Here is a 56,000-nt window from a genome sequence, read left to right as displayed (position 1 = left end):
GAAGGACCTGGGGACGCCATTCAAGACGCAGATGTGATTCGAGCGGCCGCGAAGCTGTGCCGCCGGCTGGAGGGGAAGAACGCATGATGACCAAGGCGACGACCATGCTGCTAGCGGGTCTGATTCCAAATGCCAAGCCCACGAAGATCCCGGGCTTGGATGGGACGATCAGCACGATCTTCGGCTACGGCCTGTACGTCCTGGTGCTGGCGGGGGTGGCGGCGACCGGGTTCGGCGTCTACAAGCTGGCGATCAGCGACAAGGGCCGCAACGGCGGCGGCAGCGAGCCGTTCAAGTGGATGGGCTCCGGTGTCGCTGCGATTTTGTTGGCGAGCTCGCTGATCGCCATCCTCAATGGCATCGCGGGCGGCTGAGATGCGACGCAACCAGCGAGGCAGCGGCAGGGGGCTGCTGTGGGTGACCGGGGTGGCGGTGGCCGCGGTGCTCGGGTTGACCGGCTACGCGGCACTGTCGGGCAGCAGCCACAATTCGGCTACGCCGTCGAATGACGGCACGCCGTCCTCGTCGAGCGCGCCGACTTCGAGCGCGTCGCCGATCCCGGTGCCCACGGTCACCATCCCGAGCACCTGGACCGAGCCGCTGCGGTGGCTGGCGATGCCCAGGGGCGCGCGGACGGTCGCCAACGGCGACCAGGTGGGCTTCCCGCAGACCGCGGACGGGGCGGTGGCGATGCTGGTGTCCGCCAGCACGGTCAACGTGGAGGGGGCCACCAGTACCGCTGACCAGCAACTGGCGATCTACAACACGTACATGGACGCCGCCGACAAGAGCGCGGCCAGCGAGCAGCAGATCCGGGACCGTGCCGCGCAGACCGAGGCGTCCGAGCGCAGCGCGCTTGGACTGCCCGCCTCCGGGCCGCTGCCCAGCGGCGCGTTCGTGCGCACCAACGTGGTCGGCTTCAAGGTGATCCAGTCCTCCCCCGTCCAGGTCACCGCCTTCCTGCTGACGAAGGTGTCGCAGAAGGCCGGTGAGACCGTGGCGGAGAAGGACGACTACACCGTCACCACGGTGGGCGTGGTCTGGCAGGGCGGGGACTGGAAGCTGAGTATCCAGGCCTCCACCGAAGCCTCGCAGAGCCAGGCGCAGGTGCCCGCGATCGCGGCGCCAGGTGACGCGGCGTTCAACGACGCCGGGTGGACCGCGATCAGGCAGGCGTCATGAGGCGCCGTCTTCTCGCGCTGCTGATCGCGCTCACCGCCCTGTTCGGCACGGTCGCCATCGCGCAGCCGGCGGCCGCGGACCCGGTCGGCACCACCGGGCGGGTCCTGTGCGACATCGGCCTGGGCGGCATCCTCGGCGCCGCCACCGACCCACTGTGCAAGGCGGCGGGCTCAGTGGTCTCCGACGCCCTCAAGGCGGAGTTCGCCAGCATCTGGAACTCCGAGGTCGGAGACCTGATCAAATCGGGCGAGGACTTCGCGAAGACCTGCATCCGCTTCACGCTCACGCTCGCGCTGCAAGGCCCCTCGCTGAAGTTGGAGGACACCGGCCTGTTCGGGGCGAACGCCACGCTGGACGGGATGCTGGTCTGGCTGGGTCTGGTCATCGGCGCGGCGGGCTTCATGTGGCAGATCGGGAAGATGGCCATCACCGGCCAGGCCCGACATCTGGGCAAGGCCTGCGCCGGGTGGGCCCAGAACATGATGCTGAGCGTGTTCGGCCTGACCGCGGTGGGACTGCTGCTGACGGCTGGTGACCAGCTCACCAAGGGTCTGACCGACTCCGTCTTCGGCAACGACAGCGCCGCCTACGACCGCATCCTCAAGGTGCTGGTGCCCGAGGCGATCGCCAATCCGGTGATCGTGGCGTGCGGGGTCCTGGTGCTGCTGATCGTCGGCTTCATCCAGATGGTGCTGATCTTCCTTCGCCAGTCCGCCATTCCGATCCAGTGCCTGCTGCTGCCGATCGCGGGCGCGGGCCGGATGGGCGGGGAGACCACCCAGAAGTGGGCACCGAAGCTGATCACCTCGATCCTGGTCATCATCGTCTACAAGCCGATCCTGGCCGTGATCATCTGCGTGGGGTTCAGCGAGGTCGGCAACGCCTCGTCCACCACGGAGTGGCTGCGCGGAGTGGCGACCCTGGTCCTGGGCGTGCTGGCCCCGGGCCCGCTCACTAAGATCTTCGCGCCGATCGGCGCCGAGGTGGGATCGGGGATGGCGGCGGGCGGTGCCATGGGCGCCATGGGTGCGCTGGGTGGGATGGCCGCCGCTCGCATGGGCGGCGACGGAAGCAGCGACGGAGGAGCCCCGCCCACCGGTGCGGTGGACCACGCCAAGCACGTCGAGCAGACGATGCCCAAGAGCTACCAGGGCGACAAGAACGACCAGCAGCAGGAGGGGTCGGACGCGCTCACCCAAGCCTCCCGCAACCAGCCACCGGGCCCCAGCCCCACGCCGGTCCCCGGCCAGATGACGTCGCCGGAGAACACCACTGGCGTCTCGCTGCAGAAGGCAGGCGTTAGCTCGGGGACGGCCGCCACTGGAGCCGTACCCGCTGTAGGCATGGCGATCCAGGTGTTTGACGGAGTCAACAACGCGGTCCAGCAAGGGGCCGGTCAGATGGGAAGCGGAGGTGGTGGCAGTTGAGTGCACATGAGGTCCCGGACATGCTGCGGGTCGAGGGCTTCCGCGCCCGGCGCTCGTTCGGGTTGGGCGGCATGTCCAAGACGGCCACGATCGCGGTGGCCACAGTGTTGGCCGCCGACGGCATCCTGGCCACCGCGCAGCCTGTCACCTTGGTGGTCACCCTTCCGGCCACCCTCGCGGTGGCCGGACTCGCCGCGGCTCGCCGCCACGGGATGTCAGCCCTGGCCTACTACTGGGCGCGCGTGGCCTGGCGGCGCGCCCAGCGCAGCGACGCGACCGCGTACCGGCAGGTCCTGCTCCCGCAGCCCTTCGCCCTGGACCTGCCGGGCGTAGGCGCGTCCTCGTCGCTGATCGGGGCACACGACCCCACCAGCGGGCGGAAGGTGGGCGTAGTCCATGACCGGGCCACCGACTGGATGACCATCACGACGCTGTTGGCCCCCGGCGGCAGCCTGATGGCGCCGACCAACTCCGTGCGGGCCAACATCCGCACCTGGAGCGCGGTGTTGGACGCGATGAGCACCGACGAGCAGATCAAGAGCGCCTCGGTCACCATCCAGATCACCCCCGGCGCCGGCGAGGCCCTGGGTGACGACGTCAAGGTGCGCCGCAACTCCAACGCCCCGCAGCTGGCGCTGGACACCATTGACGAACTGGTGCGCACCACGCCGCGCGCCACCGCGTCGGTAGCCCCGTGGATGAGCGTGACAATCGACCCCACCGCGACCGCGACCCCGCCCACCGAGCTGTCGGACAAGGTCGCCGAGACGCTGCGCGTGGTGGACAGCCTGGACCTCAGCGGCACCGGCACCGACATCTACCGCCGCGCCACCGCCGTCGACCTGCGCCGCATCGTCCGCAGCGCCTACGACCCCGACGTCTTCCACGCCCGCGACCAGGACTTCGAGGACCTGAGCTGGGGTGAGTGCGGGCCGGTGGCCGCGGACGACAACTGGGAGGAGTACCCGCACGACGGGGCGGTCTCCATCAGCTGGGTGCTGCGCGAGATGCCGCGCCGCCCCATCGCCTACAGCGTGCTGCTGCCCCTGCTCTCCCCCGGGCGCTACCAGCGCCGGGTCACCATCGCCTACCGGGTCCTCGATCCGCAGGAGGGCGAGGCGGTGCTGGAGCGCGAGATTTCCAACGCCGAGCAGCGCGCGCAAGCCACCGCCCAGGTCAAGGGGCGGGCGAAGTGGTCCCAGAAGGCCGACTACCAGCGGGCGGAGCAGGCAGCGTCCATGGCTGCCAGCGGGGCGCAGGTGGTCGACTGGACGCTGATGGTCACCGCCACCGCGCGCAGCACCGCCGAGCTGCCGAACCTGCGGCAGGAGCTGGAGCGCGCGGTGAAGGCCACCCGGGGTATCCGGCTTCGTCCGGCCTACGGGGCCCAGGCCGCGGTCTTCGCGGCCAGCCTGCCGATCGGCTACAACCCGCTGGTGAAGTGACGGGTGAAGTGAAGGGGGAACCGGGATGAGCAGGCAGCAGAAGGTACTCACGCCGCGCAGGATGGAGGCACCCGCCTCCGGTCGGCCCTCGCGCGAACAGCGCCAGGAGGCGAAGCGGCTCCGTCGGGTCTTCGCCGGGCGGTTGGGGTGGTCCGGGCAGTTCAGCGGCCGCGCGCCGGTCGAGGACGCGGGCACCGTCTATACCGGGCCCACCACCCAGGTCGGAGGGCTGTACCCGTTCCTGCTGGGCTCTGGCCTGCCGCCGCGCGGGGTGCCGGTGGGACGCGACGTGCTGACCGGCGAACTGGTCTGCATCGACCCGTCGGGGTGGACCGGGACACTGACCACCAACCCCGGTGTGTGGGTGATGTCGCAGCCCGGCGCGGGCAAGTCCGCCCTGGTCAAGCGGATCTGCATCGTCTACGTCGCCTACGGCCACATGCTGTGCGTGCCCGGCGACGTCAAGGGCGAGTACAGCCAGATGGTGCGCGAGCTCGGCGGGAGCGTGGTGCGCATCGGGGACGGCCTCGGGCGCCTGAACCCTCTGGACTCGGGCCCGTTGAAGGACCGGCTGCCGTTCCTGTCCGTCACCGAGCGCGCCGCGCTGCTGGACGTGCTGCGCGGCCGGCGCCTGGAGACACTCGGTGCCCTGCTCAGCACGAAGCCGGGCCTTGGCCGCACCCCCAACGAGATCGAACGCAGCGCGCTGAACACGGCGGTGCAGCTCGCCTCCGACGCGCTGGTCGGCACCGACCCGGTCCTGACGGACGTGATCGCCGTCCTGCGGCAGTCCCCGGAGGAGCTGCGCAACAAGCTCTCCGCCCACAACGACACCTACCTGGACCTGACCCGGTCGGTCATCGCTGGCCTGGACAACCTGGTCAGCGGCCCGCTCAAGGGTATGTTCGACGGACCCACCACCGTGCCGCTGGACCTGAACGCCCCGGCGGTCTCCGTGGACATCTCCGGGCTGAGGGCACGCGGCAACGACGTCGTGTCCGCGGGCATGATCGCCACCTGGGCCTACGCGTACTCGAGTATCGACAGCGCCCGCAGCATCGGACTGATGGACCGCAAGCTGGTGCTGCCGATGGACGAGATGTGGCGCGCTCTGCGCTCGGGTCCCGGGCTGGTGGACGCCATGGACTCGATCTCACGGCTGAACCGCGGCACCGACGACGTGTCGATCTACGTCACCCACTCGCTGCTGGACGCCGAGTCCCTGCCCACCGAGGAGGACCGGGCCAAGGCCCGCGGCCTGATGGACCGCTGCGACACCTGGGTGATCGGCGCCTCCTCCAGTGAGGAGTTGCGGCGCGTCACCGGCAAGCGGGCCCTGACCGAGCAGGAACGCATGATGATCGAGTCCTGGTCCTCCGCCACCAGCACCGGGCTGGACACCAGCGACCAGGTGCACCCCGGCCGGGGCAAGTACCTCATCAAGATCGGGACCAGGCCCGGTATCGCTGCCGCGACCGAACTGACCGCCACCGAGGCCCGGCTCTACCGCACCGACAACAACGCCCGTAAGCCGCAGGGGGACGACGTCTGATGATGACCGACAACGACCGCGCCTGGGCGGGCGGAGGTGTCCTGTTCGGAGCCGCGGTGACACTGACCGCCTCGACCTGGGCCGGTGCGGCAGGCGGCGCACTGGTGACCGGAGAACCGGTGGCCCCGGCCTCGCCCCTGACCGCCTTCCACATGGCCACCGGGTGGTCGACGGTGTGGCCGCACTCGCAGACCGCTTCTGCGGTGGGCGCCACCGTGGCGGACCTGGCCGTCGTCGTGCTCATCGTGTGGGGCGTGCGCCTTGGGGTCCGCTGGTTCCGCAACCCCAGCAGCCTGGCCACCCTGTTCCAGGTGCGGGAGCTGACGCCCAAGCACGCGGCCCGCACCGCCACCCGCCTGCGGGCCTCGCTGAAGGAGACGAAGCCCAAGGAGATCGCCGCCCGGGACCGGGGCGTGATCCTGGGCAACCACATGCCGACCGGCGTCGAGCTGCGCGGATCGGACGAGGACACTTACATCGCCATCATGGCGCCCCGCGCGGGCAAGTCGACCGCCCTTGCGATCCCCGTGGCGGAGGAAGCGCCCGGCCCCCTGCTGATGACCAGCAACAAGGCCGACGTCTACGCCGCCACGCTCGGAACCCGGTCCAAGGCGGGGGAGACCTTCCTGTTCGACACCCAGGGCGTCGCCCAGGCCGAGCGGGGGGTGTGGGTCGACCTGATCGCCCAGGCGGAGACGCTGGAGGGGGCCGAACGGCTGGCCAGCCACTTCGTCAACCAGACCACCTCCGAGTCGGCCGACCCGTTCTGGAGCCAGGCCGCCGGAGACCTCCTCACCGGCCTGTTCCGGGCCGCCTGGTGGGAGGGCGCCACCGTGCGCGAGGTCATGCGGTGGCTGGCCGACCCGAAGGAGAAAGCGCCGCTGCGCGTCCTGTACCAGCACGAACCCGTCCTCGCCGAGCAGGTCGACTCCTCTGTCAACATCGCGGAGGAGACGCAGTCGGGCATTTTCCAGAACGCCCGTACCGCCATGAGCGCGCTGCGCGACGAGAAGACCCTGGCGTGGGTCCTGCCGGACAAGCACCGGCCCCGCTTCGACCCCGAGGCCTTCGCCACGAGCAAGGACACGCTGTACCTGCTGAGCAAGAAGGGCGGCCCGTCCTCGGCGCTGGTTGCCGCCATTGCCGACGCGGTGTTCACCGCCGGCACCGAGGCGGGCGAACGCATGGGCGGCCGCCTGTCCGAACCGATGCGCGCCGTCCTGGACGAGGCCGCCAACATTTGCAAGATCGCGGACCTCCCCGACCTGTACTCACACCTGGGCAGCCGCGGCATCACCCCGTTCGTCATCCTCCAGTCCTACCGTCAGGGCGTGCGCGCCTGGGGCGAGGTCGGCATGGACTCCATGTGGAGCGCGGCCACCAAGAAGATCATCGGCGTCGGGATTGACGATGCCAAGTTCGCCGGGGACATCAGCACCCTGACGGGCGCGCACTACGTCCAGCGCGGCTCGTACTCCAAGAGCAAGGGCGGCGATAGCCGCAGCTGGTCCGAGCAGCGCGAGCAGGTGCTCGACCCCGCCGAGATCCGGGCGATGAAGAAGGGGACGGCGCTGCTGATGGCCACCGGCATGCCGGTCGCGCAGATCAGCCTGCGCCCCTGGTACGGGGAGAAGACGATGGCGCACATCGGACCGCAGATGCGCGACGAGGAAGCCGCCATCACCAAGCGGGCCGTGGGCGCCTACGAGCTGCGGAAGGTCACCCGCAATGGCAGCTGACCCCGGCAGTGGGGACGGCCCGCAGATGGACGTCCCCATCACGATGTTCCAGGACGTCGAGGACCTCAAAGCCGCAGTCGCACGCCTGACCGCCCAGCTCGGAGCGCTCACCAGCGAGCGGGAAGAGGAGCCGGGCGAGGCCTCCGCCGAGGAGGAGGAGACGGCCGGCGGGGAAGCCGCCGAGGAGGAGGCGGAAGAAGAGGGGCAGTACCCGCCGTTCATCCTGCTGCTCGACCCCCCGGAGTACGACGACGAGCTGCGGGCCCTGATCGAGTGGGTGGAGGGGGTGCTGGTCCCCGGCTACCTCGCCGAGCCGTCAGCCGATGCCCGATGGTGCCACCTGTGGTGGGAGCACATGGTGGCCATCGCCCGTCTGCACGCGCTGTGGCTGGCCTGGCAGGAACTGACGGACCCTGCGTCCTGCGGCTACACCGGCCCCAGCACCTGGCACCGCGACCACTTGGACCCCGCCCTGCGGGAGCTGCGCGGGTCCACGGGCCCGTTCAGCGGCTGCACCAAGGGCGAGCACCAGATCGACCACCGCATGCCCAGCCTGGTACCCAGCGCCTGGAGCCAGGCCGAGGACTGAGGGGGCGAGTGCCCAGCGTGGGAAGCAGTGATGGGGGGCCGTACCGCGAGTGCGGTACGGCCCCCCCATCATGACTGCTATCAGGCAGAGGGAAGATCGAATTCCCCGCTACGGGCACCATCGACAAAGGCCTGCCACTCAGCTGAGGTGAACCGGAAGTACTGCTGTCCGGCCAGGCCGTTCTGCTTGGAGTCACGCACCACGACGCCGCCGGCGGGGGCGAAGGCGGTTTCGACGCATGCGCCCTGGTCCCCGCTGAAGGAGCTCTTGAAGAAGTGAAGCGAGTCGAGGTCGAGAGGGGGCTGTTCCATGGCTATTTCTCCTTTGCGACGCGCTGCAAGAGCGCCGCTGAATCTGTTGGGTCGAGCGCGGTGGCCTGCAACGCGCTGTAGGAGCTGGCGAATGACCGCACCTGCGAGTCCCGTTCGACAAACAGGTTCCCGCTGGGAGCCTCCACGTAGACGACGCGCGGATCGGCCGGTCCGAACTCCAGGATGGCGAAGCTGCCCCGCAGGCCCGGGTGCATCCCCTTGGACAGCGGGCAGACTTGGATGTTGACGTTCGGCAGCTTGCCCAGGTCGAGGATGTGGCCGATCTGGTCGCGTACCGTGTCCGGACCGCCGATCGGCCGCCTGAACACGGACTCATCCATCACGGCCCACAGCTCCAGCGGTTCGGAAGAGGCGGTGAGCCGCTTCTGCCGCTCCATCCGGACATTGACGAGCCGGTCGGCCTCTTCCGACTGGCCGATGCGGCTGCTGCCCAGCACCGCCCGAGCATAGTCGGCGGTCTGGAGCAGGCCGGTGACCCAGGACAGTTCCCAGGTCTGCACCAGCCGCGCGTCGTACTCCAGGCCCACGTACACGCCGAGGCCGGAGGGCAGTACCGACTCGTACTCATCCTGCTCCCACCAACCGGATTCGCTCGCCCGCCGGTGGATGTCGATGATCACCCGCCGGGCTTCGTCGTCCGTCACGCCGTACAGGTCGAGCATGGCCCGAAGCTCCAGAGCCTTCGCCAGGACCTGGCCGGTTTCGATGCGGCTGACCTTCGAGGTGGAGCACTCCAGAACCTTGGCCACGTCTTCGAGCCGGAGGCCTGCGTGGTCGCGCAGGCGACGGAGCTCCGAGCCCAGGCGACGCCGCCTCACAGTCGGTCCCTGCGGATCGCTCATCCGGTGCCCTCCTTTGCGTCGTCGTCGTGCACTTGCTGGGTGCAAGTTTGCCGCATCGTCGCCAGCGTGATCGGACACGGTCCCTCCATCATCCTCGGACGCCTCCGGTCGGGAAGCGGAATATATCGATGGGCTTGTGTCATGGGATTGCACAGAGCATTCTAAGAGGGATCTCACTACGGGATGTAGTGATGTGATGGCGGGTTGTCCCGCCCGATCCGTGTGCGACCGGAGGGGACGGCATGGCAGCCAGTCCGGCAGAGCAGTTACGAGGCGTCCGGCTTTCGGCAGGAGAATCCGACTGTCGGGGGGTCAGCCTGACTCGCTGTGCGGCGTCCTGCGCGATAGAGGCCGGGGTTCTGGCCCCCCGTCGGATGCGTGCCTTCACCGCCGCAGTGCTGGCGCACTGGGGGATCAGCGGGGCCTCCGAGTATGAGATCCGCGAAATCGTGTCCGAGCTGGTCACCAACGCCTGTCTGCACTCCGGCAGCGTCGACGTCTCGCTGACGCTGACGATGTACGGAGACACGATCCACCTGACCGTGCGTGATTCCGGTCGGTGGAAGCGCCGTCGACGCGATCCGCTGGGCATCAACGGCCGGGGCCTGGCACTGGTGAGCCACCAAGCGACCAGGTCGGGCCTGACCCGATCGGCCGGGGGCACGGAGGCGTGGGCGCAACGCGAAGTGCCCGCAGCGGACCTTCTGCGGTCCTGCGGGCCCTGGGAGTCTCCATGCTGACGATGGATCGGTCAGCGGTCGATGCCCCGGTGGAGGGATCGTTCAGCTACTGGTGCGAGTGGGCCGGGATCAATCCGGCTACCGGCGCGGTGTTCCCTCTCGGCACGGAGTGCGAGTTGAACCCTCGGCTCGCTGTGCGGTGGGCCTATGAACGGGCCCAGGCCATTGCCCCGCAGCTCACCCCACCGGCGTCATGGGTGATAGGCGGATGGTTGCAGGATGAGCACGAGCGGTTGAAGGCCGTACACCAGCTGTCCGAAGGCAAGGAGTACGTCCTGACGGTCCATGAGGAGTCAGCGCACTACACCCTGACCATCCGACCCATTCCCCCCGTCCCCGCCGTCGCCGACTCGGAGTTCGGCGGTGACGGGGACTGGTGAACACCAACTTCGTGGTCGAGATGCACATCGGCATGGGCACGCCCGAGACCTCCGTGGTGTCCCGGGTCACCGCCGAGTCGCCCGAGCGCGCCGTGGCCCTGGTCCGTATCCAGGCCCGGCCGTTCGCCGCAGCGGTCCCGGGCGACGCCCCGATCTGGGAGTGGATCGAGCTGGGCCACCAGCAGGCCATAGGCGAACTGGGCGCCGGCGCGGCCGTGGCGGTCGGATTCGACATCGGCGAGAACCACTTGGAGTGGCGGGTGCAACCTGTGCTCGCAGCCCAGGCCGAGCCCACCAACTGACGAGCCACCAAGCCCCCGACGAAGGGAGAACCCCCATGGTCCAGCAACCCGGCAGCGACATCGCCGTCATCGCGGCCGCGCCGCTGCCCGATCAGCGGGCCCCGCGCTCGGTCCCGGGCCGGATCATCGAGCAGGTCCACCAGGGGCTCGACGGCGCCGACGAGACCCTGCGAGCGCTGGAGGAGGCGCCGGACGCGGGCGCAGGCGACTACCAGGTCGACATGCGGCCCATCGTTACCTGCTCCGGTGAGACCCCCGGCCAGGCCCTGGCCAAGGCCTCCGCGTGGTTCGAGAAGGCACCCACAGCCCGGCTCGAAGCGCTCGGATTCCGATACATCACCGAGCCCGGCGAACCCGCCGAGGTCAGGCTGACCCTCGCCCTCTCCTATCCGGATGAGGACGACGAGGAGTAGGTCCCCAGACTCCCGGCCGGGATGTGTCCCCTTCCCTCCCGGCCGGGGACGGACGCGGCGGTTCGGCACCCCCCGTTGCCGGACCGCCGCCCTGCCGCCGCCGGACCAGCGTCGGCACCAGAGCAAGCCGCCCGGCACTTCCGTCGGGCGGTCCGTCAGATCGAGACTGGAGAAGCAGTGACGACAGCGACAGGACCCTCTCGCCAGGCGTTCCCGCTCACCCCTCCGGGCACCCTGCGCCGGGGGCAGTGGGAGGTCACCCTGTGACCCCGGCGACCACCAGGTGGCAGCCGACCGGCGGACCCAGCCAGGCGCGGGCCACGACCCCCACCCTCCCGGACGGGCGCCGACTGGTGGCCCCACAGCCTCAGTTGGCGAACTCCCTGGAACTGGGCATGTGGATCTCGCTGGAGGGACGCCCGTACCGGATCACCGACATGCGATCCCGGATGGAGGGAGGCCGGGTTCTCCACCTGGCGGGCCACGCGCCGCACTCCATGACCAGCTTGGCGACCATCCCGGTCTACACCGTGGCCGAGCCCGTCCAGCCGGACCGCCACTCTGCGGAACCACCTCGGAGTCGAGGCCGCTGACTGCACCTCGCACCATGTTCTCCACGGAGAAGAAGCCCCCGCTCCTGCGGGGGCTTCTTGCTGTTCAAGGTTCGGCGCTGACTACGCCGTACGGGCCTCGGTCAGCAGCCGTTCGGCGTGCCGCTGGCTGACTCCCAGCTCCAGAGCCAGCCGACTCGGCAGCAGATCGACACCTTCGGCCGCAGCCTGCTCCAGGAGCCCGCGCACTCGTGCCCGGCGCTGGGCGGCGCGCTGGTGGACCTCGGCGGTCAGGCGGCGCTCGCCCTTGTCGACAGCACCCTTGGTGCGGCCCCGGCCCGGAGCGCCGCCGGGGGCGCGTCGGGCGGCCTCCAGGGTCGGCACCGCAGCGCGGCGGTAGTGCGGGACGGCCTCGCAGACCAGTGCGTCCGCAGCCGGGGCGGATGAGCCCTTGAGGTAGGTGCTCCAGGCTCCGGCGGTCGGGCGGCGGTCGGCGGGAATGGTCAGCCGCGCTTCCTCGGCGTCGAGCAGGTCCAGGGGGTGCTCGGCCGTATCCGGCAGCGGCGGGATGTCCTCGCCGGCGAGAGCCGCCACCAGCTGCTGGTAGTCCCACAGCTGGTGTCGCGCCCCCGTGCGGCTGATCAGCGGCGGGAGCCTCAGCGCGGACCGCTTGTTCTTGAAGGTGCCGTAGCTGACACCGAGGATCTTGGCTGCGGTGGCAGCGTCGGCGGCGGTACGACCGTGGGGGATCACGAAGGGCTCCTGGAGGCGTGAAGCTGCGCCGCCCCGACCCCGGTGCGACACGGAGAATGCTACAGGCTTCACGTCATTCCCCGAGGTGGGTGCGCAGAAGGGCCCCGCCGCAGGCGACTGCCTTCGGCGGGGCCCAAGAGGGGCCGTGCGGTGAATCCGTCAGAGCTGCTCGGTTCCGGGGATGGGCTTCGCGTTCAGGAACAGGCGGCGGCTGGTGATCGCCGCGCCGCGCCGATGGGCGACTGCCGACGGCTGGTGGGCCTCGGCCCAGGCGGCGGCGACGGCTGCGCGGGCGGTGCTGGCGGTCACCACCAGCGTCTGCTCACCGGCAGTGTGGCGGATGACGACGGACCAGCGGCAGGGGAGGTTCAGCATGCTCGACTCCTTGGAAGCGGGTGCGATTCGAGGGCCGGGCGGCGGGACCAACCGCCGCCCGGTGGTGGTGCGTTGTACCGACTGCTGGGGCCGGTAGCCTGGGATTCGCGCTCCGCTTTCGCGGAGGTGCGATTCGAGCCGACGGCGACCGTGGCCTAACCAGCCCCCTGCGGGGCCGCCCCTTGGGGCGGGCGGTCGCCGTCGGTGCGCCCGAGGGGGCTGTCAGTCCTGCTCGGGGGTGCGGTTGTCGCGCTGCGGGGGGATCGGGGGAGTCGACTGCTCGGGGCTGCGGCGCGGTCGGGGAATCCCCGTGATGCGGGGGATGGCGGGAGCGTTGTCGTCGTCGCTGTCGTACATGAGGCGTCCTTTGCTGTCGGGGTGCGATTCGGGCCGGTCGGGGAACCACCCCCTTCCGACAAGGAAAACACTACACTCTTTAGGTCATTTTCGGAGTCGTGTTGACACCTGCCCGGCGTGTTCACCTGAATGGCGCAGATCCGTCCGAGCGAACCGCCAGTCGCGTGCGCGCCTGAGGGCCGGGATGCGACTGCGAGCCGCCGCCGGGCTGGAGACATTGCGGCTTCCCGCAGAGAGCGGCAAGGACCAAGCCCGAGCCGACCCGGGGTGGAGGCGGTGTGCAAGGGACTGCGGACACCCGTGCAGTGGACTAACCGACCGGAGCGACCAGGACGGGGAAGATACGTGACGGACCGTCTGTATCTGCGGCATTCCACTGACAAGCAGACCAATGCTCGTCACAGCGGGCGGGGAGCCCCGGCGGCACCCTCGGGGGAGGGGTGACGCCGGGGCGGCCGCGGGGTCGCCCACGGGTGACCTGTCCTATGTATCACTGCGAGGGCCCTACGCAGGTGGTCTCCGCAGTTCCCGTCTCTTGTCCGCTTCCGGCGGGGTAGGACGAGGCGGTCGGACTCGGTGACCAGCCGCTGCCGGTCACGCCAGTGCTGTCTGGTCCCACCCGGGCAGGTCCAGGACCAGGACGTCGTGCAGTGCGGCTCCGGTCCAGGGGTGGTTCTCGCCGACCTTCTCGTATCCCCACGAGCGGTAGGCGCGGCTGGCTGCTTCGGCTTCGGGGCGGGTGTTGAGCAGGACACGCTCTTGGGCGATGCCGTCCAGAAGTTCGTGGTGCACTGCGGTGGCGAGGTGCCGGCGGCGCCAGGTGGGGTGGACGGCGAGCTCGAACAGGCCGAAGGTGCGGCGTCCGTCCTCGCGGCTGACCTCGGCGGGGACGGGCACGGTCAGGGTGTCCCACCAGCCGGTGGAGGCGGGCAGCGGGTAGCCGTAGGCCATGGCTGCGGGCTCGCCGTCGTCGGTGCGGGCCAGCACCGCGCGGAAGCCGGCCTTCTTGGTCTGGGAGCGGAAGCGCCGAAAGTTCGCCTCGACGTCCTCGCTGGTCTTGTCGTAGGGGGGTTCGGAGAACGCCTCGCGGTAGACCGTCCGCAGCTCGTCCTCGACCCAGGCGGCTTCGGGGCCGTCGTAGCGTTCGATCCTCATCCCGCCTCCGCGGTCGACTCCAGCAGGGCGACCGTATCGCGGGCGGTCGCGGTGTCGATGCTGGCGGCTGCCTGACGGAAGTTTGCCAGGCGGGCGGAGAGGCGGGCGGAGGTGAGCGCGTCGGATTTGGCGACAACGGTGGCCATCTGGGCGCACGCCTCTTCTACCTCCCCAGCCTGTAGGAGCACGGAGGCGAGCCGGGCGCGGTACAGGGCGGTGTTGCGTGCGTATCCGGCGGCCAGGCCGTCGACGGCGGCGCGCAGGAACGGGACCGCGGCTTTCGGCGCCCCGGCTTGCAGGTAGTGGGTGCCGGTGGCGTAGTCGATCTCGACGGGGCCCGCGAAGCGGACCCAGCGTGGGGCGTCGGGCTCCTGGTCGGCACGGTCGTGCAGGGCGATCGACCCGCTCAGCGCGCGACGCGAGCCGGTGAGGTCGCCCGCGGCCAGGGCCGCGCGCGCCTCGCGCAGCGACAGCACCAGCCGCACCCCGGGCCCGGCGTGACGGCTGGCTAGACCCTGAGCCGCACCGACGGCTGAGGCTGCCTCCCAGGGCAGGTGCCGGTCGACGGCCAGCAGCGACAGGGTGGACAGGGCCCGCATCTCCAGCTGGGCGTCGCCGGTCATCCGTGCCGCCGCGAGTGCCTCCAGCACCGAGGAGCGGGCCTCCGAGTCGCGGCCGGCGTCGTGGCACAGCCACCCGAGATGGCAGTGGATCTCCCCGAGCATGGCGTGCAGCTGCACCGCGACCCGCTCCGTGCACAGGCTCCCGGTCAGCCGTCCGCCGATCTGCTCCAGCAGCTCATGCGCCTGCTGGCGGGCGGTCAGGCCGCCGCTGGCGTGGTCGAGCCGGTACAGCCCGTCGATCCGGCCGCGCAGGCCGCGCACCTGGTCCATGCCGGTCCTGGGCCCGGGGGCGGGCAGCGCCGCGGCGGCGGCCAGGCCGCCGAGGTCCGCGATGAACTCCCGTCTGCGCACCGGTCCATCGTGCCGCAGCCGGGCCACGGGGTGGCACCGGTGTTCGGGCACGGTGAAGCCCATCTCCGCCAGCGGGATGCCGAACATCGCCTCCAGGACGTCCTGCTGCCCGGGGTGGGGCAGCGGCGGGTCCTCGCCCTCCCAGCGCCGCAACTGACGCACGCTGACGGCGGCATTCGCCCTGATCAGCTGTGCCCACTGGGCGAAGTCGACCAGGAACGACTCCTGGGTGTGCCCGGACGCCCTGCGTAAGCGCGCCAGGTTGCTCCTCGCCACGGCGACTCCCCGTTCTGTGACGTGCGGTCAGCCCACCATGCCACTGCCCGCCCGCCCCGTCATCGGAAACGTCCGGTGAAACGTCCGGTCAGGCCGACCCCACCCGGGCCCGGTAGGCGGTGCACTGGAACCCGCAGCCACCCGGGGCAACAGCTCCCCCGCTCCGGGCGGCTGCGGCTAGGGCGATTCCCGCCCGCGAATCCCGTGGCCCCCGCTGGCTGGGGCCGTGCCTGTCAGGAGTCCACGTGAGCGTGCCGACCATGACATCCCTGCCCACCACGCCCGTCCCCATGGACGAGGCCGCCGACCACGCCGCCCGGCTGCTGGCCGCCCTGGGCCTGGATCTGACCGGCCCGGAGCTGGCCGCGACCCCGGGCCGGATGGTGCGGGCGCTGAAGGAGATGACCACCCCGCCGACCTTCACCGCCACCGACTTCGAGACCACCGCCGAACCCGGCCAGCTGGTCCTGGTGCGCGACATCCGCTTCGTGTCCGTGTGCGAGCACCACGTCCTGCCGTTCACCGGCGTCGCCCACATCGGCTACGTGCCGCGCAAGCGCATCTTGGGGCTGAGCAAGGTCGCCCGGGTGGTGCACCACTGCGCGCGGCGCCTTCAGGTCCAGGAGCGGCTGACCGGGCAGATCGCGGACTGGATGGTCGAGCACCTGGACCCGGCCGGGGTGGCGGTGCTGCTGAGCGCCGAGCACACCTGCATGACCCTGCGCGGGGTCGGGGCGACCGGCTCGCGCACTACCACCTCCTCCCTGCGCGGCGTGCTGCTGGACGACCCCGCCGCCCGCGCGGAGTTCATGTCGCTCGCGGTGAGCGCGCCGTGACCGCGGTCCAGGCCAGCGCCCGGCCACTGGTGCAGGCGCGGGTCGGCGGGGCCGGCTGGGACTTCAACGCCGCCCACACCGGCCTGCACGAAGGGGTGTTCGAGCCGCTGCACGGGCACACCTACCAGGTCGTGCTGGCCGCGTGGGGGCTGCCGGACTCTTCCGGGATGGTCGCCGACTTCCGGGTCCTCAAGCAGCAGCTGCGCGAGGTCATCGCGCCGCTGAAGCGCCGCACTCTGATCGCGGTGGACACCCCCGGTGTCCTGGTCGAGGAGGTCAGCGGCGATCAGCTGCGCGTGACCGGCGGCGGCGCGTGCTTCAGCCTGCCTCGCTCCTGGACGGCTCTGCTGCCGGTAGCGGGCACCAGCACCGAGGCCCTGGCCTGCTACCTCGTCGCCGAGCTCGCCCGTCGGCTGGGCGCCGCCTGCCCCGCCGTCGAGCGGCTGGAGCTGACGCTGACGGAGTCGGCCGAGTGCTCCGCCACCGCCGAGGCGGTGCTGCGGTGACCGCCCCCGTGCCCGGCATCGGCCGTGGGCGCCTGGCCGCCGTTCTCGGCCTGGCCCTGGACGGCCAGCTCAGCGCGGGGCGGTCCGCCGCCCCGGCCGTGCTGGAGCATCCCTGGGACGCGTGGTGGACGGCGGTGCGCTCCAGCGGCCTGGTCCGGCCTGCCGCGGGCAGCGCCGGGGCATGCCTGCCGTGCGCCGAGCGGGCCGCCGCCGCAGCTTCGGCGGCGGTGCCGGAGCACCCGGGCCACGGCGAGCGGGACTGCGACTGCCACCGGGTCTGGGCCCAGGCGATGCGCGCGCCGCTGGCCGACACCCAACTCCCGGTACCCGGGCAGCGGCTGACGCTGGCCATGCTCAAGCCCGGTGCCCCGATGCGGGCGATCCGCTCACGGCTGCGGTCCGTGCTGCGCGAGGTCCACGTGACGACGCGGCAGTTGACGGCCGCCGACTGCGACCGGCTCTACCCCGACGCCTACGGCGCCTCCTTCGTCGCCGAGCGCACCGACTACCTCACCAGCGGTAGCGTGCAGATCGTGGTGCTGGCTGGCGGACCGGACGCGGTGGCGGCCGGCGCGGTCCTCAAGCGGACGGTGCGCGCGGACCTGGGGGCCGGGATGCTGGTCAACCACCTGCACATGCCCGACAACCCGGCCGAGGCCCTGGCCGACATCGCGCAACTGGCGGGCTGGCACGTACTGGAAGAGGTCTACCGGCGATGGGAGAGCAGTGATCAGCGAGGGGTCGCCGCCCGCATGGCGGGCTACCGGGCTCATCTGGGACCAGGGCACCGCACTGCTGGAATGGTCGGCCCCCAGCGGCGGTACCTCCAGGACGAGCCCGCTGAACACCGGCACTGACCTGGCCTTCACCGCCGGGGCCGACCGGCGCTGCATCGGGGTGTGGCGCTCGGGCAGCCGCCGCGACTGCCCGATGTCCGCGCCTGTCGTCCCGACGGTGCGCACCGCCCAGTGCCCGCCCTGCCAGGCGGCGGACCGCGCCGACTCCATCGCCGCCGACACCCGCCTGCACGACCCGCGCCCCTTCGCGGTCTACCTCGCCCACCACGGCTGCGCGGTCAAGGTCGGCATCACCGCGGTCGAACGCGGCGACGCCCGACTGCTGGAGCAGGGCGCGCTAGCCTCCACCGTCATCTCCACCGGCACCCTGACCGCTGCCCGCCGGGCCGAGAGCCTACTCGGCACCGCCCTGGGGCTGCCCGACCGGATGAGCGCGGCGCGCAAACGCCTCGCCCGTGCCCGGCCCGGCACCGCCGCCGAACGCGCCGCAGACCTGTTCGCCACCGCGCAGCGTGCTGGCGAACTGGCCTGGCCACAGGGCCAGGACCGCCGCGAGCCGCAGGTGAGGGACCACGCCGCCGCCTACGACCTGCCCGCCGACGGTCTGCGGCCGGACGCAGCGCTGCTGCCGCTCGCCCCCGGGGACGTGATCAGCGGACGGATCGCCTGCCGGATCGGCACCGACATCTATCTGGACACGGTCTCGGGGTTGGTGCTGCTGGACACCCGGCTGCTGGCCGGATGGGCACTGGGCCGCGCCGAACCCGACACCGCGCCGACCGCCGCGCTCGAATCCCTTGCACCGCTCGGCCACCAGGAGGAACAGGATGCACTCTTCTGACTCGTCCGCACCGGTCACCGTGGTCGAGGGGATGCCGGGCGCGGGCAAGACCACCGTGCTCGCCGCCCTGGCCAGGGCCGGCCGCACCGTGCTGCCCGAGTACACCACCCCCGCCGGAGACCTCCTTGACCACGACCGGCACCCGCACCACGACGACGAGGACAGCCATCTGGCGAACTGGCTGCGCAAGGCCGACCATCTGCGCGGCCACCCGGGGCCGGTGTGGGTGGACCGCGACTGGCTCACCGCCCTGGCCTGGGCGGCAAGCACTGGCGGCCTGGCCCGGCGCGCCGACTGGGTTCATTGCCACCTCGCCGCCGGACGGCTGATACCACCGCACCGGTGGATCATCCTGGACCTGCCGCCGCACCTCAGCCTCCAGCGCCGGGCCGAACGCCTCCACCCCGGGCACCCGTGGTCCGATCCCACCGTCCTGGAACGGCTGCGCGCCTTCTACCTCGATCCGCTCACCCACCTCGCCACGGCGCATCCGGGGCTGGCCGAACTGGTCGCAGCCGTCCCCCGGCAGCGGGTGGACGCCACCGCGTCGACCGACCAGCTGGCCGGCGCGGTCGATGCGGTGGGCGCGCGGTGAACGCCCCGGTGGTGGCCATCGCCCTGCACGACGGCTACTTCAGCGCCGCGACCGGAGCCGGCCGCAGCAACCAGGCCCTGATCACCGCCGCCGCCCACACCCTGGCCCCCGGGGTCCGCCTGGTCCTGCTGCCCGTCGACCTGCACCCCACCAGCCCCGAGTACGCGCCCACCGCCCACCGGGCCGTGCTCGACCTCCTCGCCGACGTGCCCCACCAGGTCACCGCTCTGGACAACGGCACCGCCGGACAGCAGCGCTTCGGCGACCTGACCGCCTTCGAGCACCTGGACCGCCACGCCGCCGAGGTGATCAACCCGCTGATGCGCCGTCACCCGCGAGGGCTGCTGATCGCCATCGACCAGCCCTTCGCCGGACTTGGCCGCCTGCTCGCCGCTCCGCCCGGATGGCGGCTGCTGTATCTGCCGCGCTCCAGCGCCGACCACCACGCAGACCCGACGCGCGCCGCCTGGGAACAGCATGGACTGGACGGCTGGATGGCTCTGGGAGCCGCGTTCGGCGCGATCAGCACCCACATGCGCACCCTGCTGACCGGCAAGGGCATCCCGCCCGAGCGGATCATCGACGTCCCCGGCGGCCTGACCGCCATCGACCGCGTCCCGCTGACCGCCGCCCCACCCTTGCCCGACCAGGCCGAGGGCGGATTCCTGCTCAGCATGGGCCGCGCCCAGCCCTACAAGGGTTTTGAAGACCTCCTCGACGCCCTCGGTCACCTCGCCGAAACCGGCGTACGCCTGCCGCACCTGCTGCTGGCCGCGGTCACTGACGGCCCCACCACCGCCTACCAGCACCACCTTCGCCAACGCATGAACGCGCTCGGCCTGTCGGCGACGCTGTGGACCCGCTTCGACCCCGGCCTGCCCGGACTGCTCCACCACCCGGCGCTGCGGGCGGTCGTCGTCCCCTCGCGCAGCGAACCACTGGGCCGCATCCCGCTCGAAGCCTTCGCCGCCGGAGCCGGACCGGTCGTGGCCACCACCGCCGGCGGCCTGGCCGAGACCGTCATCGACAACGCCACCGGTTACAGCGCCGCGCCGGGCGACCCGCGCTCCCTGGCCCTGGCCATCGGCCGCGCACTGGCCGCGCCCCCTGACCAGGTTGCGCGACTGCGGGAGGCCGGGGAACAGCTGGTCGCCGGACGCGACTACACGAGTTGCATCACCGGGGTGCTGGCTGCCCTGTCGCCCTGGGCGATCGGGGCCGCGGCGGCGAAGCCGTAGAGGGTCAGTGCGACCTGGGCGGCGGCAGCCGCCTGGGCGTGGCCCGGCTCAGCCCAGCCCAACAGGTCAGCGGCCTCGCCCAGCGGCACCCACACCCGTGGGTAGACCTGGCCGTTGTCCGGGTCCGGGGTCGCCGGGAGCCACTGGTCCACCCGGGCGGCGACCCGCAGCTGCGCGAACGGCTCACCGGTGGCGGGGCGTACTTCCTGGTAGCCGAGCGGGACGACGTCGCGCACCGTCACGTCGGCCTCCTCCATGACCTCGCGCTCAAGCGTCGCCTGCCAGTCGCGGTCGAAGTCCTCCGGAGTGCCGCCCGGCAGGTTCCAGCCGCCGGGCATCTCCAGCAGCAGCACCCGGGCGTCCTCGTCAACGATCCACGCGTAAACCTGACGTACCGGCAGAACCTCGGGAGCGGGCCAGGAGCGGTGCCACAGAAAGCTCGTCACGCCGAGCCACAGTAGTCCCTCCGAGCACCGTCCGACGCACGATCGCGCCCCTGCACGACCGCTACCGTCTCGAATGGCGCTTCCGGGCCCGACCGGACGCCGACATCGACCAGCAGGAGCACAGGTGACCCAGGCCCAGCCCAGCCAGCGCATGCGTGACCTGGGGATCGTCCAGCACGGCGCCCCGATCCTCACCACCCCGGCGCGCACCTTCGACCTTCCGGCCGAGGCCGCCGCCGCTGAACAGTCCATTGACCGCCTGTTCGCCGCTATCGAGGACATCGCCCGCGCCCACACCTTCGCCAAGGGCATGGGCATCGCCGCCCCCCAGATCGGCATCGCGCGCGCCGCCGCCATCGTCCAGCCGCCCACCGCCGGAGCCCCGGCGATCGTGCTGCTGAACCCCCGCATCACCGACAGCTCCGCCGAGGGCGACGAGCAGTACGAAGGCTGCCTGTCGTTCTTCGACGTCCGCGGACTGGTCCCCCGCCCCCTGGCCATCACCGTCGAGACCACCGCCCTGAACGGCAGCACCCACACCACCACCTACCAGCGCGGCCTGGCCCGCCTGATCCACCACGAGATCGACCACCTCGAAGGACAGCTGTACCTGACCCGCATGCGCCCCGGAGTCGAGCCCCTGCCCGTGGACGAGTACCGCCAGAACGGCCGCGCATGGGCCTACGAGCAGTAGAAGCAGCACAACCCGTACAGCTGGAAACCCAGCTGACCCCTTGTGGAAAGGTCAGTTTCCACTCATGCTTTCCACTATGGACGCATCCGATTACCACCGGGCTGAGACCCGGATGCACACCGCCGACCAGCGGGTGAAGGCACTCCAACACGAACTGTCGGCCGCGGAACTGGAACGGGATCGGTCGGTGGCGGACGTCGACCAGTATGCCCACGCCGCAACCGACGGACGGCCCCTGACCAGCAGGCGCGAAATCGCTCGGCGGCTGGGCGTCACCCACCCGTCGGTCAGGGCGATGGTCGACCGTGCCGCGGCAGCCCCCGCGCCGGCACCGGGCCGACCCGGGCCGATTCCGGTCATGTCCGCATGGCGGGCCCAGCAGTACGTCGAGGCGGGCGCGCTCGGCGACCTCGCCGGGGCACGCGTCGCGATCAGCCCGCTGGACATCCTTCTGGAGTCCGGACTGCACCCCGCCGCGTTCGCCGACGGCACCCAGATCAACCCGCCCACCATGCTGCTGCACGGCAGCACCGGCGAGACCATCGGCGTGGACAACTGCAACGCTGGCTACGGCGGCACCGGACCCAGCGCCAGCCGCGAGCTCCTCATGAAACTGGGCTGGACCAAGGCCGATGCCGCCGCCGTCCACGCCTACCGCTACGTCGAACTCGGCATCGGACGCGGGGTAGTGCGCGCCGAAGCCGAGTCCATCCACCACTGCGGCACGATGGAGTACACCCACGGCGTGCTCACCGCCCGCCTCCGCCCCGGACCCTGGCGCAACTACGGCCCCGACGGCCGCCAGCTCCGCGAGGACATCATGGGCCTACGGGCATGGATCACCGAGGTCCTGGACCAGCCGGACCGATACCCGTGGGCCGCAGGCGAACGAGTCGCCCGCGTCTACCTCAGCCGTGACACCGCCGCCGCCCGGCGCGAACCCCTCGGATCATTCACCCCCGGCCAGCTCCAGAGCCCCTACAGCGTGGTCATCGAGCAGGGTGAATTGCAGATCTGGTGCGCCGCCTACTACGCCACCGACTGGACTGAACTCCTCTCCCAGGAGCAGACCGAAGTCCTCAGCATCGCGGGCCTGATCCCCGCCGACATGCCCACCCCCGGACTCCTCGACCGCTTCCTGCCCCGCCGCCGCGAACGACCCGCCTACATCGAGGTCTCCGCCACCGGAGCCGCCACCCTCCAGCACGAACCCGACGGCCGCACCCTCAGCCCCGAAGTCCACTACCCGTGAGTGCCCGTTGAGGTGACATGGCCTCAACTCACCGCACAAACTCACCTCTTAAGAGGTGAGTTGCGTCTAGAGTGAAGCCATGCCCACCGAAGCCGTCACCCTTATCCCTGAGCCCGCTCCCGTTCCGCTGCTGGAGGTCGTTCCTGACCTGCCCGCCGCGGTGACGATCGCCGAGATTGCCGCCGGAGTCACCTCCGCCCTGGTCGAAGCCTGGAACGCGATCCGCGCCCGGCACCCCGACGTCCCCGAGGCGGTCGTCAGCATGGCTACGGGTGGCCGCGCGAGCGCGGTCGAGCTGGCGCACTTCGCACCCCGCCGCTGGCGCCTGCGCGAGGGTGAAGTCCTGCACCACGAGGTCTTCGTCACCGCCGAATCGCTCGCCGACGGAGCCGTGAAGGTCTTCGGGTACCTGCTGCACGAGGCCACCCACGCGGCGAACGAGGCCCGCGGCACCAAGGACTGCTCCCTCAGCCAGTACCACAACAAGGTCTTCCGCAAGACCGCCGAGGAGCTGGGGCTCGTCCAGCGGTCCGACGTCGACGAGCAGTGGAAGAAGAAGTACGGCTCCGCCGGAACGGAGCTGGGCGACGAGGCCGCGAAGACGTACGCCGACCACATCGCCGCGCTGGACAAGGCGATGCACGCCACCCGCAGGCCCGAGTACCTCGTCACCCGCACCCGTGGGGGCGGCAGCAAGGGCGGGGCGGCCGACGACGCTGAGGTCGGTGCGGACGCCGGCGGGGACGACGAGGCGCCCACCGGGAAGAAGGAGAAGGAGGACCGCAACTACGCCAAGGCCGTATGCCAATGCGAACCGCCCGCCGTCATCCGGGTCTCGCCCCGGACCCTGGAGCGCCGCAGCATCATGTGCGGCGAGTGCGCGGAGAACTTCACGCTGGAGGCGTCCGGCTGACCGCCCCTTCGCCCGCGGGGGCTGACACGCCACCGTGGCGGTAACCGGACCGCTACGCTGTGCTGCGTGAAGCGTCGACCACCGCCCCCGCGCGAAGAGGTTCCGGCCGATTCGAAGCCCATCATCACCGCGGTGAGCGCCTTGGGGCCGGACGCACCGGAGGAACCCCTCGTGGACGATGAGGAGTACGCCAAGATCGTGCGAGCCGTCCGGAAGGTCTCCGCCGACAACGCCGCCGAGCGCAAGCGCCGCCAGGAGATCCGCGACATGTTCCCGCACCGATGAGCAGGGCACACGAGCTGGCGAAGTCTTCATGAAGTGGCCGGTGGAGGTGGGGGAGTAGCTTCCGGCAGTTCTGGGCGCATCGAGCAGGGGAGTGCGATCCTTGGGCCGTGGCGGACAAGGTGGCTCGGTGCCCGGACTGCAAGGGCACGCTGGTGAGGATCTACACCTCCGGCGAGGTCGAGGCGTGCGTCCTGGTGGACACCTCCGACCCGGACGCCGGCGTGCTGGCGGTCGTCGTGGACGGCGACGTCCAGGGGCCCCGCAGCATCCGGATGATGGTCTGCGCCACCTGCGACCACTGGCCCGGGGAGTATCCGCGGACCCACGGCTTCCCCCTGTTCCGCGCCGCCACCGCGATCTGGGAGAAGGGCAAGTGGCCGTCAGCCGCTCTCTGGGAGTGCACCGACCACAACACCGAGTACTTCGCCACCCGCCTGGAACGGCTGCTCTGCAAGCTGGAGATCGAGCGCGGGCAGCGCGAGGAGATCGACTGCCACTGTCGACCCTCGCGGTACGCGATTCTCAACAAGAGCAGGGAACTGCCTGGTCGCGGCCCCGAACCGATACCGACCGGTCAACACCTTGACCACCCCCAGGGCGCGGCACCGGCCCCACCGCAACCGGTCAACGAGTTGACCGCCGTCACCGGGGTGGACGACCTGGACGCGGCACTGGGCGCCGTCCGTGCCGCCCAGGAGGCCCTGGACGCCGCGCACGAGCAGCTGCGGGTGCACCTGCGGAGGGAAAGCTCGGCGGGAACGACAGCGAACGAGCTGGCCAGGCGTGCGGAGGGCACTCTGTCCCGCCCCCTGGTGCTAAGGGCGGTCCGCGGCCCCGCAGTCCTCCCGGCGGGATAGCCAGCAGCCGGCGGCACCTGTTCGTCAGCCGCCTCAGTCCCCAGTGGCTTCCCACTTCACCAGCTGGTGCAGCACGTCCAGGACCTCCCGGTGAGTCCCCAGGTAGCGGCCCGCCTCGCCCAGGACGTCGCCGGGCGGGACCGCGACAGGTTCCCGCGTCATCGCCGATGCCGCTGCTGCCAACTCGTCAGCCGCGAGCGAAAGCCGGGCCGCCACGTCCTCCAGGTGCGCCCACCGGCCTGTTTCGACGTCGAGGGCGGTCGCGTGCACCAGCTTCACCAGCTCCGCGTAGTCGACAGCGAGCTGGGCCCCAGCGGGCGGAAGAGTACGGCCGACGTCCATACGCCCGACCCTAGGACGGGCCCGGAAGGGCTGCCACCGGTGGGTCCGCTTAGAGAAGTGGTCTATCTGGCCAGATAAACCGCGCCCCGGCTGTCCCTTCGCGGAAGGGGAGCCGGGGCGCGCTTCGTCGTGCGGCGAACCGTCGTGGTCCACTAGGTGCAAGCGGCTACAGCAGGGCGTCGCGGCTGGCGTCCCAGCTGGTGCAGTGCGTGGTCTGGCATCCGTCGTGGTCGTAGCGGACGGTGATGTCCCAGACGGGCCAGATTCCGAGAGGTCGAGGGCCGCGCTCGATGGCGAGGACCTCGTACGGGGTCCCGCCGTAGCCGCTGCAGTACCGGCCGCCGACGACGCGGGGGCCGATCTGGGTGGTGATCCACTCCTCGTAGGTCATCTCGAAGCCCTCGGGGCGGTCTCCGAGCAGTTCGGCGGGCATGGTGTTGCTGCACTCGTAGCACTCGCTGCGGCCGCTGCTGTTGACGGTGCCGCAGGCGGCGCAGGTCCACGAAGGGCGCTGGCACTCGTGGCAGGCGTCGTACGAGGGCGGGTTGTCGGCGCCGCAGATGCAGCCCCACGCCCGGCACGCGCGTTTGGCTGCTGCAAGTTCTTCCAGGTAGGTGCCCATATTTGGATCTCCTTCTTCCTTTTGTTTGGTCCGGGTCGAGCCTGTCCAGGGGTTGGGTGATGCGGCTCAGATGGCCAGCTCCCGCGCCGGCGGGGCGGCCCGCCGGTCGCGGTAGATGCGGTGGACGAGCTCCGCGTGCTTCTCCGCCTTCTCCAGGCGGGGGCGTTCGTCCGCATGGCTCACGCGAAGACCTCGACCAGCCGGGCGGTCACCGCTCCCTGGTGCATCCGCTGGCTGCGGAGGTGCTGGTTCCAGGTCCCGCCGTCCCAGCGCTGGGGGATGCCGTTGCCGAGGTCGACGTCGACCAGGGGGTAGCCGGGCCCCACGTCGCGGGTGAGGACGGCGGCCAGCGCCACCTCGTCGTACAGGGGCCTCTCGCCCCGAAAGGCGCGCTGGCGGTCGACTCGGGCTCGGGTTGAGGCGATCCGCACCTCCAGGGCGAGGACCGGCAGCGCGGCCCACTCCAGCAGCACGTCGGCGTGGCACGTCTCGCCCGGAGGGCAGGTGCAGGCCAGGTCCATGCCGCGCAGTTCCGGCAGCCGGGCCAGGATCTTCTCCCGGCGCTGGTCGCCCTCGGTTGACTGCGAGTTGCTGCGGCTGCCGCGCAGCCAGGGGCGGAACTCGGCGACGGCGGTCTGCCGGGCCTCCGGTTCCGCGTAGCCGATGTCGAGGAGCTGCGCGACGGTGAACGGGTTGCCGAAGTTGCTGGTCCGGTCCACGATCACGCACTGGTCGGGCTTGCGCCAGCCCTGGGTGCGCTGGCGCTGAATACGGGTGGTGGTACGCATGGGCGTAGTCCTTTCTCGCAGTTCAGGAGGCTGGTACGGGCGGGCAGGGGGCGTTGATGCGTACCCGGGAGACCGGGCGGTCACGGCCGCAGACGATGCACTTCCAGACCGGCTTGGCCGGTTCCGTCGGACGGGTCATGTCCGTTCCTTTCCAGGGAGGCGGTCAGAATGAGCGGTGCATCCAGGCGGGGAAGCCGCCCGCGCAGCTGCGGCACAGGAGGCGTTCCATTACTCGGCGCCAGCCGGCGGCGGCCGCGTGGACGAAGGTCAGTTCCGTCATCCCGCACCCGTCGCAAGCAGGCTGGACCGGCTCGGTTCCGACGAGGTCATCTTCCTCGTCGGGGGCGTACCCGTTCTCGATCAGCGATTCGCGGCGCGCGACGTCGTCCAGGTCGTCCAGGTGCTCACGCTCGGCCTGGAGCCAGTCGGCGCACTCGGCCGGGGTCAGGTGGGCGGGTGGCTCGCGGTTCACAGTGCGCTCCATTTCCGAGGGTCGAGTTGATCAGGTGATACGTGGTCAACAGGTTGACCACTTCGGTGAAGCCGCCGCTCTCGACCGCTTCGCTGCTCAGTTCCGCAGGGCCGCCGCGGGCTCACCCAATCAAATGTTCTATCTGGCCAGATAAACCGCGGGTTCCGGCGGTCCCCTTCGCCGAAGGGGAGCCGGGGCCCGCGTCCCGTCGTGCGGCTGAACCGTCGTGGTCCACCGGGTGCGACCAGCTACAGCGATGCGGGGTTCCTCCCGGCGACGTCGCGGGCCGCACGTTCCCGCTCCCATCCCTGGTGCTCGATGCGCCGCTCCAGCAGCTGGCGGCCGTCGGTGCTCAGTGCGAGCAGGGTGCCCTGGTGGGGGTCGTAGACGTGGTGGCGTACCAGCGGGTACTTCACCACCTCCAGCAGGCCGGACCACACCAGCGACTGCGCGGTCTCGGCGGGGACTCCGGCGGCGGCGCCGTCGCGAGTGCAATCCAGTGGGTGCGGCGCCACCGTCTCCAGGGCAGCCCATTCGGCCGCGGTGGGCTCGCGCTTGCGGGTGACCACCAGGGTGCCCGTGTTCGGGCCGGGCCCCGGGTGGCGCTCGGTGTCGTAGCCGTCGGCGACCAGCTGCTGCGCTAGCGCGGCGTAGGCGTCCTCGGTCGCCGCGGGGTCGTCGTCGGCGCCGGCACGCCACCGCACCTGGACCTTGAACGGGCCCTCCTGGGCGACCCGGAAGCCGACGGACCGGGGGGAGGCCTGGAAGGCCCGGCCGAAGCCGAGCTTCTGCGAGCGTGACCGCACCGCGGCCAGGCGGCGTGAGATCGTCTGCGCGCCGATCCGGTCGCGGACCACGGCGAGCGCGTTGAACTCCCGTCCCATTACTGGCCCTTGGCCCGGTCCGAGTCGCCGGTGAGGGCGTTCATGGGCGTGACGCCGTGCTCGGAGAGGATCTCGGTGGCGACGGCCGCGCCGTGGGCGGTGGTGCTTCGGGCGGTGGCCAGCCGGGCGATGGCGGACCGGAAGACGGGCACGTTCTCCGTGTCCATCCGGTACGCGATGTTCTGGTGCCAGCTCGGGTTGTCCGGGTCGGACACCGGGGTGATCGGCGCGGGGGTGCCCTCGGGCCACCAGCCCGCCTTCACCCCGCGCGGGACGGCCCGGGACAGGGCGACGGTCGGCCCGTTCAACTTGCCGAGTACGGCACGCAGCTGGTCGGCGTCGAGGTAGCCGTCGCCCTCCACGATGACCATCTCGGCGAACCGGCGCGCGGAGCCGGTCAGCGAGCGCAGGTAGCGCTCGGCCCGGTCGGCGGTCCAGCCGCTCTCCACCGTGGTGATGGTCAGGGTTGCGTGCTGCTGGGCGGCGAGCGCAACCAGCTCTCGGGCGAAGTCCGCTGACGCGCCTTCGATGGTGATCTTCATGGTGCCTTCCGTCAGATTCTTACCCGCTTCTTCCGGGTCTCCACCGACAGTGTGCCCCTCGGAGTCCCTCCCCGTATAGACCAGGGAGAAATGAATCAGAAATCTGCACTCATTCGGGTGATCCGGTGGCGCCGTACGTCTTGGCTCGGATAATGTGCCATATCCGAGGCGATAAACCGGACATGACGCCCCGTCGGTCCCGAGGAGAGGAAACGAATACACGTGCGAATCGTTCAGCAGGGTGACCGGGTCTCCGGCACGATCCAGGACCAGACCTTCACCGGCACCGTCTCGATCGTCCACGGTCGCGGCGGGCACTTCGCGCGGGACGCCGACGGCACGCTCACCGTCCTCGTCCCCTCCACCCCGGACGTGGTCCACATCGACACCGACGCCCCGCTCATCACCCCGGCCGGACGCACCGTCAACGGCGCGCTGCTGCGCGGCCCGGCGGAGATCGCCACCCTGACGTTCCTGAACGACGGCCCGTGCCAGCACTGCTTCCAGGCACAGGGACACCACGTGCACTGCCCGCACTTCTGACCCAGCCCCGGGGGCGGACACCCAGCGGTGTCCGCCCCCGGCGCCACCGTTCCCGACCACCACCTGTTCAACGAGAGGACACCCACCACCGTGGACGACCAGAACAGCCGACGGGCCGCCGCCGCCATCGCCGAGGCCCTGGACGACGGGGTCGACGTCGCCGAGTTCCTCGCGCACGCCCTGTGCACCGTCGCCGCCGCCGAGGGCGGGGTCGAGGAGGTGCTGCGCAACCGCTCCGGTTCCTGGGAGGCCGGGCACCTCCGCAGCCTGATGGAGGGGACCGTGGGCCCGGACGGGGAGGGCCTGGCCGCCCACCGCAAGGACGCCGAACCGGAGACCTTCGAGGCCGAACTCCGGCCCAAGCAGGGCGGATGGCGATTGGACGTGCGCCTGCCCGGCTTGCCCGGCAGCGGCTGGCCCACCACCTCGTTCAGCGACCGCGGCACCACCGTGCCGACCGTGACCGAGCGGAACGCGGCGCTGGAGGCGCTCGGGTACCGCCCGGCCGACCCCGACGCCGAGCACGTCGGCTGGGCCTGGATCGAGGCGCAGGAGACCGCCGACGAGGCCGCCTACTTCATCGGCGTCACCCGGGTCCTCCCGCTGCGGGCCGACCAGCACGGCCCGGCCGCCTACTTCGACCAGCTGGCCGCATTCGCCGAGGACCCGGAGCACGGTGACGCGGCCCGGGACCTGATCCGCCGCCACGCCGACGCCTTCCCGTCCAGCACGGCCACCGACACGGAGACCTCGCGGTGAGCCGCAGCAGGCAGGCCTGGCAGCTCGCGCGGCACCTGACCGAGGTCACCGGGGGGACCGAGCTGGAGCTGAACTGGGAGAACGGGCCGCGGTGGAACCTGCACTGGACGGACGGCCCGCTGGTCGAGGAGATGCGCGCCCACCTGGACACCGCGCTGGCCGGGTACCACTACACCGAGATGCGCGACCGCAAGATCGCCTGCTCGCGGTCCTACTCCGAGCGGGCGTGGGCGGCGCGGGCCATCGCGTCGCGCCGCGAGGGCACCCTCGCCCCGGCCGTCGCCGCCGAAGTGGCCAGGCGCCGGGCCATGGGACTGGAACTCCCGCGCCTCAGCGTCAACGTGCCGTCCGAGAGCCACGAGTATTACGCGCTGCTCAGCTACGTCGAGCAGCTGTGGCAGGTGACCTCCTACCCGGAGCGGCCGAGCGTGACCGAGGACGAGCCGCTCATCAAGGAGCTGCTCGCGGCCGGCACCAAGACGAGCGAGTACCACAGCTGGCCGAGCGAGTACGAGATGACGAAGGTCCTGCTCTCCGCCATGCGGGCTCCCGTCGGGGACCAGCCGCCGCAGCTCTCCGTCGTCCCCTCCGGCCCGGAGCAGGCCCGGTGACGGCCGCGACCGAGGACGACCGCGCCCGGCGCGCGGCAACTCCGGTGAGCCCGAGGCAACTTGCCCTGTTCCCGGTCCGGACCGGCCCGCGCGTCGTCCTGTCCTACACCCGCCCGGACGGCGGCCCGCTCACCGCCGCCGACTTCGACCACCTGACCCGGCTCGCCCGTCCGGCGACCGGCGCCACCCCGACCCCGAAGGGCTCCACCTCATGCCGCTGAGCGTCCCGCTCGTGCTGGACCCGGGAGAACCGGGCCGCTTCTACACCGTCCACGTCCACCGGGTGCGCTGGAGCACCGACATGATCTCCGGGCCGCTGACCGCCGACCACCTCGCGGCCATGTACTCCGGGCAGCTGACTGCCGACCACCTGGCGGCGCTGGAAGCCAACGCCCGCAAGGGCCTGCGTCTGGTCTCCGAGTGCGTCGCCGCCGAGCTGGCCGACGCCGGCGTCGAGGTCATCGAGCACCACGGCGGTGCCGAGGCGGTGGCGCGGGTGCTGTGCGACTCCGAGGTCTGCGCCGCCGTCGCCGAGCGCTACCGCCGCGACGCCGAGGAGGACGTCGAGGCCGAGGCCGCCCGGGCGTGGGCCGCCACCAAGCTTCCGGGGCAGAGCGTGGAACTCCTTTGCCTGCGCGGCGAGTTGGAGCGCACCTCGCCCGGCAAGGCGGTCCAGGGCGCCAAGGACATGCTCGCCGCCTTGCTGGCCGCCCAGCAGGAGCGCACCGGCGGCGCCACGGACCGGGTCGTGCTGATGGTGGACGAGGCCGCCGACCTGTTCCGGGCGGCGGGCCTCTTCGAGGACCAGAGCCCGGAAGGGGTGCGCCGTGAGCTTGACCGGCTGATCCGGCAGAACCGGGTGCCGTACCCGATCGAGCCCGCCGCGGACAGCACCCGGTGGGGCCCCGTGATCCCGAACATGCTGATCTCGGGGACGGTCGTCGCGGAGGCAGCCGAGGGACGGGCCCACCTGACCCCGGAGACCCTGGTGAGCGAGACCGTGCGACTGGCCCGCACCGTCGCCGCCGGCGAGACCCGCGGTGAGGGCGCGGGGATGCTCGCGCTGCGGTGCCGCGAGGTGGCCCGCCGCTACAAGGCGGGCCCGCCGCCGCCGTGCTCCACCGACTGCGAGCAGGACCAGAACCCGGGGAACGCCTTCGTGCACTCCATCGGCCACCAGCCTCGCGCCGTCGCCGCCGGCGAGGTGCGGCGCTCCAAGGCCGCGGCAACGGACTGGCCGCTGCGGACCCTGCCCGAGAATCTGCCGCAGGACGACGACGCCCTGGTCCTGGTCTACCGCGAGCCCACCCCGGGCCTGTCTTCCCTGCTGGAGGCTGTGCGCACCGGTGACGACCAGGCCGTGCAGAGCGAGGCCACCGTGCTGGTGCGGGCGCTGGGATGGATCGCTGCGGAGGGTTCCTCGTGACCGTTTCCGACGCCTTGAGCGCCCACCTGGGATGGCGGTCCTTCGGACACCGGGCGGACTGCGCCCGGCCGGTGTGGGAGGTCGACCAGCAGAGCGAGGCCGACCGGTGGCGCGACCGCCGGGGCGGACCCGAGCACGCGTGCCCCAACGAAGACTGCGGTCACAGCGACCGCTTCGACACGGTCACCGTACGGGTGCTGTGCCGGTCCTGTGGCACGGTGCACCTGATCAGCGGGGAGGAGCGCACCTCCCGGACGACCACCACGGCGAGCACCGGCTACGGGCAGGTCCCCAAGAAGGTGGGCGGGCTGTGGCTCTACCCGGGGCCGCCGCTGCTCGACTGGCACGACGCGGGGCCCGGCGGCTACCTGTGCTCCCTGGAGCGGGTCGAGCGATTGGCCGAGAAGGACATCGTCGGCTCCATCGGCGAGGGCCGGGGCGCGCGCGGCGCCACGACCTGGAGCGCGGGCGCCCTGCCGACCTGGCAGCCGTCCGCGACCACCCGCCCGTACCCGTATCCGGTGTTCGCGAAGGTCAGCGGTGATGCGCCGTTCAAGACCGTCGCCGCCGCGGCGAAGTGGGTGAAGGCGGAGGTCGACAAGACCACCGCGACCGAGACCAAGGAGGAGCAGGGCCAGTGAGCACTAGCCAGATCGACGGCACGGCCGTCGTCACCCAATACTTCGAGGACCGGATCACCGAGGCGCAGACGGAGGTGGAGTCGGCCCGGGCCGCGCTCGCCGCCGCCGCCGAGGCCAAGGTTGACCTGCGCCAGGGTGAGCGGGACGCGTTCGCCGAGCACGGCACGCTCCCGGCACCCCCCGCCGGGACGATGGTGATCCTCAGCCTCCAGCCGGAATGGCAGCTGTGCTCGTGGGCACAGAGCCGCATCGCCGACATCGCCTTCAAGGACATGTCCGCGGCCGGGGACGCCGCCTTCAAGCAGCGCGGGGTCGAGGAGAAGGCCGCGCACGCGTGGCTGGAGCAGCACGGCTACACCGTCCCCGACGTGTTCCAGGGGAAGCGATGACCGAGCTGCCGCACCAGGCCTACGCTGACCTCATCGCCGACAGCCTGGACCCGGGTGGGCCCTCGGGCCCGTACGCCCCGGACGAGTACCTGGCCGAGCGCTACATCGACGGCACCCTGGTTGCCACCTACTACTTCCGTCGCACCCAGCCCCGCCGGGTCCAGCGCGATCCGGACCTGCGGGAGCTGGACGTGGTACTGGAGCCGGTGGTCGACGCGAAGGCGTGGCCGCACGGACTGACCTTGTACTGGACATCGTCCGAGGGCTGGCAGTACGGCCCGCTCGGTGCGGAGTACGAGGACCTGGCGGACTGGCACGAGCCGCTGCCAGTGGACCGGCTGGCCAGCCCCGGGGCGCTGCGAGCCCTGCTCCCGGCCCTGTTCGCGGGCGACACCGAGGACCTGCCCGCGTCCACCGACCGCTGGTACCAGCCGGGCCGATCCGCCCAGCTCGCCGCCCAGCTCGCGCTCGCCCCCCAGGACGCCGCGTACGGCCCCGAGGAGGAGGCCGTAGGCATGACCGATGCCGATCGGCTGCGGGCGGCAGTGGCCGCCGTGCCGATGGCCGGCACGGTGGGCCAGCTGCGGGCCCTGCTGGAGCAGCTGCCCGACGAGATGTCGCTGTGGCTGGACGACCACCACCGGGCGCTGCCCGGCGAGTCGGATCACGACGCCCTCACCGTGCACCCGAGTCTGGTCGGTGTCGTCTCCGAAGCAGGCACCGAGGCGGCGAGGAAGGAGCACGGGCTGATGCTCACCCAGGTGTACGTGCCTCGCGTCGGCGAGGAGGAGCGGGCCGCCGTCGCTACCCGCAGCGACCTGCCCCCGGACGGTGAACACGCCCGCGCCGCCTACTTCCTGGAAAGGGGCGAGCTGCGGCCGGGACTGAAGGACGTCGCCCAGTCCCTGATGGACTTGACGTACCTGGTGGGCGAGGTCGCGGCTGGGTACGTGGAAACGGGCTCGGACGCGCACCAGGCGTTGCAGGTGGAGACGGAGCGGATCACCCAGGCCGCTGCCCGGGTCAGCAAGCTCGCCGACAAGGTCAAGGCTGCCCAATGACGACCGCCGAGGAGCACGGGACCGCACTGGAGTCGGTGGAGGTGGTCGACGCCGAACTGGTGGACGACGACGCCCCCGGCGCCGGCGCGGTCGTCGTACACGACCCGGTGGCCGCGGTCCTCGCCGCGCTGGACACGAAGGCCGCCGAGATCCTGTACGACAACCGGCCAGACAAGACCAAGAAGGGGTACGCCCGGGACTGGGCGCTGTGGGCAGAGTTCCACCGCTGGCTCGCCGAGCAGACCGGTGTCGAGCTGCCGCTGAGCAGCGTCACGGTCGGCACCTACGTGGGATTCGTGACGTGGTTGGACGAGGTGATGCTGGCCGCGCCGACCAGCATCGAGCGTCGGATCACCGGGGTGGCCTCCGAGGCTCGTAGGAAGGGCTACGAGGTACCCAAGGCCGCCCGGGCGGCTGCCACCCAGGCTCTCAAGCCGCTCAAGCTGGACAAGGCGCGCCAGGCCCGAGGCCGTGGGAAGGCCGCCGCGATCACCCCCGCCGATCTGCGGCAGATGAACACCGCCCCGCGTGAGCGCGCTGTGCAGCCCGATGCCCGGCGGCGCCAGGTGCACGTTGTGCCGGAGCTGGCCCGGCTTCGGGACCGGTCGCTGCACACCATGCGGTTCGCCGTCGCGGGCCGCAATGAGGAGATGAGCGAGATGGACGACACCGGCGTCCATCTCGTGGCCGAGGGCTTGGAGGTTCACGTCCCCTCTGTGAAGGGTCGCCCGGCCCGCGACGTCGTCGTGGCCTACGGGGAGAACGCCGACACCTGCGCGGTGCGCTGCTGGATCGCGTGGCAGGAGGCCAAGCTCGCCGCCGGCGCGGCTCCGGGCGGGCCCGCGTTCCTGCCCGTCAGCCAGTGGGGCGTGCTGGGCACCGAGCGGCTGTCGCCGGACGGCTGCGGCCGGGCGATGACGCGCTCCGCGCGGTACGCGGGCATGACTGGGCGCCGGATCACCGGGCACTCCGGGCGCCGCGGTCTGGTCACCACCGGGCGTAGGAAGGGCAAGCGGCCGGAGAAGCTGCGGGCCCAGGGCGGTTGGTCGAAGAACAGCCCGGTGTTCTGGGAGTACGTGGACGAGGGCGAGAAGTGGGAGGACAACGCGACCGAGGGCATCGGCTTGTGATCGAAGCGTTCAACTGGGTGGTGGCCGCCGGGGACTTCCCCGGCGGCCACCACCATTTCGGGTGATCGTTGGCGCGTTCCGGGGACCGTTGTCAGTGCCCCTCGCTACCGTGTGAAGCACGGCCCGCGCACGGGCCCAAGCCGAGCCTCAGCCCATGACTGGGAGCACTGAGGCGAAGGTGCCAGGACTCCGGTCCCAGCGCATCAGTGCGAAGCGCACGTCTCGCCGTCCGACGGCGAACAACTCCGACTGCTCGCCAGCATCGTTCTCGCTCGCGTGGATCGGGTCATGGGTAACCGCTGCACGCTCCCAAGGAGAACTGCTGTGGTCAGTGGACACGGAAAGAAGCAGCGCGCCAAGCAGCGCGCCCGGCGTACCGGAACCGGACACGCCGCGGCGGTCACCAGGACCGCCCACGAACACACCCCCCTGCCGGATATGAGCCATCTGTCCCTGCTTCCCCACGGCGGCGGGCAGCCGCTCGACCTCGACCTTGCCGCCCGGCTCGTTGCCGCAGCCCGTTCCGGCTGCCAGCCGTGCCAGAAGTCGATGACGCCGGTGCTGCGGCAGCACCGTCCGACACTCGCCGCTCTGGCCGGCGCCATCTACGGCACGCTTCCGGCGGGGTGGATCGCCTCCGCCGCGACACGGGACTGGGCTCCTCTGGCCCGGGCCGAGAAGGACAGCGGCGGGAGCCGGGCGGCGCTGGCTGCGGTCGAGGCGATGACCGAGGAGCAGGCGGCCGACCTCCTGGAAGACGCGCTCGACCACTGGGCCGCCGGGGAGGCCGGGCCGGACCTGTTCCAGGTCATCGACCTGGCCCTGCCGAAGGACCCCGACGGCGTGGCGCGGTACGCCGTGCTGCTGGGCCGCACGGTGCTGCCGGACGGGCGCGCGTTCCCCATGCTGAGCTTGGAGTGCGAGACGGCCGGGGCCGGGTTCGAGGACCTGCGCCGCCGCACCGACTGGCAGGACTGGAACGGGCGCCAGATGCCGAAGCTGGACACCACCTGGTGCGTACGGACCGACATCGCCACCCGGTCGCTGCAATGCCTGGTCCAGGTCGACGCCGAGGGCTGGGACGTCGAGCCGCACCTGTGGGACGCGAGCGAGACCATCGCGCTGCCCGAGCACTGGTGGGACCTGCTCGACCGCTCCCAGCACATCCTGGTGGCGGGCCCGCTCAAGGACGCCGCGGACGAGAGCGCACTGTCCTGGGCATCGGACTCCGGCGAGCTGCTGGCCGTCGTCGCCCGGGTCTCCTTCACCTGAACCACCGCTGACGTTCAGCCAAGGACACGACCCCGGTGCCGTCCGGCGCGAACGCACCTGAACCACGGCGGCGCTGCCCGCGCCGGTCGGTGCCGGGGCAGCGGGGGTCTGGGGGCCGGCGAAGGCCCCCAGCACCCACGGTGCCCAGCCCCATGACTCTTTGACGAGCAGACAAGGACGATCCCTTGACTCACCAGGACGAGGTGAACCTCGCGCAGATCGCCGACATGGCCGCAGTCACCCGCGCGGCCGTCGTCAACTGGCGTCGCCTCCACGGCGGACTCGACGCCACCGGCGGCACCGACCAGAGCCCCCGATTCCCCCGCGCGACCGCCGAGCAGTGGCTCCGCGACCTGGGCAAGCTCCCCGCCCCCGCACCGGAGCGGTTGCCCGCCACGGTGGCCTTCACCGCAGGCCCGACGATCACGGTGTACGGCGCCGAGCTCCACCGCCCCGCGCTGGCGTACAGCGGCGGCAGTGCCTACGAGGAGTTCAACGGCCACATCGACCCCGGCCAGCACGATGTCCCGTGGCCCACCGCCTCGGTGCGGATCGAGCAGCCCGGCAACGGGGCGTACGAGGCAACGGACGCCCGTGTCGACATCAGCAGCTACGGGGGGCACTACGACTTCCTCAAGCTCGTCTGGCCGGCAGGCCGGGGCCGGGCCCTTCCCGAGACGACCGAAACGACGGAGGTACAGGCATGACGGACACCATGATCGAGACGCAGACCACCGAGGTGACCACCCCGCAGGAACCGCCCTTGCCCGAGGCCCTGGGCGCCCGGCGGATCGCGGCGCTGCTGGCCGAGCGCCGCGAGCTTCCGGTGAGCAGTGACGACGTCCAGCGGCTGGTCACCGACGGGCACCTGGTGGCAGTGGACGAGTACAAGGGCTGGCCGATGTACTCCACCGCCGACGCCCTGGCCATCGACGCCGTGCTGCTGGAGGGCATCGTCGCGGAGCGCCGGGCCTGGTTGGCGGCGAGCCTGACGCGCGACGAGGCAGCAGCTCGGATCGGCTGGCATTGGCGAGACATCGCCCGGATGGGCAGCGAGGGCCGGATCACCTTCGGTGCACAGGACCGCTACCTGACCGAGGACGTGGACCGCTTGGCTGCCGAAGCCGAGGGCGAGCAGTACATCACCGCGCAGGCTGCTGCGGACGTGCTGGAGATCAGGCCTGCCGACTGGAAATACGTGGAAGCGGCCGGTTGGGCAACTCCGGCGGACTCCTACGAGCAGCCGGTGGGCCGCTACCGCACCGTTTCCGTCGCCCTGTTCCGCCTCGGTGACGTCCAGGCCCTGCGGGACCTGCCCGGGGTGGACTGGGAGCAGGTGCGCGGGTGCCCCAAGGGCAAGGTGTCCCCGCTACGCGAGTACGCCCGGGTCGCCCCGAGCCGCGCCGCCGTCGTCAAGGCCTGGTGCCAGGAACTGGCCGACCGGCACCAGGTGACGGTGTGGGCGTGGAACTCCCCCTACACCGGTGGCTGGGAGGTCGATTGGGAACGGGTCGACGGCGGCCCGACCAAGAAGCAGGTCGGCGAGGAGCTCGCGCAGGACCCCGCCGTCGCCAGCTACGCGAACGAGATCGTGCTGTCCCCGGCGTGGGGACGGATCACCCGGCGGGCGCGGCAACTGCTGGAGCCGGACGTGTCCGTAATCCTGGACACAGAAACGACTTCGCTCTCCGGACAGACGATCGAGATCGCGATCATTGACGCGGCCACCGGGAAGAAGCGCCTGGACACGCTGGTGAAGCCCACCGAGAGGATCAGCCAGGGCGCGTTCTGGGTCCATGGGATCAGCGACGCCGACGTGGCCGACGCGAAGCCGTGGCAGGCCGTGCTGCCCCGGGTCCGCAAGTACACGAAGGACCGGATCATCTGCGCCTACAACAGCTCCTTCGACCAGGGAATCGTCCTTGGGGACACCCGGCGCGCCGGGAAGAAGCCGCTGCACCTGGCACCGGACGAGAACTGGTTCTGCCTCATGAACGCCTACGCCACCTGGCTCGGCTCCAGTCGCTGGGTTGCTCTCGGTGGCCGGCACCGCGCGCTCGGGGACTGCCACAGTGCCCGCCAGGTGCTCCAGGAGATGGCGAAGGGCCGCGGCACCGAGTTCACTCCCCGGCCGACCGCGGGCGGCTCCGTGCCCGAGTGCGCCGAGGCCACGGCAGCAGTCGGCGGCTGACGCCCTATGGGGAGACGGCCGGTAGCCTGACTGCTGAGAAGCAGCGGGTGCACCACGCGGATGCCGAGTTGGACGGACTGATCCCCGAGGTGAGCTTCCAGCTCGGAGGGGCGTTCGCCTCGCTGGGCACGGCAGCGCAGACGCTCGAAGCTGCGGCGGCCGAAGCAGCCCTGGCAAGACGCCACCCGTGCGGATCTCCGCAGCGGGATTGAGCGCAGAGCATCTGAACGATCGCAAGGAGCCACGATGTCGAAGCTGTCCGTTGAGTGCACCGAGTGCGCGGCCGCGGCCCTGGTCCCGGAAGGCGGTGACCACCGGCCGTTGTGGGCTGCCGGGTGGCGGTGGATCGGCTCGGTCGGCCTGTTCTCCTGTCCGGCCTGCCCGCCGGTCGTGGTCGAGCGTGACGGCAGGCACCTGCGCGGCCCGGGCCAGCGGGCCGCCACCGTGTGACGTCCCCTGCTCGTGTTGCTGCCGCCAGCAGCGCTTGCCCGATCTCAGCGATCGTCAGGGCGTGTCGACGAGCAGGGACAACGTCACGCCGAGCTGGTGCTCCGGCTCGGTGTGCGCGAGACCGTCCGCGCCCAGGAACAAGTAGTAGTACCGCGTCGTCAAGGGCCGCGGCGTTGAGGACCCGCCCTTGGCGACGCCGCTCAGGGCGCCGGCGGAGTAGATGTGGGGCAGCCAGGTCGGGCCAAGGATCGTTTCCACCCAGGCCCGGGCTTCCTGCGGGTCCACTGCCAGCCGAGTCCCGAGCTGCTTGTTCCGGGCGGCGACGGACAACGTCAGCACGCTCCCTTCGCGGCCCGGCTGTTCCAGGAGCAGGGCCTGGTCGATGATGTCCCCGGCGATGGTGAGCACGGCATGCCGGTCAGTCACCGAGCGCACCGGGCCGAACCGGGACGGCACCGCCATTCCCCCCGCCTGCAACTGCTCCAGCACGGCGGGGGCCAGGACGGAGGCCAAGCCGCTACCGGTCGGCTCTGCGGCGAACAGGCTCCGACGAAAGCGCCTCAGCTCGGTCTCCTGCTTGCCCAGCACATTGCGAATATCAACACTCATGCCACTAACGTTACAAGCCGCCCATCAGTGCATTGATCGGCCTATTGCTCCTCACCGGGTGCCAATCGAGAGCTGCACTGGCTGGCCCCGCGAGTGGGTGACCATCCGGGCCCGGAGCCGTTGAGCAGGCCATGAGACTCCGCCTCGCTGCCGTTCTGACCGCCTCAGCTGCCGCCGTCGGGGTGATGGCAGCACCGGCGTCCGCCCACGACCCGCAGGGTATTCGGCTGGACGTCAGCACTGGCGACGGCCAGGTCGCCGGGTACGCGGATCTGACGGTCACCGCTGAGCGCGGCGGCTACCGGATTCGGGGCACCGTCACCGACGCCTACCAGTCGCACGGGTGCGTGACGCTGAAGGCCGTCGAGATGCACTGGGGGATGGACTTCGGCGGCAACACCGTCGCCAAGGCGTGCTCCCCCGGGCATTCCGTCAACGTGGACAGCGCCAGCGGGCATCACTACGTAGTTCTACAGGTAGATGAACCGCATACCGTGGACTTCGAAAGTAAGATCGTCAAGCTGGCTGGCTAGCCCTTCGGCGGCCGGACGGTGGTCACCGTGATCACCGGCGGTTCTGTGGCGGGGCTGACCATGTAGGTCACCGCCAGGATGTTCGCCAGCAGCGCCGTCCGGTCGTCCTCAGCCTCACCGGTCCGCGCCAGCGAAAGCGCCCCGTACGGATCGCCCGCCAGCTCTTCGAGCGCGGTCAGCAGGTCGCCGAGCACCGTCCCGGCGAGCAGGGCCGCCAGCGCTTCCCGGTTCAGGACCCCGGCGGGGATACCGGCCAGCCGTTCAGCGCCGTCCAGCAGCCGCATCTGCGCGCGGGCCGCGTCAGTGAACACCACCCGGTACCGCGGACCGGTCACCGCAGCTCTGCCAGCGCGGGGAACACATCGCCCAAGTCGTGCACGGTCAGTCCGCCGCTGCGGACCGCCGCGGCGGCCACCGTCGCCTCCGGGTCACCGGCCGTCTGCGCGACCGCTGCCCACTGCCCGACCAGCGCGAACAGCTCTGCGGGCTCGGCTGCGTCAAGAGCGGCCTGGAACGGGGCCCGCAGCGCGGGCGGCAGCGCCTTGCGGACGGCTCCGACCGTGCGCGGACGCTCGACCGGCCCGGCCGGGTACTCGTGCGGCTGTGCGGTCATCGACGCCTCCGGGGTGCTACAGGTCTGCGACTACCCTACGCGCGCGCCCACGGCCCCGTCAGCAGGTCTCCCACGCCGCCCGGCCGGTCAACCACCCGCCTGGTGGCACAGTGCGATGACGGCGGCGGGGAGATAGCCGGACGCCTGCCCCATGGCGCAGGCGGCGCCCACCCGCAGGGGCTGAGGCGACGCCGAGTGCGCGTGCCGGGTCGGTCGCGCAGGTCGAGGTGAGGAGGAAGGGCGCCGGCGGGCCGGTTGCACGCTCGCCCTGCGCGGGGCCTGGCCCCGGGTGGGCCCGACACCGGATTGCGGAACAGGGGCGTACGACTGCACCTCCTCAACGCGCGGCGACGGCACCGGCGCAGGCGGCGACGGCACTGGTGACGATGGCATTGGCGCCGGCGTGCGGGACGAGGGTGCCGGTGACGGCGCTGCTGGCGTGGACGGGTAGCCGAGTAGCTGGATGACAGAGACCGCTCCGGCCGACGTCGCGCGCGGGCGAGCCGTCGGCGCAGTCTCGGGCCCCAGGTCGATGGCGCCGCCGACCAGCAGGGCCGTGGCCAGAAGCGTGACCGCCACGCTGCGGCGCGGCGCTCTCGCGGTGAGATTCGTGGCAACGCCTGCTGCGGCCACGGTCGTGGATGCGCTCACCTGCCGCAGTAGCTTCTCGGCGCGAGCGAGGGCTGGACCCCTGCGGCTGCTGCTGGCCAGCGCCTCGCAGATTTCGGCATTGCTGGTCGCCGGGCCGGCGGCGGCCGCGCTGCTTCGGGCCCATCCGCCCGCGGCCTGCCGGTAGAGCCGGGCCGCCAGGAGGTGATCGCCTGCCAAGTGGGCGAGGTAGGCGCAGATCTCGTCCGCGTCGAGCACCTGGTCGTCCTCAGCAGCAAGGGTCTGCATCAACCCGCATCGGAGCTCCTCGGCCAGGCGCTGGGCTTCCGCAACCTGCCCCGCTCGGGCCGCCCACACGACCAGGCGCATCTGGGGGTCCGCCGGTTCACCGGCCATGCCCGCCGGAGCCGTGACGGCGCTGGCGACCGGGGGCGGGCCCTTGAGTGATCGGATCATCTCGCCCTCCTCTCAACGTGATCAACGATCCCAGCTGGCGGGCGTCACGTGGGCAGCCACGCCCTGCGGCGCGCCGCCCCGGCAATGAATGAACTCACCTCTTAAGAGGTGAGTAATCCTCTCGGCTGCTGGGTGGTGTGCCTGACCTTCCGGACCGCAGACCGCGCGGGTTATCTGGCCAGATAGACCATTTTGCAAGGCGCCGGAGTGGAACGTGCTCCTACGGCGCTTGGCGCGACCTGTGGGCTTCTACTCCTCCAGCGGCCCCATCTCTTGGGCGGCCTCGTCCAGCGTCAGCAGATTGGCGCGCAGTCCCATGACGGCTCCGCAGAGGGCCAGGGAGTGTTCCGACGCCAGCCCGGGGGTGCCCAGCAGTGACATGGGAGTGGCGGTGAAGGCGCGGGAGAGCCAGCGGGCTCCGTCCATGATGGCGTCCAGGGCGCCGCCCTCGATCCCGGCCTCCAGTGCGGCGAGGGCGACCGGAAGCTCCTCGGTGCCGAATGGAGCGAGGTCGTCCAGCTCCCTGGCCTCCCTCAACGCTGCCAGCCCCATCCCTTCCAGTTGGTCGTGGGCCGCGACCAACCGCGCCAACTCCTCGTCCACGGTGTCCCCTTCTGGCTTGTCGGCTTGGTCAGCGCTGGTTGGGCTTGCGGGTCTGCGACTGCTCAGGGCCGCGACGGAGGTGTCCGGGCTGCTCGGCGCCCTCTGTCCGCGCCTTCTTCCCGCCCCGTTTGGCGGTGGTGGTCGACCGGCCCCGGGCGGCTGCTGTGGAGACGCCCCGGTTGGCGGGCATCGGCCGGTTCAAGGCCTCCCCCATCTTGCGCAGTGCCGGAATGTTGACCGGTTCCACCGCGCTGGCCGCAGGTCGGGTCGGGGTACCGCCGTCGCCGCGCGGGGCCCCGCTGTACTGGATGGCCGCATTCCCCAGCCGCAGCAGTGCTTCCGCGCTCGGCAGTTCCCCGCGCTCGTCTGTGGTGTGTTCCTCGGTGCGGCGAAGCCGGTCGGCCGCGCCCTGCGCCCATCCGGCCACCTTCTCGCACACCCGGATCGAGACCCGGCGGACGTAGTCGGCGACACGGCTGTCGGCCATCAGCTGGTCGAAGCGTTCACCGGCCCGTTCCCTCATGACGGTCATCAGGTGGCCGAACGCGCCCCGCACGCTCTGGATGCGCTGCCACTCCGGCAAGTCCTGGAGTGCGGGAGCGTGCTGGTCGGCGTCCCGCAGCGCCGTGTTCACCGCGGCCGCGGCCGCCGCCGGTGCCGGGTCGCGGTCGCTACCTGCCGTCTCCGGCTCGGCGGTCGTCGGCGCTGCTGCTGGAGCTTCGGGTTCGGCAGCAGCAGCCGGTACCTCCGGCGCTGGGACGGACTCGGCCGCAGGAACGGGCGACGGCTCCGGGATCGGGTGCGCCTTGGCGACGGCGTCGGCGAGCAACGCCTCCAGCCGTCGCAGGCTGTCCTCTACCGAGACGAACAGGTCCTCGCCCGTGCCCTGGTCCGCGGGAACGTGTTCGTCCCATGCCTCCTGGACGGCCGCGAAGTCGGCGACGACGTCGACCGGGCGGTCCTCCTCCTGCGGGTCGGCGGACTCCTGCGGGCCGGTCCACAGCGGCAGGTCCCCCGCAGGCTCCACACCGGCAGCAGCCGGTGCGGCGGTGGCCGGCGCGGGCTGGTCCTCGCCCGAGTCGGCAGCCGGGGCCGGGCCGGTGGCCTCCGGGGTTTCGGGTGACGCGGGGCGGGTGGTCGTGGCCATCTCGGGGTCCTCCGGTGCGTCAGGGAGCGGGGCGGGCAGGTCGGTCGTCGTCACGTCGGTGACCTGCTCCGGGCCGGGTGCGTCGGCGGGCGTGGGCAGGGCGAGCAGTTGCTCGTACGCGATAGGGGTGGCCAGTGCCAGCACCTGGTCGCGACGGGCGCGCTCCTGCCCGAAGTAGGTCCATGCCATGTGTTCGTCGTCGCTGAACGCCATCAGGGAGTCGGCGGCCTGGGCGAACATCGGCCCGAACTCCTCCAGGTCGGCGGCGGTGTTCGCCGCGAGGAGGAGGCCATCCTGCTGCGCAGCTGCTTCTGCCACCCAGACAGCGACGTCGTCCACGCTGGGCGCCATGCCGTCGCGCAGGGTGTCGCGGACCGCGACGACCAGGAGCACGCGCACGTTGGCAGCGTTCCAGGCTGGAGCCAGCGGCCCATCGGCGAGCACCGCGGCGAGCCAGGTCTCGGTCTCCTCCTGCGAGACCAGCGTCTCGGCGCGCCGGGCCGGGCGCACCAGCACGGGCACGTCGACGGTGGTGGGCAGGTCCTGCCCCGGCACGTCGGCGACGGTGATCCCGGGAAGGACGAGGGCCTGTGCGGCCTCAACGGTTTCAACTCCGAGGATCACCTGCCCATCTACGCCGCGCCGCAGCGAGAGGGAGACCAGGGGCCCGCGCACCGGTTCCGCCGCCGGAGCGGGGTCTGGAACCGGGACCAGGGCGGGGGCGGCCTCCGGCTGCGCAGCCGGAGCGGGGGCGGGCACCGAGGGCGGGGCCTGCTGTGCACGGTCCTCGCGGGCGGGTTCGACCGGCGCGGCAACGGCGGCCGCCGCTTCTCGTGCGGCAGCGGCCGCGCGGTCAGCCTGCACCGCTTCCAAGGTGGCCTGGAGGCGCCCGTGCAGGCGCGCGGTGTCGTACAGCAGGTCCAGCAGCGGGAACGCCAGGTGCTGGCGCTCATCCAGGGCGGTGTCCGCCGGCAGGGCGCTGCCCCAGGCGTTGGCCGCCTCCTGGACGGCGGTGAGGTTCGCGGTCATCTGCCCCGAGTTGTGGGTGTCGGCGACGGCCGCACCCAGCTTCCCAAGTTGCTCGCTCAGCGCCTGGAACTGCGGGTTCTGGAGGTAGTTCGGGTGCGCTCGCGCGGCCGCCAAGGTGATGCTGCGTAGGTGCTGCTCGGCGGCGGTGCGCAGGTCAAAGCGCAGCATGTCCGCTCGCGAGAGCGGCCCGCGGGCTTCGGCTGCTACCGGCGGTGCGCCGTAGGGCTCTCCGGTGAGCACCGCGAACATCACCGCTCCCTGGTGCGCCGCATCCTGCGGCGTGCTGCTGAGTTCGGTGACGTCGCTCGGCAGGCCTTCGGCCGTCATCCGGGCGAACCAGCGTCCCAGGGAGGAGCGGCGGAGGGTGGCGATGGTGGTCTCGCCGTACCGCAGCTCGCCCTCAACGGGGTCTTCGGCGTCCACGCTAGTCAGCCGGAGCTGGTAGCGGGCGTCGGCGGGAAGCGGGATCGTCTCCGTGGAGCTCCGGGGCGCGGGCGGGTCTTCGACGTTCACCGCAGACTCGGGTGCTTCCTCTGCCAGGGCTTCCGCAGGGAGGTCTTCCACGAGCGGGTCGACGGCCGGGGCGTCCGTCGTGGCGGAGGCGGGTTCCGGCTTGGCTGCCACTGCTTCCTCCTGGTTGTACTGGTCGGGGGCCTGGCCCGCGCGGGCCGGCGGGGGAACGTCGTTGGGCGCGGCGGCCTTGGCGGACGGCGCGTCAATGTCGGACCGGCCCGCTTCGGTCGCGGTATCCGGTGCGAGGGTGTCGGCCGGGAGGAAGGGGAGTTGCCCTTCCTCGGCGGTCGCGTCGGTCGCCAGCGGCTCCGGCCCGATGGTCGGCGAGTTCTCGATCCAGGCGCCGTCTTGGAAGAGATACCCGGTCTGCCGGGTCGAGGCGTGCCTCCGGACCCAGGGCATGATCTCGTCCGGGTCCTGGAACCGGCGCAGGCGCTTGGGGGTGATGCCCGGCGACTGATCGTTCAGCGAGACGGCGTACTGCGTACGCCGGTACTCGATCGAGGGAAGGAACATCAGGTAGCTGATGCCGCCTGGGAGGGTGATCTCGTATCGGCCGTCGAACTGACCCGTGTAGGTGATCTCCTCGCCCTCGGCCAGGCCCCACCCGTTGCTCTCGCCAGCCGACGCGCTGTCGGACGCCACGGTTTCCAGCAGCGCGGCCGGCGAGTCGGGTGCCTTCGGGGCTGGGGCGGCGAAGAGCGCTTCTTCGGCCTCGGCCAGTGCGGCGAGCGGCGCGGCGGCCTGTTCCGGAGCACCGGCTTGTTCGCGCGCCCACGCCAGTGCGCCGTCCCACTGCACGTGGCGGGTGCTCGTGCCGTTGGGGGCGGTGACCTCCAGGCGGTGGCCGTCGTCGCCGGGCAGGCCCTGCTGGTAGACCATCTCTACCTGGTAGCCGGTGATGCCGATGGTGATGTCCCAGCGCGGCCCGTGCTCGAACGGCCCTGCGCTGCGGAGCGAGTCCGGGTGGTCGGAGCTGATGCTCTCGCCCTTGTTGAACGCCAGCGTGCCGACTGCGGAGTCGTAGCGGGAGAGCACCCAGGAGTCGCTGCTGTTCGGGTGGGTCTGTGCGGTGCGCCCCAGGGCCGCCCGCTCGGCCAGCTCGTAGCCGGAGCTCGTGGACACGCCTGTGCCCTGCGAGATGCCAGCCAGGTCCCGCATGACGAACCCGCGGTACCCGCTCGGAGTCTCCTGCGCGAGGCGGTACCGCTTGCCGGTGGGCTGGTGGACGTACGTCCACTCGTTGTCTGCCGTGAGGGTTCCTCCGGCGACGTCCCCCTGTGCGTAGGGACGCGGCACGATGCGGCGGCCGCCGCGCCGTGCTTCGGCAGCATCGGCCAGGCGCCGGTGCTCCTCGGGGGGCAGACCGGTGGTGAGCACGACGCAGCTCCCGCACTCGGCGGCCATGGTGCCACCGTCCTCGGTGCGGGAGGGCCACGCCCACACCAGCGTGTACCGGTCCTCGGCGGTGCCGCAGCGGTCGCACTCGCCGTGCCCGGCGTGACCGTATACACCCAGGTGCCCGTCTTCGGGGCCGCCCTCGGCGCCGGGGTGGCTGGCGGGTTCGTTCACGCTGGTGCGCCGACGGGCGGGTGCCGGCGACTCCCGTGGCTCGCCGGGGAAGAGGTCGAGCTGTCCGTCCTCCTGTGCTCCGGCTCTGTCGGGCGTCGGGGCGGTGGGACCGGCGCCGGCAGTCGCCGTGAGAGCGGGGTCCGGCGCCGGGGTGACCGGCTCGGGGCTCAGGCTCTCTTCGGGGCGCGCGTCTTCCAGGACGGTATCGTCCTCGCGCGGCTCCGGCCCAGGACCGGCTGCGGCCGCCTCCGCAGCGGCGGGCTCGTCCTGCGGTTCGACAGCTCCCTGCTGCTGCTGTTCCTCGGCGGCGGCCCCGGGGGCACTCTCGTCCGGGGCGGGCGCGGGTTCGAGCGGCTGGTCGACCGCAGGTGCCTCCGCCTCCGTCTCCAGGGCTGGCGCGGGCACCTGGTCGGCTGTTGCGGCCTGTTCCGCGGCCAGGACCGCGAGGGTGGCCTGCGAGCGGGCGGCGAGCAGGTGCGCGGCCGTGTACACGTCCTGGAGCGGGTCGAGAAGGTCTGTGTCCACGACGGGTTCCAGCGCCTGGCACCAGGCGGCGACGCCGTGGATGCGCCGGACGATCTCCTCCGGGCCCCCGGGCACGGGCTCGCGCAACGCCGACAGCGCCCGCAGGTAGGCGCCTTGCAGTTCGGCGACGGGGTTGTCCGGGTCGCCGAAGCCGTTGGGGCGCGCGTCGTTGTCCTGCTGGAGGTAGGCCACGACTGTGGGGTGCTGGCTCCAGCGCTCGTAGGCGCTCTCCAGCCGCTCCACGTCCCGCAGGTCGTCCTGGTCGGTGAAGGGAGCGGCGTCGAAGAACTGCGGCACCTCGTCCAGCTCCGGCACCACCACGTTCAGCTCGGGCAGGCGCGCAGGCTGCTCGGGAGGCAGTTGCCGGTCCTGCCGGGAGGTGTACACCGTGACCGTGCGTCCGGCCGCCGCGAGGACGCGCACGGCAGTGTCGACGCGTTCCTTGCGGGTCGGCTCCTTCCAGGTGCGGGGCAGGTACCAGCCGCCCGCCTTGCGGGAGTCCTTGAAGCCGCCTCCGGTCCACATGGCCGCCCGGACGGTGTCGTCCTCCGGCCGCACGCCGAAGACGAGGGTGTCGGAGCCGTTGTGCAAGATCCAGACCGGGTCGCGGCCCTGGTCATCCAGCGGCGGCCGGTGGGCCCGGTCGCCGTAGACGACCGCGTGGTGGTTGGCCATGCGCCTGGCGATGGTGGCGCCGTCCTCGGTACCGCGGACCATATCGCCGCGCACATCTCCCTCGTACCGGTACTTGCTGTAGCTCCACCTCGCGGCGCCGACCTGCTCGCCCGGCTCCAGGTAGAGCAGGACCGTGCGGCCTTCCTCGGTGTAGTGGTAGCCCTCGGCGCCCGGGACGGGCTTGGCACCCTCGGGAAGCTGCTGCGGGGACTCCTGCGGTGCGCTCTCTTCGGCCGGGGTGTCCTCGGTGGGGTCCGTGGTCCTCTCGGGCGCGGCCGGCGGGGCGAAGCGGGCGCGTGCTTCGGCGAGCTGCTCGTCGGTGGGCGGGGTGGTCTCGCGCAGTGCTTCGGCCAGAGCGTCCAGTGCGAAGGTCGCGAACTCGTTGTGCTCGTAGAACCGGATGTGGATCTCATTGTCCAGGGCGCCGTAGCGCCACGTGGGCGGACTCATCGAGCGGTTGACGGTGTCGTACGCGACGGCGGCGTCGATCCAAGCCGGAAGTTCCTCCCACGAGATCGTGGTGGAGACCCCGCCCTGTTCGACGGTCAGCCCGTCCGCGCGGGCCGACAGGCTCACATCCCCATCGCCGCGCATGCCGGGCGGCAGCTCGCTGCTGGTGGAGGCGTAGAAGGCCGCCGTGGGCCTCTGCTTCTGCTCGGCGATCCATTCCCGGACGCTGTCGGTGGGAGCGGCGCCGGGCTCCGAGCCGACCGGCTGGGCGTCGACCACGACAGCACTGACCAGTGCGCGGACCTGGCTCTCGCTGAGCACCGCCGTGATGGCCCACCCTGCGGACTGGTGGGTGCGGGCGGGCTGCGGGCCGATATGACCGATCATCACCCGGTCGCCGAAGGCCCCGATCAGGCCCCCCAAGGGCGTCGGCTCGGAGGAGCTGGCCGACGGGCCACTCGGTGCCGCCGCCGTAGTGGGCGCTGGCTGGCCGTCGGGGGCCCGCTGTGCCGCCGGGGCATCGAGGGTGGACTCCCCCGGCGCGGACGGCGAGTCCGCGGCAGGGGCCGCGGGCCCTTCCTGTGTGGGGGCGGAGTCGGGACTCGGCTGTGTCTGCGCAGGGGCCTGCTGTGCCTGGGTGTACGGGCTGTCCTGCGCGGTGGGCGGCGTGGCGGTGCGCTCCGGCAGCGGGGGGAGGTCGATGACGGTGCCGGGCGGGGCGGTGAGGATCGCGTCCAGGTCGACGCTGCCGACCGCCCCTCCGGTGAAGGTCAGCCGGTTCGTCAGGGTGATCGCGACGTCCTGGAGTTGCGTCGAGGCCTCCAGGCGCGGCAGCCCGACGTGGTACATGACCCAGCCGTCGACGCCGTGCCCGTTGGGGTAGATCCCTGCGAGCCGGTCTGCCATGGAGCCCATGCGGGCGACCAGGTCGTGCAGCGGGTTGCCGGGATCGTAGGCGTAGCCGTATCCGGGGCGGGTGACGTAGTCGGCGGCCGCGGCCGTGCCGGTCAGGCGGTGCCGCTGGAAGAGGGGTTCGTAGTACCGCAGGATCGCGGCGATCTCGGCCATCTCTGGTGCGGGCGGCGCATCAGACATCGTCGGTTCGGCCGTGCCCGGTGCGTCGACCCGGCGGGCCCCGCCGATGACCTGGCCCCCGTTGAGGACGACGGCGGTGCCACCGAGCATCCCGGCCGTGGCGGCGGCGTCGTGCATCGCCATGTCCGCTTCGGTCATCTCCGCGCCGGCGGCGCCGGGTTCGAACTGCGGGCCGCTGCCGCCCTCGTTGCCAGAAGCCACCGCGCTGTCCGCGATCCGCGCCTCCAGGGAGGCCTTGCGCTCGCGGACGGCCTCCAGCTGGTCGCGCTTCTCGAAGGGGCGCCCGATGTGGGACCGGGTGTCCTCCAGCGCGGCCTGCTGCTTGATGACCTGCTGCTCGATCTCGACGGGGGCGGTCACTGCCGCGTCGGCGGCCTCGCCCAGCGCCTTGACGATGCGCCAGGCCTGCCCCTTTCCGAGCCAGGGCAGGTTCACCCGGACGTCGACCTGGTGGCCACCGGCGACCAGGTGCGCCCATGCCTCGTAGGCCACCGCGCCGAACTGGCGTTGCCGGTGCCAGGTCAGGCCGACGTTCAGGCCTCGCCACAGGTAGCCCGCGTCCAGGTCCAGGGTGGGCTTGGAGCCCTGCACGGTCTGCGCGAGCACACTGGGGACGTCGTCGGGGTCGATGAGACGGCCGTCGGCCGTGCGCCAGGTGTCGTCCTCGCCAGCGGCGATCACCGCGTCGGCCATGGCACGGATGCCGGGCAGGGTGCTCTGTGCCTCGCTGATCTGCTCGGAGAGGACTTCCACCTTGCGCTTCATGCGGGCCTGCGCCTGGCGGTGGCCGTCGGCCTCGTTGAGTAGCACGGTCAGCTCGCCGTTGGCGTCGGCCAGCTCCATCAGCATGGGGTTGCCCGCGATGATGGCCTTCGCCTGCCCGAAGCCCGCGCCGACGGGGTCGATCTCCTGGATGACACGGCCGACCTTGCGGCCGGACATGATCTGCACGATGGGGCGCTGCTTGCGCTCCAGCTGCTGGAACATGTAGCTGTCGAAGCTGTTGAGCGCGAGGTAGCGCAGGAACTCGACTTCCATGTCGAGGTTGATGAGCAGGTTACCGGGGCGGTCCAGCCGTCCTTCGCGCTGCTCCCATTCGGCGGGCTTGTGCGGCGGGTCAGCGTGGTGCAGCGCCACGCCGCGGGTCTGGACGTTGACGCCCGTGCCACCAGTCTCGGAGGACATGAACAGCACGGAGACCTTGCCCGCGCGGGCGTCGGTGAACAGCTGCTCTTTGGCGAGGTCGCTCTTGTAGTCGTGGATGAAGCGGATGCGCTCACGGGGGATGCCGGGGAGCCCTTCCTGCGGCAGTCCCTCGATCAGCCCCCGGCGGACCTTGCCGTAGACCTGGGTGCCGCGTTCCTTGCTCGGGGTTCCCAGGTCGCAGAAGATCAGCTGCAAGCCGCCGGAGACGTCGTCCGGGTCGCCGGGGAGCTTCAAGTCCTTGGTGCGCTCGTGGATCTGGAGCACGTTCTTGATGATGGCTCCGGCCTTGCCGGGGCCATCCGGCTCCATGCCGACAAGTTCAAGGTCGATCGCTGCTTTGCGGCCGTCCGTGATGATGTTGAGCATGTTGTCTTCGTAGGGCTTGACCTTGCCGCTCTGGATCAGGTCGATGCGGTCCGAGATCGAGCCGACGTACTGGATCAGGTTCGGGGTGGCCTCGATCTCCACGAAGCGGTCCACCCGCCTGGGGCGCTTGATCTTGAACTCTTCGCGGGGCCGCAGCTCTGCGACCTGGGCGAACATCGCCAGGGCCTCGTCCGCGTTGGTGTACTCCACCGGGCGCCGCTTGAGGCGGAAGCTGACGCCGTCGACCCCGACCTCCGGCCGGGACTCGAACTGGATGAAGTTGGCGGCCCAGGCGTCCGGGCTGCCCATCCCCATCTTCTCCAGCCGCTTGGGCATCGTGTAGTGCTTGAAGACGTACATCTCGCGGACGCTGTTGCTGATGAATGTGCCGCTGTAGAGGGCGGTGACGTTGTCCCGGCCGGTGCGCTCGCGGGTGACGATGAGCTTCAGGTCCAGGTCGGTGGCCCGCTTGGAGGGCTTGCCGAGCGACATGCCTTCCGTGGTGGCCGGCAGGGCGAGGTTCTTGAACAGGTGCGCCTCGTCCACCTGGAGGAAGTCAACGCCCAGGTTCTCGAAGGTGACGCCGGCGTCGGTGGAGTTGGACCGCAGGTCGGCGGCGCGGGCATCGAACCGGTCGACCATCTTGGCGATCTCTTTGATGCGCCGCTGGTTGCCGTCGTCGCCGTCGATCGCGCTCAGCGCCACGCGGTACTCGTTGGCCAGCTCCTCCAGGTACGTCGCCTCGGTGACCGGGTGCACCCCCAGGCGGCCGAAGGCGTTGTGCGTCATGACGATCGCGTCCCAGTCGCCGGTGGCGCACCGGGCCGCGAACAGCATCCGCGAGCGGGCGTCGGCGAGGTCCTTCTTGCCCGCCATCAGGATCTTGGCGTTCGGGAACAGCTTCTTGCCGTCCCGGGAGATCTGTTCCAGCAGATGGTTCGGGACCACGATCATGGGCTTGTTGACCAGGCCGAGCTGCTTGAGCTTGAGCGCCGTCATGAACATGGTGGCGGTCTTGCCCGCGCCGACCGGGTACGGGCACAGCGAGCCCTCTTCCGCGCTCAGCACGCGCTGGACGAAGTCCCACTGGTGCTCGTACGGCGTGAACTCCGGGTCCATGCCGTCCACCGTCAGGTGGGAGCCGTCGTGCTTGGGCAGCACCGTGGAGTTGAAGATCCGGTTGTAGTCCGCGGCCAGGCGGTCCGCCCGGTCCGGGTCCTCCCACACCCAGCTCGCGAAGCGGCGCGTCAGCGCCGTCATCTTCGACTCCGCGAGCATCGTCTCCTTGTCGTTGCGTACCCGCTGCGATCCGCCGCCCGCCAGGCGGTAGGTGTCGTAGACCTTCGGGGCCTGCCCGTTCAGCGCGAGGTCGAGCAGCTCGAAGGCGCTGACCCGGGCGGTCCCCCACTCGCTGGTCGCGGCCTCCGTGGTCATCATCGGCATGTCGACGCTCCACGTCGACGTCTTGGCCACGTACAGGATCTCGACCCTCACGCCGAGCAGCTCCTGGGCGAAGGCGGCGACGTCCTCCACCGGAATCCACGGGACGCCGAGCTTGGCCTTGATGTCCTCCGGCGGCAGCGGTTCGGGCTGCACCTGGCGCAGGGCGTCGACGTGCCGCTGGAGGTCGTCGCGGCCCTGCGACAGCAGGAACTCCACGCGCTCCAGCTTGTCCACCACCGGCCCGGACAGGTACGTGCCCCGGGGCAGCAGGTCGGCGGTGTCCGGGTCGGGGAAGACCAGTTCCCCGAGCGCGGCCTGCACCTGGTCCTCTTCGATCCCCAGGAGCTGGGCGATGGTGGGGACGTCGACCGTGTTCTTGAAGTTCAGGCACAGCGACAGCGCCTCTTCCGGCGTCTGCGCGGAGGTAGGCCGCTCGATGCGCCGGTTGACCCTGCGCAGCAGCAGGGATGCCTTCTCCGCTGTCTGCGTTTCGTCGTCGAAGTTCTCCAGGGCCAGGACGGAGACGACGTCCGGGTCTCGGCGGAAGCCGCCCAGGCGCGGGTAGCGGCGGCTGACCGCCTGCTCCCCGGTCTCCTCATCGACCTGCCCCTCAGCCAGGGTGAAGCGGTTGATCGGGCCGTGCGCCCGGGCGTAGGCGTCGTACAGCCGGTTCACCTCGGCGCGCAGCGGGTCCAGCCGCGCGTCCAGGCTGTCGTGGTCAGTCTCCGCCTCGATCAGCGCCAGGGTGGCGTCGCGCAGCGCGATGAGCTTGGGCAGCTCCTTGCCCGCGCGCGCAACCGCGACCAGCTCGCCGTCGACCACCTCATGCGGCACACCGTCCACGAGGTGGAAGGAGCCCTCCTTGCGGCCGTCCCCGCGGACCGGGAAGGGCAGGGTGTCCGCGGTGAACGGCTGCGCGCCGACCGCCACGCGCCAGTCGCGGCCCGCATCACGGGCCGCCGCGGTGATGCCGTCGAAGGACCGGCTCAGCGCGGCCGCGAGGTTCTGGCCCTCGGGGGCCTTGACCGCCAGGGTGTGCCCGTACTGCCCGGCCCGGCCCTTCTCGAACTCCCCGAGCACGTTCTCGGGGTGCGCCAGGAAGTAGTTGTTGACGTACTGGCCCGCGATCCCCGGTACGTCGCTGACGTCCATCCAGCTCTCGTCCAGCGGACCGTCGGTGTCGCGCCGGCGCACGATGAGGATGTCGGCCAGGACGCCGGTGCCACCGTCGGCGAGAGCACCGTTGGGCAGCCGGATCGCACCCAGCAGGTCGGCGTGCTGAGCGATGGCGCGGCGCGCACTGTCGTCCCCGGAGTCCATCGTGTAGCGGGACGTCAGCACGATGCCGACGCCACCGGGCCGCAGGGCCTGCACCGAGCGCCAGATGAAGTAGTTGTGGATCGAGTCGGTGACCGCCTTCGGCGCGGTCTTGTCGTGGACCTGGAAGTTGCCGTAGGGCACGTTGGCCAGGAAGGCGTCCACGCTGTTCGACTGGATTCCGGCTTCCTGGAGCCGGGCGTTGATGATCTGCGCGTCCGGGTGCAGCAGTGCGGCGATGCCCGCGGTGGTCGGGTCGCGCTCCACCCCGAACCACTCGACGTTCATCCGGTCGGGGGTGTGCCTGATGAACGTGCCAGCCCCGCACCCGGGCTCCAGGATGCGCCCGCCCCGGAAGTTCAGATCACGCAGGCCCGTCCAGCAGGCCTCCACGATCAGATCGGGGGTGTAGAAGGCGGTCGAGGTGCCCTGTTCAGCCTGGCGGTACGCGCGCGGCGACAGCAGGAGTTGCAGCTGCTCGCCGATCTCCGCCCAGGTTCCTTCGCGGCCATCCGACAGCGCCGGGGCCAGCGGGCCCCAGCCGGGCCACTGGCGCAACGCGGCGAGGTCGTCGGCGGTGGGCGTGCCCTGGTCCTCGCGCAGCCGTTGCAGGACCTCGATCGCCGTCAGGCTCGCGCGGGCCCGCCCGATCGGCCCCAGGCGGCCCTGCGGACCGGGCTCAGGGGCAGAGGCGAGGGTTTCGACGGGAGTGGACATGTCGTTCTCCAAGCTGCGGGGCCCGGCGCCGCCTCAGCGCCGACGGCCCGGCGGGCGATCGGGAAGGCAGCAGGCAGCGTCAGGCCGACGTAGCGAAGGCGGACAGGCGCGCTTCGAATGCCTCGTCATCGCTCTCGGGCAGCCGCTGCGGGCCGTCCTCCCGACTCGGCGTCAGGCCCGGGCTGGCCAGCACCATGTCGACCCAGCGGGCGACCCGGGCAGGCGCGGGCACCAGGTCCTCACCCATGAACCAGTCGCTCATACCGGCTTCGGCGGGCAGGTGCAGCATCCAGCCGTACGCCTCGTCCCATACGAGTTCAAGGTCCTGGTCCTCATCGGCGTACGGACCGCTGTCCGGAACCTCCAGCGTGACCACGGCTGTGCGCACCGCCGGCGGGCGGCCGGTCACGGCATGGCCGGTGACGGTCAGTCCGATGTCCTCGATCTGCGCGACCGCGGCCTGGACGTAGGGCTGGTGATCGGTGCGACTGTTCGTCATGCGTACTCCCCCGTTGCTCATCCAGCGGTCGGGCACCGGCCCGTACCGCACTGCCCGCACCGGACATCCCCCGGCCGACGGCAGACCTACACGATCTCTACCCCACGACCATAGCGACTCAGAAGCAACCGATTTAAGGTTCCCGGCCCCGACACGACCGTGCATCCCGTGGCCCCATACGCACCGGCGGTTATCTGGCTACATTTCCTTCATGGCGAGCATGGCGAAGATGAAGTTCCACGTGGCCGTGACCGAGGAGGCATTGACGGCGCTCAACGCGTACCGCAGGGCCGAGCAGGTACGGGAGACAGAGTGGGTCACCGAACGACGGCGGGAGCTCCTCGTCCCCGGAATGCCCCGGCGCGCGGCCGCCGCTGTCCGCCGCAACGTCCGGGCCGAGGTTGCGCGGAAGCGGCACACCGGTGAGTTCGCTGGCACCCGGGACGACATCGTCGCCCGCGCGGTACTCGAGGAGCTGCGAGCCCGCAGCCTGGACCGCAAGTGGCCGAACCCGCCAGCAGGGGCACTTGAAGGGCCGGGCCGCCCGTGGGGCACTCCCCCAAGCACACCCATGGGCGAAGGCGGCTACACCCACCGGGTGACCGTGAACTTGCCCCACACTCTCGGCGACACCGTCCGCCGCGCCGTGTACTGGACCAGCCAAGCCGCCGTCGAAGCCCTCCAAGAGTGGGCCGACCGCTGGGGCGACGGCGCCGACGTGGCACTACTGGAAGCCGACCGCAATGGCATCCCCGCCGAACTCGCCCTGCTGACCGCCGCCGGCAGGCCCTCCGCACCGCAGACCGCCCTGGAGATCCGCGACCACCTTCGAGCACAGATCCTCACCACAGGGGACTTGATCCGCGCCTCCATCGAGCGCGCCACGGGGCCGGGTCAACCTGAAATCCCTGGTGAGGCCTGAGAGTAGAAACAATTGTTTCCAAAACGTTCGATTCCTCTCGAACAGCCGCGCTCATTTCCAACGGCCACGATGCGCGCTCCCACCTGGAATCATCTGGCAAGCTATGGCAGTCCGAGTAGCCGCATCGCGCGGTGAAATCACGGAAGGTCTCGGAAATGAGTACATCTCCAACCCTCGAAGCGGCCATCGCCACAGCCGCCGATGCTGGCACCAAAACGGCGAAAGTGATCCTCGTCATCCAGCAGAAGGGCGGCGCAGGCAAGTCCACCATCGCCGTCAATACGGCCGCATGCGCGGGTAGGTCCGCAGTGACGTCCAGTGCAGACGAGTCCGC

At 71.3% G+C, this 56,000-nt stretch carries 59 protein-coding genes (1 of these 59 running past the window's edge); 38 read left to right on the top strand and 21 right to left on the bottom strand.

Features of this window, described 5'->3' with window-relative positions:
- The 8 genes in view from TR46_RS23235 to TR46_RS23200 are tightly spaced (at most 25 nt apart) and all read left to right on the top strand, a layout consistent with a single transcriptional unit that may run on beyond the window.
- Positions 1–87, top strand: partial view of a hypothetical protein gene (locus TR46_RS23235; protein ID WP_152626624.1) — the 3' portion only. 399 nt of this gene lie to the left of the window's left edge; only the last 87 of its 486 coding nucleotides appear in the window; the start codon falls outside the window, past its left edge; its stop codon occupies positions 85–87.
- Positions 84–374 carry a hypothetical protein gene (locus TR46_RS23230; protein ID WP_042404493.1) on the top strand — a complete coding sequence of 97 codons (291 nt, stop codon included), beginning with the start codon at positions 84–86 and terminating at the stop codon, positions 372–374. Before TR46_RS23235 ends, TR46_RS23230 begins: the two co-directional genes overlap by 4 nt.
- 1 nt (position 375) lies before the next feature.
- Positions 376–1,182: a hypothetical protein gene (locus TR46_RS23225; RefSeq protein WP_042404490.1), complete on the top strand. Its 807-nt coding sequence runs from the start codon at positions 376–378 to the stop codon at positions 1,180–1,182.
- Positions 1,179–2,609 (top strand): hypothetical protein, encoded by a 1,431-nt coding sequence (locus TR46_RS23220; RefSeq protein WP_052433038.1) that lies wholly within the window; start codon positions 1,179–1,181, stop codon positions 2,607–2,609. The genes TR46_RS23225 and TR46_RS23220 overlap by 4 nt, the downstream gene beginning before the upstream one ends.
- Entirely contained in the window at positions 2,606–4,054 is a 1,449-nt protein-coding gene (locus TR46_RS23215; protein WP_236655452.1) for an SCO6880 family protein, read from the top strand. Before TR46_RS23220 ends, TR46_RS23215 begins: the two co-directional genes overlap by 4 nt.
- Positions 4,055–4,079: 25 nt before the next feature.
- Positions 4,080–5,606 carry a putative type IV secretion/conjugal transfer ATPase gene (locus TR46_RS23210; protein WP_052433037.1) on the top strand — a complete coding sequence of 509 codons (1,527 nt, stop codon included), beginning with the start codon at positions 4,080–4,082 and terminating at the stop codon, positions 5,604–5,606.
- A complete protein-coding gene (locus TR46_RS23205) occupies positions 5,606–7,345 on the top strand; it encodes a type IV secretory system conjugative DNA transfer family protein (RefSeq protein ID WP_042404485.1) in 1,740 nt (579 codons plus the stop codon). Before TR46_RS23210 ends, TR46_RS23205 begins: the two co-directional genes overlap by 1 nt.
- A complete protein-coding gene (locus tag TR46_RS23200) occupies positions 7,335–7,934 on the top strand; it encodes a DUF4913 domain-containing protein (RefSeq protein WP_174505146.1) in 600 nt (199 codons plus the stop codon). The genes TR46_RS23205 and TR46_RS23200 overlap by 11 nt, the downstream gene beginning before the upstream one ends.
- 80 nt (positions 7,935–8,014) lie before the next feature.
- Here the strand turns inward: TR46_RS23200 and TR46_RS23195 are convergent, their stop codons facing one another.
- Positions 8,015–8,245: a DUF397 domain-containing protein gene (locus TR46_RS23195; protein ID WP_042404483.1), complete on the bottom strand. Its 231-nt coding sequence runs from the start codon at positions 8,243–8,245 to the stop codon at positions 8,015–8,017.
- A gap of 2 nt (positions 8,246–8,247) precedes the next feature.
- The gene (locus tag TR46_RS23190; RefSeq protein ID WP_042404481.1) at positions 8,248–9,108 is read right to left on the bottom strand and encodes a helix-turn-helix domain-containing protein; all 861 of its coding nucleotides are present in this window, start codon (positions 9,106–9,108) and stop codon (positions 8,248–8,250) included.
- A 374-nt stretch (positions 9,109–9,482) separates the two neighbouring features.
- Here TR46_RS23190 and TR46_RS23185 point away from each other — a divergent pair, with 374 nt between their 5' ends.
- From TR46_RS23185 to TR46_RS23165, 5 genes are all read left to right on the top strand, one after another.
- A complete protein-coding gene (locus TR46_RS23185) occupies positions 9,483–9,848 on the top strand; it encodes an ATP-binding protein (protein WP_052433036.1) in 366 nt (121 codons plus the stop codon).
- A 212-nt stretch (positions 9,849–10,060) separates the two neighbouring features.
- Complete coding sequence (locus TR46_RS42495; RefSeq protein WP_161790180.1) at positions 10,061–10,228, top strand: hypothetical protein; 168 nt, start codon at positions 10,061–10,063, stop codon at positions 10,226–10,228.
- Complete coding sequence (locus tag TR46_RS23175) at positions 10,225–10,530, top strand: hypothetical protein (RefSeq protein ID WP_042404480.1); 306 nt, start codon at positions 10,225–10,227, stop codon at positions 10,528–10,530. Before TR46_RS42495 ends, TR46_RS23175 begins: the two co-directional genes overlap by 4 nt.
- A gap of 35 nt (positions 10,531–10,565) precedes the next feature.
- Positions 10,566–10,943, top strand: coding sequence for a hypothetical protein (locus TR46_RS23170; RefSeq protein ID WP_042404478.1), 378 nt, complete (start codon positions 10,566–10,568; stop codon positions 10,941–10,943).
- A gap of 263 nt (positions 10,944–11,206) precedes the next feature.
- Positions 11,207–11,536: a hypothetical protein gene (locus TR46_RS23165; protein WP_042404477.1), complete on the top strand. Its 330-nt coding sequence runs from the start codon at positions 11,207–11,209 to the stop codon at positions 11,534–11,536.
- Positions 11,537–11,617: 81 nt separating this feature from the next.
- On the opposite strand, the gene TR46_RS41290 is transcribed toward TR46_RS23165, so the two are convergent.
- The 5 genes from TR46_RS41290 to TR46_RS23145 all read right to left on the bottom strand — a co-directional run bounded on the left by TR46_RS41290 (position 11,618) and on the right by TR46_RS23145 (position 15,384).
- Positions 11,618–12,247, bottom strand: coding sequence for a hypothetical protein (locus TR46_RS41290; RefSeq protein WP_042404475.1), 630 nt, complete (start codon positions 12,245–12,247; stop codon positions 11,618–11,620).
- A 159-nt stretch (positions 12,248–12,406) separates the two neighbouring features.
- A complete protein-coding gene (locus TR46_RS23155) occupies positions 12,407–12,622 on the bottom strand; it encodes a hypothetical protein (RefSeq protein WP_042404474.1) in 216 nt (71 codons plus the stop codon).
- A gap of 222 nt (positions 12,623–12,844) precedes the next feature.
- On the bottom strand, positions 12,845–12,979 hold the full coding sequence (locus TR46_RS45090; protein WP_269084269.1) for a hypothetical protein: 135 nt from the start codon (positions 12,977–12,979) through the stop codon (positions 12,845–12,847).
- A 594-nt stretch (positions 12,980–13,573) separates the two neighbouring features.
- The gene (locus TR46_RS23150; RefSeq protein ID WP_042404472.1) at positions 13,574–14,134 is read right to left on the bottom strand and encodes a GNAT family N-acetyltransferase; all 561 of its coding nucleotides are present in this window, start codon (positions 14,132–14,134) and stop codon (positions 13,574–13,576) included.
- Positions 14,131–15,384 carry an NsdA family TPR-like regulatory protein gene (locus TR46_RS23145; protein ID WP_042404470.1) on the bottom strand — a complete coding sequence of 418 codons (1,254 nt, stop codon included), beginning with the start codon at positions 15,382–15,384 and terminating at the stop codon, positions 14,131–14,133. The genes TR46_RS23150 and TR46_RS23145 overlap by 4 nt, the downstream gene beginning before the upstream one ends.
- A 245-nt stretch (positions 15,385–15,629) precedes the next feature.
- Here TR46_RS23145 and folE point away from each other — a divergent pair, with 245 nt between their 5' ends.
- From folE to TR46_RS23110, 6 genes are all read left to right on the top strand, one after another.
- The gene (gene folE / locus TR46_RS23140) at positions 15,630–16,220 is read left to right on the top strand and encodes a GTP cyclohydrolase I (RefSeq protein ID WP_052433034.1); all 591 of its coding nucleotides are present in this window, start codon (positions 15,630–15,632) and stop codon (positions 16,218–16,220) included.
- On the top strand, positions 16,217–16,726 hold the full coding sequence (locus tag TR46_RS23135) for a 6-pyruvoyl trahydropterin synthase family protein (RefSeq protein WP_042404469.1): 510 nt from the start codon (positions 16,217–16,219) through the stop codon (positions 16,724–16,726). The genes folE and TR46_RS23135 overlap by 4 nt, the downstream gene beginning before the upstream one ends.
- Positions 16,723–17,583, top strand: coding sequence for a nucleoside-diphosphate kinase (locus TR46_RS44460; RefSeq protein WP_236655451.1), 861 nt, complete (start codon positions 16,723–16,725; stop codon positions 17,581–17,583). Before TR46_RS23135 ends, TR46_RS44460 begins: the two co-directional genes overlap by 4 nt.
- Positions 17,584–17,656: 73 nt before the next feature.
- Positions 17,657–18,364, top strand: coding sequence for a DUF2797 domain-containing protein (locus TR46_RS23120; RefSeq protein WP_369406005.1), 708 nt, complete (start codon positions 17,657–17,659; stop codon positions 18,362–18,364).
- Positions 18,351–18,959: an AAA family ATPase gene (locus TR46_RS23115; RefSeq protein WP_084718856.1), complete on the top strand. Its 609-nt coding sequence runs from the start codon at positions 18,351–18,353 to the stop codon at positions 18,957–18,959. Before TR46_RS23120 ends, TR46_RS23115 begins: the two co-directional genes overlap by 14 nt.
- Entirely contained in the window at positions 18,956–20,197 is a 1,242-nt protein-coding gene (locus TR46_RS23110; RefSeq protein WP_042404460.1) for a glycosyltransferase family 4 protein, read from the top strand. The genes TR46_RS23115 and TR46_RS23110 overlap by 4 nt, the downstream gene beginning before the upstream one ends.
- On the opposite strand, the gene TR46_RS23105 is transcribed toward TR46_RS23110, so the two are convergent.
- On the bottom strand, positions 20,122–20,643 hold the full coding sequence (locus TR46_RS23105; RefSeq protein ID WP_042404458.1) for an NUDIX hydrolase: 522 nt from the start codon (positions 20,641–20,643) through the stop codon (positions 20,122–20,124). The two genes, TR46_RS23110 and TR46_RS23105, sit on opposite strands and share 76 nt — an antisense overlap.
- Before the next feature lie 124 nt (positions 20,644–20,767).
- On the opposite strand from TR46_RS23105, the gene TR46_RS23100 reads away from it, so the two are divergent.
- The 4 genes from TR46_RS23100 to TR46_RS23085 all read left to right on the top strand — a co-directional run bounded on the left by TR46_RS23100 (position 20,768) and on the right by TR46_RS23085 (position 24,644).
- Complete coding sequence (locus TR46_RS23100; RefSeq protein ID WP_042404457.1) at positions 20,768–21,337, top strand: peptide deformylase; 570 nt, start codon at positions 20,768–20,770, stop codon at positions 21,335–21,337.
- 76 nt (positions 21,338–21,413) lie between these two features.
- Positions 21,414–22,589, top strand: a complete 1,176-nt coding sequence (locus TR46_RS23095; RefSeq protein WP_152626623.1) for a hypothetical protein — start codon at positions 21,414–21,416, stop codon at positions 22,587–22,589.
- Between the two features lie 79 nt (positions 22,590–22,668).
- Entirely contained in the window at positions 22,669–23,502 is an 834-nt protein-coding gene (locus tag TR46_RS38225; protein ID WP_052433032.1) for a hypothetical protein, read from the top strand.
- Between the two features lie 392 nt (positions 23,503–23,894).
- Positions 23,895–24,644 carry a hypothetical protein gene (locus TR46_RS23085; protein WP_042404454.1) on the top strand — a complete coding sequence of 250 codons (750 nt, stop codon included), beginning with the start codon at positions 23,895–23,897 and terminating at the stop codon, positions 24,642–24,644.
- 33 nt (positions 24,645–24,677) lie between these two features.
- Here the strand turns inward: TR46_RS23085 and TR46_RS23080 are convergent, their stop codons facing one another.
- From TR46_RS23080 to TR46_RS23055, 6 genes are all read right to left on the bottom strand, one after another.
- The gene (locus TR46_RS23080) at positions 24,678–24,986 is read right to left on the bottom strand and encodes a hypothetical protein (RefSeq protein WP_042404452.1); all 309 of its coding nucleotides are present in this window, start codon (positions 24,984–24,986) and stop codon (positions 24,678–24,680) included.
- Positions 24,987–25,152: 166 nt separating this feature from the next.
- Positions 25,153–25,608, bottom strand: coding sequence for a hypothetical protein (locus TR46_RS38220; protein WP_052433031.1), 456 nt, complete (start codon positions 25,606–25,608; stop codon positions 25,153–25,155).
- Positions 25,609–25,787: 179 nt separating this feature from the next.
- Positions 25,788–26,396: a DUF4326 domain-containing protein gene (locus tag TR46_RS43690; protein WP_063770662.1), complete on the bottom strand. Its 609-nt coding sequence runs from the start codon at positions 26,394–26,396 to the stop codon at positions 25,788–25,790.
- A 163-nt stretch (positions 26,397–26,559) separates the two neighbouring features.
- A complete protein-coding gene (locus TR46_RS23065; protein ID WP_042404449.1) occupies positions 26,560–26,868 on the bottom strand; it encodes a hypothetical protein in 309 nt (102 codons plus the stop codon).
- 248 nt (positions 26,869–27,116) lie between these two features.
- Positions 27,117–27,752, bottom strand: coding sequence for a hypothetical protein (locus TR46_RS23060; protein WP_042404448.1), 636 nt, complete (start codon positions 27,750–27,752; stop codon positions 27,117–27,119).
- Positions 27,752–28,294, bottom strand: a complete 543-nt coding sequence (locus tag TR46_RS23055; protein WP_236655450.1) for a hypothetical protein — start codon at positions 28,292–28,294, stop codon at positions 27,752–27,754. The genes TR46_RS23060 and TR46_RS23055 overlap by 1 nt, the downstream gene beginning before the upstream one ends.
- Before the next feature lie 222 nt (positions 28,295–28,516).
- Between TR46_RS23055 and TR46_RS23050 the strand changes: the two genes are divergently transcribed.
- From TR46_RS23050 to TR46_RS22985, 13 genes are all read left to right on the top strand, one after another.
- On the top strand, positions 28,517–28,837 hold the full coding sequence (locus TR46_RS23050) for a hypothetical protein (protein ID WP_042404447.1): 321 nt from the start codon (positions 28,517–28,519) through the stop codon (positions 28,835–28,837).
- A gap of 27 nt (positions 28,838–28,864) precedes the next feature.
- Entirely contained in the window at positions 28,865–29,596 is a 732-nt protein-coding gene (locus tag TR46_RS23045) for a DUF6303 family protein (RefSeq protein WP_042404445.1), read from the top strand.
- Entirely contained in the window at positions 29,593–30,207 is a 615-nt protein-coding gene (locus TR46_RS23040) for a hypothetical protein (protein ID WP_042404443.1), read from the top strand. Before TR46_RS23045 ends, TR46_RS23040 begins: the two co-directional genes overlap by 4 nt.
- Positions 30,204–30,428 carry a hypothetical protein gene (locus TR46_RS23035; RefSeq protein WP_042404442.1) on the top strand — a complete coding sequence of 75 codons (225 nt, stop codon included), beginning with the start codon at positions 30,204–30,206 and terminating at the stop codon, positions 30,426–30,428. Before TR46_RS23040 ends, TR46_RS23035 begins: the two co-directional genes overlap by 4 nt.
- Positions 30,419–31,633 (top strand): hypothetical protein, encoded by a 1,215-nt coding sequence (locus TR46_RS38215; protein ID WP_052433030.1) that lies wholly within the window; start codon positions 30,419–30,421, stop codon positions 31,631–31,633. The genes TR46_RS23035 and TR46_RS38215 overlap by 10 nt, the downstream gene beginning before the upstream one ends.
- Positions 31,630–32,274 (top strand): hypothetical protein, encoded by a 645-nt coding sequence (locus tag TR46_RS23025; protein WP_052433029.1) that lies wholly within the window; start codon positions 31,630–31,632, stop codon positions 32,272–32,274. The genes TR46_RS38215 and TR46_RS23025 overlap by 4 nt, the downstream gene beginning before the upstream one ends.
- A complete protein-coding gene (locus TR46_RS23020; RefSeq protein WP_042404440.1) occupies positions 32,271–32,663 on the top strand; it encodes a hypothetical protein in 393 nt (130 codons plus the stop codon). The genes TR46_RS23025 and TR46_RS23020 overlap by 4 nt, the downstream gene beginning before the upstream one ends.
- Positions 32,660–33,724, top strand: coding sequence for a hypothetical protein (locus tag TR46_RS39780; protein WP_052433028.1), 1,065 nt, complete (start codon positions 32,660–32,662; stop codon positions 33,722–33,724). The genes TR46_RS23020 and TR46_RS39780 overlap by 4 nt, the downstream gene beginning before the upstream one ends.
- A complete protein-coding gene (locus TR46_RS23005; RefSeq protein WP_042404438.1) occupies positions 33,721–34,854 on the top strand; it encodes a site-specific integrase in 1,134 nt (377 codons plus the stop codon). Before TR46_RS39780 ends, TR46_RS23005 begins: the two co-directional genes overlap by 4 nt.
- Before the next feature lie 324 nt (positions 34,855–35,178).
- Positions 35,179–36,126: a hypothetical protein gene (locus TR46_RS23000; protein WP_084718855.1), complete on the top strand. Its 948-nt coding sequence runs from the start codon at positions 35,179–35,181 to the stop codon at positions 36,124–36,126.
- A 185-nt stretch (positions 36,127–36,311) separates the two neighbouring features.
- Positions 36,312–36,833 (top strand): hypothetical protein, encoded by a 522-nt coding sequence (locus TR46_RS22995; RefSeq protein WP_042404433.1) that lies wholly within the window; start codon positions 36,312–36,314, stop codon positions 36,831–36,833.
- Positions 36,830–38,317 (top strand): 3'-5' exonuclease, encoded by a 1,488-nt coding sequence (locus TR46_RS38205; protein ID WP_052433027.1) that lies wholly within the window; start codon positions 36,830–36,832, stop codon positions 38,315–38,317. The genes TR46_RS22995 and TR46_RS38205 overlap by 4 nt, the downstream gene beginning before the upstream one ends.
- 246 nt (positions 38,318–38,563) lie before the next feature.
- A complete protein-coding gene (locus TR46_RS22985) occupies positions 38,564–38,767 on the top strand; it encodes a hypothetical protein (RefSeq protein WP_042404431.1) in 204 nt (67 codons plus the stop codon).
- Positions 38,768–38,821: 54 nt separating this feature from the next.
- On the opposite strand, the gene TR46_RS22980 is transcribed toward TR46_RS22985, so the two are convergent.
- Positions 38,822–39,355 carry a hypothetical protein gene (locus TR46_RS22980; RefSeq protein ID WP_236655448.1) on the bottom strand — a complete coding sequence of 178 codons (534 nt, stop codon included), beginning with the start codon at positions 39,353–39,355 and terminating at the stop codon, positions 38,822–38,824.
- Between the two features lie 152 nt (positions 39,356–39,507).
- Here TR46_RS22980 and TR46_RS22975 point away from each other — a divergent pair, with 152 nt between their 5' ends.
- Positions 39,508–39,909 carry a hypothetical protein gene (locus tag TR46_RS22975; RefSeq protein ID WP_042404426.1) on the top strand — a complete coding sequence of 134 codons (402 nt, stop codon included), beginning with the start codon at positions 39,508–39,510 and terminating at the stop codon, positions 39,907–39,909.
- On the opposite strand, the gene TR46_RS22970 is transcribed toward TR46_RS22975, so the two are convergent.
- The 6 genes from TR46_RS22970 to TR46_RS22945 form a co-directional block, all read right to left on the bottom strand.
- Positions 39,906–40,244 (bottom strand): hypothetical protein, encoded by a 339-nt coding sequence (locus TR46_RS22970; protein WP_042404425.1) that lies wholly within the window; start codon positions 40,242–40,244, stop codon positions 39,906–39,908. The two genes, TR46_RS22975 and TR46_RS22970, sit on opposite strands and share 4 nt — an antisense overlap.
- A complete protein-coding gene (locus tag TR46_RS22965; protein ID WP_042404424.1) occupies positions 40,241–40,522 on the bottom strand; it encodes a hypothetical protein in 282 nt (93 codons plus the stop codon). The genes TR46_RS22970 and TR46_RS22965 overlap by 4 nt, the downstream gene beginning before the upstream one ends.
- 87 nt (positions 40,523–40,609) lie before the next feature.
- Entirely contained in the window at positions 40,610–41,587 is a 978-nt protein-coding gene (locus tag TR46_RS41285) for a hypothetical protein (protein ID WP_042404422.1), read from the bottom strand.
- A gap of 249 nt (positions 41,588–41,836) precedes the next feature.
- Complete coding sequence (locus TR46_RS22955) at positions 41,837–42,190, bottom strand: hypothetical protein (protein WP_152626622.1); 354 nt, start codon at positions 42,188–42,190, stop codon at positions 41,837–41,839.
- Between the two features lie 28 nt (positions 42,191–42,218).
- A complete protein-coding gene (locus tag TR46_RS22950) occupies positions 42,219–54,245 on the bottom strand; it encodes a helicase-like domain-containing protein (RefSeq protein ID WP_042404418.1) in 12,027 nt (4,008 codons plus the stop codon).
- Between the two features lie 79 nt (positions 54,246–54,324).
- Positions 54,325–54,744, bottom strand: coding sequence for a DUF6292 family protein (locus TR46_RS22945; RefSeq protein ID WP_042404416.1), 420 nt, complete (start codon positions 54,742–54,744; stop codon positions 54,325–54,327).
- Between the two features lie 211 nt (positions 54,745–54,955).
- On the opposite strand from TR46_RS22945, the gene TR46_RS22940 reads away from it, so the two are divergent.
- The gene (locus TR46_RS22940; RefSeq protein WP_042404414.1) at positions 54,956–55,666 is read left to right on the top strand and encodes a hypothetical protein; all 711 of its coding nucleotides are present in this window, start codon (positions 54,956–54,958) and stop codon (positions 55,664–55,666) included.
- Positions 55,667–56,000: the final 334 nt, after the last annotated feature.

The organism is Streptacidiphilus carbonis (assembly GCF_000787775.1).
Classification (GTDB): domain Bacteria; phylum Actinomycetota; class Actinomycetes; order Streptomycetales; family Streptomycetaceae; genus Streptacidiphilus; species Streptacidiphilus carbonis.
This window is presented reverse-complemented; position numbering and strand designations above follow the sequence as displayed.

Bases quoted from the DNA above. Each gene is read 5' to 3' on its own strand.
- TR46_RS23230 (WP_042404493.1), top strand. From the start codon at position 84: ATGATGACCAAGGCGACGACCATGCTGCTAGCGGGTCTGATTCCAAAT.
- TR46_RS23225 (WP_042404490.1), top strand. From the start codon at position 376: ATGCGACGCAACCAGCGAGGCAGCGGCAGGGGGCTGCTGTGGGTGACC.
- TR46_RS23220 (WP_052433038.1), top strand. From the start codon at position 1,179: ATGAGGCGCCGTCTTCTCGCGCTGCTGATCGCGCTCACCGCCCTGTTC.
- TR46_RS23210 (WP_052433037.1), top strand. From the start codon at position 4,080: ATGAGCAGGCAGCAGAAGGTACTCACGCCGCGCAGGATGGAGGCACCC.
- TR46_RS23205 (WP_042404485.1), top strand. From the start codon at position 5,606: ATGATGACCGACAACGACCGCGCCTGGGCGGGCGGAGGTGTCCTGTTC.
- TR46_RS23200 (WP_174505146.1), top strand. From the start codon at position 7,335: ATGGCAGCTGACCCCGGCAGTGGGGACGGCCCGCAGATGGACGTCCCC.
- TR46_RS23195 (WP_042404483.1), bottom strand. From the start codon at position 8,245: ATGGAACAGCCCCCTCTCGACCTCGACTCGCTTCACTTCTTCAAGAGC.
- TR46_RS23190 (WP_042404481.1), bottom strand. From the start codon at position 9,108: ATGAGCGATCCGCAGGGACCGACTGTGAGGCGGCGTCGCCTGGGCTCG.
- TR46_RS23185 (WP_052433036.1), top strand. From the start codon at position 9,483: ATGCGTGCCTTCACCGCCGCAGTGCTGGCGCACTGGGGGATCAGCGGG.
- TR46_RS23170 (WP_042404478.1), top strand. From the start codon at position 10,566: ATGGTCCAGCAACCCGGCAGCGACATCGCCGTCATCGCGGCCGCGCCG.
- TR46_RS23155 (WP_042404474.1), bottom strand. From the start codon at position 12,622: ATGCTGAACCTCCCCTGCCGCTGGTCCGTCGTCATCCGCCACACTGCC.
- TR46_RS45090 (WP_269084269.1), bottom strand. From the start codon at position 12,979: ATGTACGACAGCGACGACGACAACGCTCCCGCCATCCCCCGCATCACG.
- TR46_RS23150 (WP_042404472.1), bottom strand. From the start codon at position 14,134: ATGAGGATCGAACGCTACGACGGCCCCGAAGCCGCCTGGGTCGAGGAC.
- TR46_RS23120 (WP_369406005.1), top strand. From the start codon at position 17,657: ATGTCCGCGCCTGTCGTCCCGACGGTGCGCACCGCCCAGTGCCCGCCC.
- TR46_RS23115 (WP_084718856.1), top strand. From the start codon at position 18,351: ATGCACTCTTCTGACTCGTCCGCACCGGTCACCGTGGTCGAGGGGATG.
- TR46_RS23095 (WP_152626623.1), top strand. From the start codon at position 21,414: ATGGACGCATCCGATTACCACCGGGCTGAGACCCGGATGCACACCGCC.
- TR46_RS38225 (WP_052433032.1), top strand. From the start codon at position 22,669: ATGCCCACCGAAGCCGTCACCCTTATCCCTGAGCCCGCTCCCGTTCCG.
- TR46_RS23080 (WP_042404452.1), bottom strand. From the start codon at position 24,986: ATGGACGTCGGCCGTACTCTTCCGCCCGCTGGGGCCCAGCTCGCTGTC.
- TR46_RS38220 (WP_052433031.1), bottom strand. From the start codon at position 25,608: ATGGGCACCTACCTGGAAGAACTTGCAGCAGCCAAACGCGCGTGCCGG.
- TR46_RS43690 (WP_063770662.1), bottom strand. From the start codon at position 26,396: ATGCGTACCACCACCCGTATTCAGCGCCAGCGCACCCAGGGCTGGCGC.
- TR46_RS23060 (WP_042404448.1), bottom strand. From the start codon at position 27,752: ATGGGACGGGAGTTCAACGCGCTCGCCGTGGTCCGCGACCGGATCGGC.
- TR46_RS23055 (WP_236655450.1), bottom strand. From the start codon at position 28,294: ATGAAGATCACCATCGAAGGCGCGTCAGCGGACTTCGCCCGAGAGCTG.
- TR46_RS38215 (WP_052433030.1), top strand. From the start codon at position 30,419: ATGCCGCTGAGCGTCCCGCTCGTGCTGGACCCGGGAGAACCGGGCCGC.
- TR46_RS39780 (WP_052433028.1), top strand. From the start codon at position 32,660: ATGACCGAGCTGCCGCACCAGGCCTACGCTGACCTCATCGCCGACAGC.
- TR46_RS23005 (WP_042404438.1), top strand. From the start codon at position 33,721: ATGACGACCGCCGAGGAGCACGGGACCGCACTGGAGTCGGTGGAGGTG.
- TR46_RS38205 (WP_052433027.1), top strand. From the start codon at position 36,830: ATGACGGACACCATGATCGAGACGCAGACCACCGAGGTGACCACCCCG.
- TR46_RS22985 (WP_042404431.1), top strand. From the start codon at position 38,564: ATGTCGAAGCTGTCCGTTGAGTGCACCGAGTGCGCGGCCGCGGCCCTG.
- TR46_RS22975 (WP_042404426.1), top strand. From the start codon at position 39,508: ATGAGACTCCGCCTCGCTGCCGTTCTGACCGCCTCAGCTGCCGCCGTC.
- TR46_RS22965 (WP_042404424.1), bottom strand. From the start codon at position 40,522: ATGACCGCACAGCCGCACGAGTACCCGGCCGGGCCGGTCGAGCGTCCG.
- TR46_RS41285 (WP_042404422.1), bottom strand. From the start codon at position 41,587: ATGATCCGATCACTCAAGGGCCCGCCCCCGGTCGCCAGCGCCGTCACG.
- TR46_RS22950 (WP_042404418.1), bottom strand. From the start codon at position 54,245: ATGTCCACTCCCGTCGAAACCCTCGCCTCTGCCCCTGAGCCCGGTCCG.
- TR46_RS22945 (WP_042404416.1), bottom strand. From the start codon at position 54,744: ATGACGAACAGTCGCACCGATCACCAGCCCTACGTCCAGGCCGCGGTC.
- TR46_RS22940 (WP_042404414.1), top strand. From the start codon at position 54,956: ATGGCGAGCATGGCGAAGATGAAGTTCCACGTGGCCGTGACCGAGGAG.